Here is a 55785-nt window from a genome sequence, read left to right on the forward strand (position 1 = left end):
CGGTGCCGGCCAGTCGCTACAGCCCATCGCCGAGACCTTTTCCCAAGCGCCTGCCGGAGCCCGTCTACGACAGCGGCGAGATCGTCCGTCGCATCAGCACGACCAAGGGCTACATCGTCTTCAAGGGTCAGGCCTGGCGCGTGCCCGGCGCCTTCAAGGGAGAATGCCTGGCCATCCGTCCGCTCGACCGCGACGGCCTATACGGCGTCTTCTTCGGCGCAACCAAGGTCGCCAAAATCGACCTCACGAACACGCCGTGAGTGTCAGGCATGTCTCCGAACATCTGTCAGGGATGTCTCCGGGCTTTACACTCGTCCCGAGGATCTAAGCACGCCTCCCAGAGTTCAACGGTCCTGGCATTCGCGACGGATCAACATGCGCCGGAGAGAACAAGGCGCCAAGTGTCCATTCACGTCGAGCAAGTGGGACCCTTGGCAGATCCTCGGGACGAGCCCGAGGATGACGGCGGAGTGGGTGGCCGCGTCCGTAACCTATTGAAACGACACGGCACACCGCAAAAATGCAACTGTGCAACAAGTCTGATCGGGCGCCGCATGACACGACGCCCGCCCGCACCATTTAACCCGCATAAGTGACCAGCAGGTCCTTGGCGTCGATCTGGTCACCCGCCTTGACGAGAACTTCGGCGATCGTGCCGTCTTTCTCGGCGTGGATCGCCGTTTCCATCTTCATGGCTTCGATCGACACGAGCACGTCGCCGGCGCTGACCGTCTGGCCGGCCGAGACGAAGGCGCGGGAGATGACGCCCGGCATCGGCGCGCCGACATGGGCGGCATTGCCCGGCTCCGCCTTGCGGCGGGCGGCGGCACCGGTGGCACCATGGGCGCGATCCGGAACCTTGATGCGGCGCGGCTGGCCGTTAAGTTCGAAGAACACGGTGACCATGCCCTGGCTGTCGGTGCCGCTCATCGCCTGGTTGACGATGACGAGCGTCTTGCCCTTCTCGATATCGGCAAACAGCTCCTCGCCGTCACCAAGACCGTAGAAATAGGCAGGCGTCGGCAGGACGGAGACCGGGCCGTATGTGTCGGATGCCAGCGCGAAGTCGGTGAAGACCTTCGGATACATGAGATAAGAGGCAAACTCGAAGTCGTTGACCTCGCGCTCCAGCTTGGTTTCGATCGTCTTGCGCTCGGCATCGAGATCGGCATCCTCGAGCAGCGAGCCGGGACGCACCGTGTAGGGTGCATCGCCCTTCAGCGCCTTCTTCTGCAGCGCTGCCGGCCAGCCGGACGGCGGCTGACCGAGATCGCCCTTCAGCATCGAGACGACGGATTCGGGGAAGGACACTTCCTTGTCGGCGCTGACGACGTCGGCGACGCTCAGATCCTGGGAGACCATCATCAAAGCCATGTCGCCGACCACCTTGGAGGACGGCGTCACCTTGACGATATCGCCGAACATCTGGTTGGCATCGGCATAGGCCTGTGCCACCTGGTGCCAGCGGGTCTCGAGGCCGAGCGAACGCGCCTGTTCCTTGAGATTGGTGAACTGGCCGCCCGGCATTTCGTGCAGATAGACTTCAGACGCCGGTCCCTTGAGATCGCTTTCGAAGGCCGCGTACTGGTGGCGCACCGCTTCCCAGTAGAAGGAGATGCGGCGGATCCATTCCGGATCGAGACCCGGATCGCGTTCCGAACCACGCAGAGCTTCGACGATCGAGCCGAGGCACGGCTGCGAGGTGTTGCCCGACAGCGCATCCATGGCGGCATCGACAGCATCGACGCCGGCGTCGACGGCAGCGAGAACGGTCGCGGCCGCGATGCCCGAGGTGTCGTGCGTGTGGAAGTGGATCGGCAGGCTTGTCGCCTCGCGCAGCGCCTTGAAGAGCACCTTAGCGGCGGCTGGCTTCAACAGGCCCGCCATGTCCTTCAGCGCGATGATATGCGCGCCGGCCTTTTCGAGCTGGACGGCGAGATCGGTGTAGTACTTCAGATCGTACTTCGGGCGCGCCGAGTTCAGGATGTCGCCGGTATAGCAGATCGCCGCTTCGCAGAGCTTGTTCTCTTCGGCGACCGCATCCATCGACACGCGCATGTTCTCGACCCAGTTCAGGCAGTCGAAGACGCGGAAGAGGTCGATACCGCCGGCAGCGGCCTGGCGGACGAAGTATTTGACGACGTTATCTGGGTAGTTCTTGTAACCGACGCCGTTGGCACCGCGCAGCAGCATCTGCAGCAGGAGGTTCGGCGCCGCCTCGCGCACCTGCGAAAGGCGCTCCCACGGATCTTCCGTGAGGAAGCGCATGGAAACGTCGAAGGTGGCGCCGCCCCAGCATTCCAGCGAGAGCAGGTTCGGCAGCGCATGCGCATAGGTGCCGGCGATACGCGCGATGTCGTAGGTGCGCATGCGGGTCGCGAGCAGTGACTGATGGCCGTCGCGCATCGTCGTGTCGGTCATCAACACGCGCTTTTCGTTGCGCATCCATTCGCCGAACTTCTTCGGACCCAGCGTATCGAGCAGCTGCTTGGTGCCGTCCTTGATCGTCGTGCCATTGGTGTAGGGCACGACGGGCTCTGCGGCATCCGCGGTCGGGCGCGGCCGATCCTTGGCCTCGGGGTGACCGTTGACAGTGACGTCGGCCAGATAGGTCAAGAGCTTCGTCGCGCGGTCCTGGCGCTTGACCTGCTGGAACAGTTCCGGCGTCGTGTCGATGAAGCGCGTGGTGTAGCTGTTATCCTTGAACTTCGGATGCGTGATGATCGCTTCCAGAAAGGTCAGGTTGGTGGCGACGCCACGGATACGGAATTCGCGCAGCGCGCGGTCCATACGCGAGATCGCTTCCGACGGGCTCGGTGCCCAGGCCGTGACCTTGACCAGCAGCGGATCATAATAGCGGGTGATAATGGCGCCTGAATAGGACGTGCCGCCATCGAGACGAATGCCGAAGCCGGAAGCCGAACGATAGGCGGTGATGCGGCCGTAATCCGGGATGAAGTTGTGCTCCGGATCCTCGGTGGTGATGCGGCACTGCAGGGCATGGCCGTTGAGCTTGATATCGGCCTGTGCGGGAACGCCCGATTCCGGCGTACCGATCGCGAAGCCGTCGAGAATATGGATCTGCGCCTTGACGATATCGATGCCGGTGACGACTTCGGTGACCGTGTGCTCGACCTGGATGCGCGGATTGACTTCGATGAAGTAGAATTTGCCGGTATCGGCATCCATCAGATATTCGACAGTGCCGGCGCCGACATAGCCCGTGGCGCCCGCGATCTTCAGCGAATAGGCGGCAAGTTCCTGGCGCTGCGCTTCAGAGAGATAAGGGGCTGGCGCGCGCTCGACGACCTTCTGGTTGCGGCGCTGGATCGAGCAGTCGCGCTCGAAGAGGTGCACGACATTGCCGTGCGTATCGCCCAAGATCTGGCTTTCGACGTGACGGGCGCGCTCGACCAGCTTTTCGAGATAGACCTCGTCCTTGCCGAAGGCGGCCATCGCCTCGCGCTTGGCTTCGGTCACCTCGCGGGCAAGGTCCTTCGGATCGCGAATGGCGCGCATGCCGCGACCGCCGCCACCCCAGGAAGCCTTGAGCATGACGGGATAACCGATCTCGTCGGCCATCTTGGCGACGACGGCCATATCGTCAGGCAGCGGATCGGTGGCCGGCACCACGGGAACGCCGACCGAGATCGCCAGATTGCGGGCCGCCACCTTGTTGCCGAGCTGGCGCATCGTGTCGCCCGTCGGGCCGATGAAGATGATGCCGGCCTTGTTGCAGGCATCGACAAATTCGGGGCTTTCCGACAACAGGCCGTAGCCCGGATGGATCGCATCCGCTCCGGAGAGCTTGGCGACGCGGATGACTTCGTCGATCGACAGATAGCTTTCGATCGGGCCGAGGTCGCGCGCAAGATGCGGACCGCGGCCAACCTGATAGCTCTCGTCCGCCTTGAAGCGATGCAGCGCCAGTTTGTCTTCCTCAGCCCATATCGCGACCGTTTTTATCCCGAGCTCGTTGGCAGCGCGAAACACGCGGATGGCAATTTCGGAACGGTTGGCGACAAGGATCTTGGAAATGGGCAAATGCAGTCTCCTCACGGCATAAAAACGGGCAATGCTGCACCCGCGAAAGGAGTCTTAACCCGCTGTCACGGAAAGTTCAATTTCCCACGACGACACCAGATCGAATTTCTCTAAACTAGCCCGGCCAGACTCTAGCTAATGAGCCCGTGGCGGAAAGCAACGGCCACGGCATGCTGGCGGTTCTTTGCCTTCAGCTTGTCCTGCAGGCCGTTCATATACCAGTCGACAGTATGGTTGGAGATTTGCAACAGCTTGCCGATCTCGACCGACGTCAATCCTTCCGCGAGATACTGCAGGATTTCCATTTCCCGGCGCGTCAGCCTTGTGTCGGCGCCAGGCAGATCATCCGTTACTGAACCGTCTTCACCGCGCAGCTCGAGAATGCGCCAGAAAGCCCGCCTGGCGATCGCATCGAACAGGGTGATCTCGATCGGCGACAGATCGACCGGCTTGCCGCCGACGCGCAGATAGCCGAGCACGCCGCTTCTCCCATGGATCGGAAACATGTAGCCGTCCTTCAGGCCATAGCCCGCGGCAGCGGACATCACCTGTTCCATCCGCCGATAGTGCGGATCTTTTCGGAATGCAGCCAAGCCATCTTTCCAGCGGAACGGCTGTTGCGCGAAGGCGAGATATCGGATCGTCGGATCGTTCAGCATGTATTTCTTGCCGACATAAACCTGCGGCCAACCCTCGGGCCACTCGCCGGCAAGCACGGCCGCGGTCAGATCTTCGCTGTGTTTCGGATACCGGAGCAATCCATGAAACTCGAAGCCATAAGACAGGATGACGTGCTTAAGCTCATCGACCACCGCTTCCGGTTTCCGGCACTCCTCAAGAACGACAAGTAATTGAATTAATGAATGAATATTCACTAAAATGCCCCCATCCCATCCCAGGCTTTTAAGTGAAGCCGCTGCGACAGGACTGCCCCGATAGCGAACGGTTATCGATGCAATTGAAATTAGAGTTCAGAATATCGTTTATGGTTGTGCCAGTTTGACGCGACAACGCAAGGGTTAAATGTCGGGCCTTTTTATTTCCCTAAGAAATTTTACCACATCTGACATCTGCTCATGAAAGCGAGCATCGGAGCGACGGCGAAACTCCAACAATGAATGCCTTGTTAATCGCCAGTTCAGATAGGTTTTTGTAGCATCGCAACATCCGCTGTTTCGCAGATGCACAAAGAGGAATTCGCCGTGTCGCTTTTCAAGGTCTATGCAAGAGCTTTGCGCTATCTTGGCGCCTATAAGTTCCGCGTATCCCTGGTCGTTATCGCGAACATCGTGCTCGCAGCGATCACCATCGCCGAGCCGATCCTTTTCGGCCGCATTATAGATGCAATTTCCGGCAAAGGCGAGGTCAAGCCGATCTTGTTCATGTGGGCCGGTTTTGCCGTTTTCAACACCATTGCCTTCGTCCTGGTCGCCCGCGAGGCAGACCGGCTGGCGCATGGCCGTCGTGCAACGCTTCTGACGGAAGCCTTCGGCCGCATCATTTCCATGCCGCTCTCCTGGCATCATCAGCGTGGCACGTCCAATGCCCTGCATACGCTGCTGCGCGCCTGCGAGACGCTGTTCGGCCTCTGGCTCGAATTCATGCGCAACCACCTCGCGACCGCCGTTGCCATCGCCATCCTCATCCCGACGGCGATTTCGATGGACGTCCGTCTGTCCGGCGTGCTTGTCGTGCTTGGTATCGCCTACTGGCTGATCGGTCGTCTCGTGATGAGCCGCACGAAAGATGGCCAGGCTTCGGTCGAAAACCACTATCACACGGTTTTCTCGCATGTCAGCGACTCGATCAGCAACGTCTCGGTGCTGCACAGCTACAACCGCATCGAAGCGGAAACCAAGGCGCTGCGGTCCTTCACCGAACGCCTGCTGCAGGCCCAGTATCCAGTTCTCGACTGGTGGGCGCTGGCCGGCGCGATGAACCGTATGGCCTCGACCATCGCCATGATGATTATTCTCGTCATCGGTACCGTCATGGTCCAGGCCGGCGAGCTGCGCATCGGTGACGTCATTGCCTTCATCGGCTTTGCCAACCTCCTGATCTCGCGTCTCGACCAGATGCGCCAGTTCGCCTCGCAGATCTTCGAGGCCCGTTCCAAGCTCGAGGACTTCTATGCTCTCGAAGACTCGGTCCGTGATCGCGAAGAGCCTGCCGGCAACGCCGACATCACCGACGTGAAGGGCGAAGTCGAGTTCCGCAACGTGTCGTTCCGCTTCGGCAACACGGCACAGGGCCTGCACAACGTGTCCTTCACCGCCAAGGCTGGCCAGACGGTTGCGATCGTCGGTCCGACCGGCTCGGGCAAGACCACGATGATCAACCTGCTGCAGCGCGTCTACGACCCTGACAGCGGCCAGATCCTCGTCGACGGCCACGACACGACGAAGGTCACCCGCAAGTCGCTGCGTCGCTATATCGCCACCGTGTTCCAGGACGCAGGTCTGCTCAACCGCTCGATCAGCGACAACATTCGCCTCGGCCGGGAGAACGCTTCGGATGAAGACATGCGCCGTGCGGCAGAAGCCGCCGCCGCAGCCGACTTCATCGAGACCCGCGAAGACCAGTACGACACCCATGTCGGCGAGCGCGGCAACAGGCTTTCGGGTGGCGAGCGCCAGCGTGTGGCCATCGCCCGCGCCATCCTCAAGGATGCGCCGATCCTGGTGCTGGACGAGGCGACGAGTGCGCTCGACGTCGAAACGGAGAACCGCGTGAAGGCTGCGATCGACAATCTTCGTCAGAACCGCACGACCTTCATCATCGCCCACCGTCTGTCGACGGTTCGCGAAGCCGACAAGGTTCTCTTCCTCGACAACGGTCGCGTCGTCGAAGAAGGCAGCTTCGACGAGCTCAGCCAGAGCAACGGCCGCTTCGCCGCGCTGCTGCGCGCCAGCGGTATCCTGACGGACGAGGAAGTCCGCAAGGCACACACGACCGAAGCCGCCTAACACAGGCACTTCACGAAAACGATCGAAGCCGGATGGTCCGCCATCCGGCTTTTTTCTTGCCTGACAGGCCCGCACGTCTAGATAATCCGGAACTTGAGCCGGGAGCCCCGTATGCAGGTCAAACGAATTGTCGCCAATATCGCGACCATCGATCGGAAGGCCGCCAGGTCTTTCTATCAGGACATCCTCGGCCTTGAGCTGCTAATGGATCACGGCTGGATAGCAACCTATGGCTCCGACCAGCAGATGGCGGTTCAGGTGAGCGTTGCCAGCGAAGGTGGCTCCGGAACACCCGTGCCGGGCCTGTCGATCGAAGTCGATGACGTCGATGAGGCATTTTCAGCCATGAGCGCCGCCGGTTTCGAAATCACCTATGGGCCGGCCGATGAGCCCTGGGGTGTACGACGCTTCTATGTCCGGGACCCCTTTGGCACCCTCGTGAACATCGTCTCGCATACAGGCTGAACTAGAGGCCTGCGCAAGGGGTGTTAGACTAAAGTCATAATCCCAAAGCCGCTCTCCGTAAGCGTGGTGTTTTCTGGCACACTTTCCTCGGGCGAACCGCGACCAGGGGTATGCTTTGAGGAGAGTATGGTCGCGCGCCGCATTTCACATCATTCTGTGGAGGACAGAACATGGCAAATGTCGCAAGCGTCGGGGGCGCGAAAGCCGGACCGATGACATCGGAGGAGAAGAAGGTCATCTTCGCCTCCTCGCTTGGCACCGTTTTCGAGTGGTACGACTTCTATCTCTACGGCTCGCTCGCCACCTATATCGGCGCGACCTATTTCACCCAATATCCTGAAGCCACCCGCAACATCTTCACGCTGCTGGCCTTTGCCGCCGGTTTCCTGGTTCGCCCGTTCGGCGCACTGGTCTTCGGCCGCCTCGGCGATCTCGTCGGGCGTAAATACACCTTCCTGGTGACGATCCTGATCATGGGTCTCTCGACCTTCCTAGTCGGCATCCTCCCCGGTGCTGCCACGATCGGTATTGCTGCTCCGATCATCCTGATCGCGCTTCGCCTGCTGCAGGGCCTGGCGCTCGGCGGTGAATATGGCGGGGCGGCCACCTATGTGGCCGAGCACGCACCGAACGGCCGTCGCGGCTACTTCACGTCATGGATCCAGACCACGGCAACGCTCGGCCTCTTCCTGTCGCTGATCGTCATCGTCGGCGTCCAGTTCATCATGGGCAAGGAAGCCTTCGCCGCCTGGGGCTGGCGCATTCCGTTCCTGGTCTCGGTCGTCCTGCTCGGCGTCTCCGTCTGGATCCGCGTGCGGATGAACGAATCCCCTGCCTTCAAGAAAATGAAGGCGGAAGGCAAGGGCTCGAAGGCGCCGCTGACGGAAGCATTCGGTCAGTGGAAGAACGCCAAGATTGCCCTCATCGCTCTGCTTGGCGCCACCATGGGCCAGGCGGTCGTCTGGTACGGTGGACAGTTCTATTCGCTGTTCTTCCTCCAAAACGTTCTGAAGGTCGACCTGCAGGCAGCCAACATCATGGTGGCCGTGGCCCTCATCCTTGCCACACCGTTCTTCGTCATCTTCGGCGGCCTGTCGGACAGGATCGGCCGCAAGCCGATCATCATGGCCGGCCTGTTGATCGCCGCCGTCACCTACAATCCGCTGTTCAAGGCCCTGACCTGGACCGCCAATCCGGCACTCGCCGAAGCCCAGGCATCCGTTCGGGCAACGGTCACAGCCGATCCGACGGACTGCAAATTCCAGTTCAACCCGACCGGCACATCCAAGTTCACCAGCTCCTGCGACGTGGCGACAGCCTTCCTGACCAAGAACTCGGTGCCCTATGATGTCGTCCCCGGCCCTGCCGGCCAGCCAGCAACTGTGAAGATCGGTGACGAAACCATCACCAGCTTCGACGCCGTCGCAGCCGGCGACAAGGCCAAGGGCCTGACGGCGGCCTTCGAGAAGAGCGTCAACATCGCGCTCCACGATGGTGGCTACCCACTGAACCGTGGTGCCATCAAGGTGCCTGACGCGAAGCTCGATGCCTTCATCGCCGCCAATCCGGAACTTGCGCTTAACGCCGATGCGATCCGCGCAGGGACCAAGGAAACGATGCCGGCCGACAAGCTGGTGGCGGCCAAGCTGCTGACGGCGGATGAAGCCAACGGCGTCACCGACATGGCGGTCTACAATATCGCCGGCGGTGGCACCTTCGCCATGGCGGCCGATCCCGCTCGCGTCAACTGGATCGGCACGATCGCCATCCTGTTCGTGCTGGTTCTCTACGTCACGATGGTCTACGGCCCGATCGCGGCACTTCTGGTCGAGCTCTTCCCGACCCGCATCCGCTACACCGGCATGTCGCTGCCCTATCACATCGGCAACGGCTGGTTCGGCGGCCTGCTGCCGGCAACGGCCTTCGCGATGAGTGCGGCCACCGGCGACATCTACTTCGGCCTCTGGTACCCGATCATCTTCGCCGCGATCACGCTTGTGATCGGCCTGATTTTCCTGCCGGAAACCAAGAACCGCGATATCCACGCAATGGATTGATCTTTTCCGAGACGACAGACCACGCCCGGCGCTCCAAAGGCGCCGGGTTTTCTATGGCCGGAAACAGCCGCTTCGGCTGCGGCCAGCCGCCGATACCCGGCCGGAACAAGAGATTGTGGCGCGCATAGACGATGGCGATCATCATCGAGAACCAGCCGCCAAGCGCCAGCCCGGCAATCACGTCGCTCGGATAGTGCGCTCCCACCATCACCCGCGTCATGCCGAACCAAAGCGCGCAGGCGATGAAAGCGATGCGATAGCGCGGGAAGAGCAACGCGAAGGCCGCGAAGAAGGCACCGATCGTCGTCGCATGCCCGGATGGAAAGCTCTCGAAGGAATGACCGGAGAAGGACGAAAACGAGAAGATGCCGTAGTCCTGGAAATGCTCCGGCCGTGCCCGCCCAATCAACCGCTTCAGCAGATTGGCGACCAATCCCGACACCGCGATCGAGGTCAGGAGATAGCAGCCGATCCAGCTGATCCTGAGCGCCTGCAGGCGGTGGCGAATGCTTGTCGCCGTCCGCGACGACGCCCAGCCTTGAAACAGAAGGAAGGCGCTGACGATGATGATCCAGTCGGACTTGCCGAAATCGGTCAGCATCAGCCCGATCCTGCGAATAGCGGGCGGCACGTGATCGCCTCCGACAGGACCGTCAAACAGTAAAAGCGAGAGGATCACGGCGTTGACCGTGACGAATAGACAGGATTGCCAACGCAGATGCGGCATACCGTGATTGCAACGAAGCCTGCGTTTCTCAAGCGAAGAGAGAAAGGATTTCATGTCTGTCGGCTGTCCGGGTCAGGGGTTGTCGATCAACAGCCAAGACCTAGCAGAAGCAGAATACAGATTTTTTACGACCGTTCTAAAGCAGTCGGCTAAGCCGCGGTATCGGCCATCCGCCATCGCGGCCGATCGAGAACACCAGTCCGAAACGCGCAAACAGCACCGATGTGGCAAAGGCGATCCACGCCCCCAGCGCAAGCCCCGCTGTAACGTCGCTCGGATAGTGCACGCCGATGATGATTCGGGTTGCGCCAAGCCAGAGCCCGATGCCGATGAAGCCCAAGCGAAATCGTGGGAAAAGCAGCGCGAGCGCCACGAACAGCGCGCCGATATTGGCCGAGTGGCCGGAGGGAAAGCTCTGGTGCAGGAAATCCATGTTGAACGGCGCGAAACTGAAGATACCCTCCTGATCGTAGATCAGCGGCCGCGCACGCCCGATCGCGAACTTCAGAGTATTGGCGATGATGGCGGTGAACAGAACGGAAAGCGCGACATAGGAGGTCATCTGCCCGAAATAGATCATCCGGAACCGGTCACGCACCTTCCACAGCCGCCGGCGGACCAGATAGGCAACAGCAAGAATGGTAGCGAGACCCGCGAGAATCCAGGCGAGCCTGCCGATGTCGGTGACATCGCCCGCGATCGATATCAACGGCGCCGACAACTCCTTGGAGGCCAGACCGAGCGGGCGATCGAACACGAAGAAGGCGATGGCCACGGCGTTGATCGCGGAAAAGGCAAACCCCTTCCAGGGTACCCGGCGATGGATCGTGCAGCGCGCCTGATAGCGCTTTTTCAGATAGCCCCAGAAACCCAGCCCGCGATCGACACTCTCGCTCATTCCACTCCCGCTCTTTTCTCAATAGAGAAGGGAGATAGGGGCCGCGATAGGCGGCTTCAATGCAAAGGCCCTCCGCATCGTCAGATGCGAAGGGCCTGAAACGTGTTTCACGTGAAATATCAGGCAGAAAGCGCCTTGAACTCGGAAAGGATCGCCTCGCCCATCTCGACCGTGCCGACCTTCTTGGCGCCGTCGGCCATGATATCGGCGGTGCGGATGCCCTGGTCGAGCACGTTGGCGATCGCCTTTTCGAGGTTGTCGGCTTCCTTGACCATGGCGAAGGAGTAGCGCAGGCACATGGCAAACGAAGCGATCATCGCGATCGGGTTGGCAATGCCCTTGCCGGCGATGTCAGGCGCCGAACCATGCACCGGCTCGTAAAGCGCCTTGCGCTTGCCGGTCTTGCCATCAGGCGCGCCGAGCGAAGCCGACGGCAGCATGCCGAGCGAACCCGTGAGCATGGCGGCAACGTCGGAGAGCATGTCGCCGAACAGGTTGTCGGTGACGATGACGTCGAACTGCTTCGGCGCGCGCACCAGCTGCATGCCGCCGGCATCCGCCAGCATGTGCTCCAGCTTGACGTCCGAATACTTGTCTTTGTGGGTCGCGGTCACGACCTGGTTCCACAACACGCCCGACTTCATGACGTTGCGCTTTTCCATCGAGCAGACGCGGTTCTGGCGCGTACGGGCCATTTCGAATGCCACGGCCGAGATGCGCTCGATCTCGTAGGTGTCGTAAACCTGCGTGTCGATGGCGCGCTTCTGGCCATTGCCGAGATCGGTAATCGTCTTCGGCTCGCCGAAATAGACGCCACCGGTGAGTTCGCGGATGATCAGGATATCGAGGCCTTCGACCAGCTCCGGCTTCAGCGAGGAAGCGGCAGCGAGCGCCGGGTAGCAGATGGCAGGACGCAGGTTGGCGAACAGCTCGAGATCCTTGCGCAGGCGCAGCAGGCCGGCTTCGGGACGCACTTCATAGGGAACGTCGTCCCACTTCGGGCCGCCGACGGCACCGAAGAGAACCGCATCCGCAGAAAGCGCCTTCTGCATGTCGGCTTCGGAGATCGCCGCGCCATGCGCGTCGTAAGCACAACCGCCGACCAGACCTTCGTCGGTGGTGAAACCAGCCGACATCTCTTCGTTCATGAAGGCAATGATCTTGCGGACCTCGCCCATAGCCTCGGGACCGATGCCGTCACCCGGCAGCAGGAAAAGATTGCGCGTCGTCATGGAAACCTCCGGGAAAAACAAGTTGCGGCTTATTATCCCTCGACAGAAGGCATTTCAAGCGACCAAGAGGCCGTTTCGGTACGGTTGGCGCCAGAGTTGAACGATCAGTTGAACGATCGGTTGACCCCGTAATTTGCCTGGGCAACAAGAAGGGCATCGTGACCATGATCCGGAAAACGCCCATGCCCGCCGCACCGCTCCATCTCGACACCCCGCTGTTTCGCACTGCCGCCGACTATAGCGCCGCAAACCGGCCGCTCTGGCTGAAGCTGGACGCGCTGCAGCCGGCAGGAAGCTTCAAACTGCGCGGCGTCGGCCGGCTCTGCCAGCACGAAGTGGAAAACGGCGCGAAGGAAATCTTTTGCGCCTCCGGCGGCAATGCTGGCATCGCCGCTGCCTATGCCGGCCGCGCGCTCGGCGTGCCCGTCACCATCGTCGTGCCGGAAACCACCTCCGAGGACGTCCGCCGCTCCATCGCAGCCACCGGCGCCGCCGTCCTCGTCCATGGCTCGGTCTTCGACGAAGCCAACGCCCATGCAGTCAATCTCGCCGCAGAGCGCACGGCCGCCTATGTGCACCCCTTCGACCATCCACTACTCTGGGAAGGCCACGGCACGCTGATCGACGAAGTGGTGGCCAAGGGCACCGAATTCGACTGCGTGATTGCCAGTGTCGGCGGCGGCGGCCTGCTTGCCGGCATCGTCGCCGGCCTGAAGCGCAACGGCCTCGATGATGTGCCCGTCATCGCCGTCGAAACCGAAGGGGCCGCATCCTTCAAAGCCAGCCTGGCCGCCGGCGAACGCATCACCCTGCCCGCTATCACCTCGATCGCCACCTCGCTCGGCGCCCGCCAGGTCGCCCAGCATGTCTTCGACCTTCCCAGGCATCATCCGATCGAGAGCGTAACGGTGACCGACGCCGAAGCCGTCGCCGCCTGCCTGAAATTCGCCGACGCCTATCGCATCCTCATCGAACCCGCCTGCGGCGCAGCCCTTGCCGTCGCCGACACCCACCCCGACCTCCTCGCCCGCTTCAAGAACCCACTGATCGAGGTCTGCGGCGGCATCGGCGTGTCGCTGGAAAAGCTCAAGACGTGGAGAGAGCGCCTGCTCTGAAGCCAAAGAAAAAGCCGGCGGGAGAGAACCCGCCGGCTTGATCATGCAATCCTGTCGAGGCGCTTAGGCGGCCCAAGGATGGGAAGCGGCGTTAGCCTTTTCGAACTGGTCGATTTCCTTGCCCTTTTCCATCGTCAGGCCGATATCGTCGAGACCGTTCAGCATGCAGTGACGCTTGAAGGCATCGAGATCGAACTTGATGGAGCCGCCGTCGGGGCCGGTAATTTCCATGTTTTCCAGGTCGACCGTCAGGATGGCGTTGGAGCCGCGCGAGGCGTCGTCCAGGAGCTTTTCCAGATTTTCCGGGCTGACCTTGATCGGCAGGATGCCGTTCTTGAAACAGTTGTTGTAGAAAATGTCGGCGAAGCTGGTGGAGATCACGCAGCGGATGCCGAAATCGAGAAGCGCCCACGGCGCGTGCTCGCGCGAGGAGCCACAGCCGAAATTGTCGCCGGCGACGAGGATCTTGGCGTTCTGGTAGGCTGGCTTGTTGAGGACGAAATCCTCGTTCGGCGTGCCGTCTTCATTGTAGCGGGCTTCCGCGAAGAGACCCTTGCCGAGGCCGGTGCGCTTGATCGTCTTCAGGTAATCCTTCGGGATGATCATGTCGGTGTCGATGTTGACAACCGGCAGAGGGGCGGCGACGCCCGTCAGCTTGGTGAATTTTTCCATGGCCTGGCCTCCAGTTCGGCAGAGATAGTGTGTTGATCAGCGTTTAGTCCAGTTTCCCGGCAAAATGAAGGGGAATCTGCAGCCCCGGCCAGCGCCCTGAAGAATCGACCGGCCGGGCGCGGCTGATCTAGCCGGCCTTGGCGGGCTCGTTCATCGCCCAGGATACGCCGAAGGGATCGCGCAGCTGACCATAGCGATCGCCCCAGAACATGCGCTCGACGGGCATGACCACCTCGACACCGGCCTTCACCGCCCGATCCCACCACAGATCGATATCGTCGACGACGAGCTGAAGCGAGAAGCCCTGATGTGGCCGGAACGGATGACCGTGTTCGGGATAGGCGTCGCTCAGCATCAGCGAGCTGCCATTGATATAGAGATGCACATGCATCGTGCGTCCATTTTCATCGGGCGGCACGACGAATGCCTGCTCGGCGCCGAAAGCTTTGTTGTAGAATTCCGCCGCCTTCAGCGCGCCGTCGACAGTGATGTAGGGGAGCAGTCCGTTCTTGACCGGCGGCATGGCCATCTGGCCGGTTTGCGTTTCGCTTTCCATGCAGTCCTCCATTGATGCCTGGGCGTGATGCTTGTGCAGCCACAAGCCTTGCCGCATCTAGGACGCGCGAGCAAAACGCCAGCCGACAGACCGAATGAAATAAATGCGGACGCCAGGAACGATCAGAAAAAACGCGATCAGAGATCGATGATCGTGCCGCGACCGTCGTTCCAGATGCGCATGGGTTGACCATCGCGCGTCTTGGACTTCGCCCTTGCGCAGACCGGAGCCGCCTTCATCTTCAGCGAGAGAGCGCGGCCGACCATCAGCACCGTCAGAATGGCGCCGACGGCGAGCGTCACCGAAAAGGTGAGGAGCGCCAATGCTGCGAATGCGGTGATGCCTGCAAGCAAAAGGAAGACGGAACGAATATTCTGCATGGGTTTGAAACCTTTCTAGGAAAGGAATGTGGTCCTTCGTCTTGTCTTCTGCAAGATAAGCATGGCTTTTTGTTGTCTTGCCATCGGTCACAAAGCTTGACACACATTCGTGATGAGCCAGTCTCCCCTCACCCGTTCGATGAACCTGCGCCGCTCGGTGCTGAGCGTTCCCACGATCAATCCTCGCGCGCTTGAAAAGACCCATCAGCTCGGTTGCGATGCTGTGATCTTCGATCTTGAGGATTCCGTCGCGCCCGAGAAGAAGGCCGAAGCGCGCGAAAACCTGGCCGCCTTCTTCCGGGGCAAACCGCTCGAGGGCAAGGAACGCATCATCCGCATCAACGGCCTCGACACCAGCTGGGGCCGCGCCGACATGGAGCTCGTGAACGCGCTGGAGCCGGATGCCGTTCTGTTGCCGAAGGTCAACGAACCGCAGGACGTCATGTTAGTCAGCGACCTTCTCGCGGATGCCGATGCACCCGACGAACTGCGGATCTGGGCGATGATCGAGACACCGCGCGGCATCCTCAATGCTGCGGCGATCGCCGAGGCCGGGCGAACGGCGGGCTCAAGGCTCGATTGCTTCGTAGTCGGCCTCAACGACCTCAGAAAGGAAACCGGCGTCTTGCCGCAGCCCGGCCGGCAGTATCTCGTGCCCTGGCTGATGCAGGTGATCCTCGCCGTGCGCGCTTACGGCCTCTGCGCCATCGACAGCGTCTTCAACGATTTCAAGGATATCGATGGCTTCGACGCCGAATGCGCCGAGGCACGCGCCATGGGTTTCGATGGCAAGATGCTGATTCACCCCGCGCAGATCGAGCCGGCCAATCGGCATTTCGGCCCGGACGCATCCGCCATCGCCGAAGCGCACGCGATCATGAAAGCCTTCGCCGACCCCGCCACGGATGGCCTCAACGTCATCAATGTCGACGGCCGCATGATCGAGCGGCTGCATCTTGTCCAGGCGGAAACTCTGGTTCATAAAGCCCGCCTGATTGCAGAACGCCAGAAGGCAAAAGGCCAGACGGCAAACTGAAAGACGATGTGATGAAGCTCTACCGCCTTCTGACCGGCCAGGACGACGCCGCCTTCTGCCACCGCGTAACCGACGCCCTCAACAAGGGCTGGTCGCTGAACGGCTCGCCGGCCATGACCTTCAACTCGCAGACCGGCCAGGTGATGTGCGCCCAGGCGATCGTCAAGCATGTCGAAGGCAAGGACTATCACCCCGACATGAAGCTCTCCGAGCAGTAAGATTTGCTGTGGGGCGCCTGAAGAGCCCAGCGCCTAGCGTTCGGCCGCCTCTTCGGCGCTCGCCTCGATGCGCTCCATGTCGTCGTCACTGAGGCCGAAATGGTGGCCGATTTCGTGGATCAGCACGTGGGTGATGATATCGCCCAGCGTCTCGTCGTTTTCGGCCCAATAATCGAGGATCGGCCGCCGGTAGAGGCGGATGCGATTGGGAAGCTCGCCCGTTTCCAGAGTGAAGCGCTCGGAAATCCCGCGCCCCTCAAACAGGCCAAGCAGATCGAACGGCGTTTCCAGCGCCATGTCCTCGAACACCTCGTCATCAGGGAAGTCTTCGATCTCGATCGTCAGATTGGTGGTCAGCGCACGGAATTCTTCCGGCAGGTGGCTATAGGCCTCCATCGCCAGGGACTCGAACGTGCTGATTGTCGGAGCGTGGCGATCCTGCCAATTGTCGCTCTGGTCTATGCGAGCCATAAAAGCTCCTTTCCTTTGCCGCCCATATAGAGCCTTTGCCGTTGATTTTCGAGAGCGGAATCAAGGGCAGGAATAAATTCACATCAAACGGCTGTTGACTCTTCGGCCGAGCTCTGGAATCCATAAGAACATAATAGGAACATCCGTTAGATGGAGTGACGTCGTGGCACAGTCGGCCGTGGCGCGCGAGCGGCTTTTTGCGCTCCGCGAAACCATTGCAAAGCTTGAAGGAAAGCCGGTGCCCGCATTGGCGGCGGCGGAAAACCAGGCTTTGGCCGACACCGTTCTCGACAAGCCCGGGAGCGAAGATGCCCTGCGCCTGCCGCTTGGTATCCCCGCTCTGGATGAGGCGCTCGACGGCGGCCTGCCGCTTGATGGCCTGACGGAAATCCGCACGACGCTGCTGCGCAATGCCGGCGCAAGCAGCGGCTTCGTTCTGGCGATCGCGGCCATGCTCCAGCATGGGCAAGAGGAGGGCGCTAACGCACACCTGCCGATCCTCTGGATCGCCGACACGGTGGCGACGATGGAGGCCGGACGGCCCTATGCCGTGGGCCTCAGCGATTTCGGTCTGAAGCCGCGGCTCTTCCTGCACGCCGCACCGAAAAAGCTGGAGGACGCGCTGTGGCTGGCGGAAACAGCCGTCGAAAGCGGCGTCTTTCCGGCCACCATTCTCGAGGTTCGCGGCAATCCCAGGCCCTTCGGCCTGACGGAAAGCCGTCGTCTCAACCTGCGGGCCAAGGCATCGCGCCGCCCGCTTTTTTTGTTGCGGCAGGCAGCGGAGGAAGAGGCCAGCAGCGCCATCTTCCGCTTTCTTGCCGAACCCGCGCCATCTGCGGCGCGGCCCTTGCCTGATGGTTCGATGCTGGGCGGCAGCATCGGCAATCCGATCTTTCGCATCACCCTGGAGAAGAGCCGAAACCCGGCCCCCTTCTCCATTCTTCTGGAGTGGAACCCCCATGACCGCCGGTTTTTCCCTGTCCGCCCATCAGCCAACACTCGCTTTCCAGGCGAACGCTCAGCGCATTCTGGCGCTGCATTTCCCGCATCTGCCAACCGATCGCATATCCAGGAAGAAGTGGGGTCTCGCCTGGCGTTTGCGCGATCGTCCTGAGACGCCGCCGATCGTCTGCTCCGGCCGCCACGCCAACACCATGCGGCTGACGGCGCTGGACGAGGCAGCCGAAGCGATCAACCTGAAAAAGAGCATGGGTGTCGCCGAAGCCCGCGCCATCCATCCGACGATCGAGGTGATCGAGGAAGACCTGGCCGCCGACCTGCGCTTTCTCGAAGGCATCGCCGATTGGTGCGACCGCTATACGCCGCTGGTGGCGCTCGACGGCAGGGATGGACTTTTTCTCGATATCACCGGCTGCGCTCATCTCTTCGGCGGAGAAAAGGCGCTCCTCAAGGATATCCTGTCCAGGCTCTTTCAAATGGGCATCGACGTCCGGGGCGCGATCACCTCCTCCCCGGGCCTCTCCTGGGCGGTCAGCCGTTTCGGCCAGGGAGGCGTGATCGACGCGGATGAGACGGAACGGGTCGTTGCCCCTCTACCGGTCGCAGCACTCCGTCTCTCGGACGATACGGTCGCAGCGCTCACCAAGATGGGCCTGAAATACATCGGCGACCTGATGGAAACCCCGCGTGCGCCGCTGACCCGCCGCTTCGGCGCAAGTGTGCTGCTGCGGCTTGACCAGATACTTGGAACGGATGAGGAGCCGATATCGCCACGCCTACCCGTCGCCAGCCTCTCGGCCGAGCGCCGGTTGATGGAACCGGTCGCCGCGGAAGAGGCGATTCTAGCCGTGACAGACCAGATCGCCCATGCGCTGAAACCGTCACTGGAGGCACGCGGCGTCGGCGGTCGCGTTTTCGAACTCGTCCTGTTCCGTGTCGATGGCAAGGTCTTCCGCATCGCGGCCGGCACGACAAGGCCGTTGCGTGAACCAAGGCGCATCGCCGTCCTCTTCACCGAACGCCTGCAGGCCGTCCATGACGATCTCGATGCCGGGTACGGGTTCGAGATCCTGCGCCTCAATGTCCTGCGCCACGAAGACTTCGATACGGCCCAGAGCGACTTCGAGGGACATCAGCAGAAGGATGCCTCGCTGGCAGCCTTCGTCGATCGCGTTTCCGCGCGATTGGGATCAGATTGCCTGCAGACCTTCCAGTTGCGCGAAAGCCACCTGCCGGAAAGAGCGGTGATTTCGGTTCCCGCCATCGATGGCCTCACCGCGAAGATCCCGCCAGGCAATCCCGCCCCCTCACGCGGCGAGAGGCCCGCGCGTCTTCTGGAAAGGGCGGAACCGATGGATGCCTTTGCCATCGAGGTGCCGGATGGCGCGCCGGCCAATTTTCACTGGCGCCGCATGCGCCACCGTATCGTCAAAAGCGAGGGGCCGGAACGGCTTGCCATGGAATGGTGGCTCGACGGCAAGGATACGCAGCCACGCGACTATTTCCGCGTCGAGGATGATCAGGGCCACCGTTTCTGGATATATCGCAAGGGTCTGTACGGCCAGGACGAGACGCAGAGCTGGTACATGCATGGAATGTTCGCATGACACGGGCTTTCTTCGAGATCGGCGCCAAGACCAACTTCTCCTTTCTGGAGGGTGCCTCCAAGCCTGAGGAAATGGTGCTGCAGGCTGCGCTGCTGGGACTAGACGGCATCGGCATCGCCGACCGCAACTCGGTAGCCGGCGTGGTCAGGGCGCATGCCCAGGCAACGGCGCTTCGAAAGAAATTCGAGCGAAAAGAGCAGGGACTGCTGGAGAAGGGCGAGAACGCCGAGGACGTCCTTGATCCGGTCCGTCTTCAACCCGGCGCCCGATTGGTCTTTTCGGACGAAACACCCGATATTCTGGCCTACCCTCAAAATCGAAAGGGTTGGGCACATCTCTGCCGCCTGCTGAGCGTCGGCAATCTGCGCGCGGAGAAGGGCAACTGCACCCTAGTGGAGGAGGACCTGCTGGAATGGGGCGACCAGATGATGCTGGCGATCATCCCCGATCCTTTAGTTGCCGACGATCCCCTGCGTTGCGACACATTCGAAGCCTGCGTTGGGCGTCTCCGCGCCCGTTTTCGCGACAAGCTCTACATGACGATGACATCATCCTATGACGGTCGCGACAAGCGCGTCTTTGCGGTGATTTCGATCCTCGCTTCCAGAAACCGCGTGCCCCTTATCGCCTCCAACCAGCCGCTCTATCACGACACCGCCCGCCGCCCTCTGTCGGATATCGTCACCTCTATAAGGGAACACGTGCCAATCCCGGAGGCCGGCTTTCTGCTGGCACCGAATGCCGAACGCTATCTAAAGCATGGAAGCGAGATGGCGCGGCTTTTCAGGGACTACCCAGACGCCATCGCCAACACGGAAAAATTCTACTCCAGGCTGAGCTTTTGCCTGGACGAACTGAACCACAATTATCCGGATGAGAACGACACGGGCGAAACATCTTATGAAACATTGGAGCGCCTGACATGGGCGGGAGCAGCAAGACGTTTTCCTGAAGGCATCAAGGAGAAGACCCGGGAGCAGATCGTCTACGAGCTGGACCTCGTAAAGCAGAAGCAATACGCGCCCTATTTCCTGACGGTGCACCGGATCATCATGCATGCCCGCTATAAGCTCAAGATCCTTTGCCAGGGTCGCGGCTCGGCCGCCAATTCGGTGATCTGTTACTGCCTTGAAGTCACGGAGGTTAACCCGGAAAAAAGCGTGCTGCTGTTCGACCGATTCATGTCGACGGACCGCGACGAACCACCCGATATCGACGTCGATTTCGAGCATGATCGGCGCGAGGAGGTCATCCAGCATATCTACAAGCGATACGGCAAGGAGCATGCTGGACTGACGGCGGCCGTCACCAGCTATCGCACCCGTTCCGCAGGCCGCGAGGTCGCAAAGGCATTCGGCTTGTCAGAAGATGTGCAATCGGCGATCGGCAGTCTGGTTTGGGGCTGGTCGGATGATAAGCTGTCCGAACGGGAAGCACGGGCCGCCGGCCTCGACACGGGCAACCCCGTAACCAACCACGTCCTGCAATACGCATCCGAACTCTTGAGCTTTCCCCGCCACCTCACCCAGCATGTCGGCGGTTTCGTGATCACCCGCGACCGGCTCGACGAGGTCGTGCCGATCATGAATACGGCGATGCCGGATCGCTACATGATCGAGTGGGACAAGGACGATCTCGACAATCTGAAAATCCTCAAGGTCGACGTGTTGGCGCTCGGAATGCTGACCTGCCTGCGCAAGGCCTTCGATCTTCTGCTGCTGCACTACGACGTGAAGAAGACGCTGGCCGATCTTGGCAACGACACGCATGAGGACGAAAAGCCGGTCTACGACATGATGTGCCGGGCCGATACCCTGGGCGTCTTCCAGATCGAAAGCCGCGCGCAAATGAGCATGCTGCCGCGCCTTCGGCCGCGAGTGTTCTACGACCTCGTCATCGAGGTCGCCATCGTCAGACCCGGCCCCATCCAAGGTGACATGGTCCACCCCTATTTGAAGCGACGGGAGCAGGTAAAGCGGAACATTCCAATCGAATACCCCAGTGAAGAGTTGAAGGAGGTTTTGAAACGAACACTTGGAGTACCGCTCTTTCAGGAGCAGGCCATGCAGATCGCCATCACGGCGGCGGGTTTTAAGGCTGCCGAGGCCGACCAACTGCGCCGCGCCATGGCAACCTTCAAGCGCACCGGCACCATCGGCAATTTCGAACAGCGATTCATCGATGGAATGGTATCCAAAGAGTACCCGCGGGAATTCGCCCAGCAGTGCTTCAACCAGATCAAGGGTTTCGGGGAATACGGCTTTCCGGAAAGCCACGCGGCCTCCTTCGCGCTGCTCGTCTACGCCTCCTCCTGGATGAAGGCCTACTATCCCGATATCTTCTGTGCGGCCATGCTGAACTCGCAGCCAATGGGCTTCTACGCGCCGGCGCAGCTGGTCCGCGATGCCAGGGAACACGGCGTCGAAATCCGACCGGTCGATATCAACAGTTCGGACTGGGATTGCCTGCTGGAAGACGGTCGTTTCGACAGCCGCCGGATCGATTTTCGCCATCGCGAGATGAGCGATGTCATCAAGGCCAACCACGCCGTCCGTCTCGGCTTTCGTCAGGTAAAAGGGTTATCCGAGGACACCATACGCGAGAAACTGATGACTCACCGGGGATACGGCTATACCTCCATCCACGATCTATGGCTGCGCTCGGGCCTCGACAAATCCGACATCGAGCGGCTGGCGGATGCGGATGCCTTCAACAGCATCGGCCTGTCCCGGCGCGAGGCGCTATGGGCGGTCCGTGCGCTGGACGTGAAGAGTGCGGCCGAGCGCTTGCCGCTGTTCGATCAGGCACCTCATCTCGACCTACAGGTCGAGCCGCAAGCCAGACTGCCTGAAATGCTGCCGGGCGAGCAGGTGGTCGAGGACTACCGGTATCTGTCGCTGTCGCTCAAGGCGCATCCTCTTTCCTTCCTGCGCGACGAACTGCGCGGGATAGGCGTTACCCGCAGCGTCGACCTGCTCAAGGTACCGAACGGCCGTTGGGTGACGATCGCCGGCATCGTCCTGGTGCGCCAGCGTCCGGGCTCGGCCAAGGGCGTGATCTTCATGACGCTGGAGGATGAGACCGGCGTCGCCAATGCCATCGTCTGGCCGAAGACCTTCGAGAAATACCGTGCCATCGTCATGGGCGCCCGGCTCGTCAAGATCCGCGGCAAGCTGCAGAGCCAGAGCGGGGTGATCCATACGGTCGTCGATCACATCGAGGACATGACGCACGCTCTGGGGCTCTTGCAGAAGGAGGCTAATCGCTTCGGCGTCTGCGATCGCTCCGACGAAGCACGCCGACCGACCGCCGATCCACGGCAGAAGAAGCTCAACGATACATTGGAGAAGGCGGTGATGGAAAAAAGAATGACCACGCATGACAAGCGCGGGCGTGACGAAGCCACGGCGTCGGTCATGCCGAAGGGACGTAATTTTCATTGATTTTCAATATCGAGTCCGATCGGGCATCGTCGCAAGCGGGGAGCGGTACGCTTCGATTGGATCGTAGACGAGCCGGAAGGCGGGCGAAGCGGGAGTGCCTGAATATGAATCTTTCTTGACAACGAGCGTCTTCTTTAGCAAAAAGACGATAGTCATTGTCATGTTTGGAATGAAGACGTGCTTGTCTGCAGTTGCAACTACATAACCGACACCGAAATCCGGGAGGTTATCAACAGCCTTCTCGATGAGGACTGTTGGCAGCTTATTGTCCCTGCGAAAGTCTACCACGCCATGGAAAAACGAGGCCGTTGCTGCGGCTGTTTCCCGAATGTGGTCGACATCATCATTCAGACGACCGAGGACTATCACGCCCGTCGGCACTCGACGGATGCCGAAATATTTGATTTCATGTCTCGCCTCAGAAACTTCCATGAAGAAAACAGGAGAGCGGACATTGAAAGGCGACAAAAAAGTCATCGAGCGGCTTAACGAGGCCCTCTTTTTGGAACTAGGTGCTGTCAACCAGTACTGGGTTCACTACCGGCTCCTTGAAGATTGGGGTTACACCAAGCTCGCCAAGAAGGAGCGCGCTGAATCGATCGAAGAAATGCAGCATGCCGACAAGCTCGTCGCACGCATCATCTTCCTCGAAGGCCACCCCAACCTGCAGACGCTTGCGCCGCTGCGCATCGGCCAGAACGTCAAGGAAGTCCTGGAAGCGGATCTCGCCGGCGAATACGACGCCCGCACCGCTTACAAGAAATCCCGCGATATCTGTCACGAGGCAGGCGACTACGTCTCCATGAAGCTCTTCGAAGAGCTCCTCATGGACGAAGAAGGCCACATCGACTTCCTCGAGACGCAGCTGGAACTGCTCGGCAAGATCGGCGAAGCCAAGTATGGCCAGCTGAACGCCGACTCAGCCGACCAAGCCGAGTAATCAAGCCCTGGACCCGGCCGCTCAGGCGGCCGGCATCCGATCACACAGCCGTCAATCAGGCAGCCGGCAATCCCGCGAGATGGCTGAACTCGCTGACCACCTGTTCGTAGACGCCGCGCTTGAACGACACGATCAGCTCCGGCAACTCCGCCATCGGCTTCCAGTCCCATGCGTCGAATTCAGCGGAATGCCCACCCGGCGGCGGGTTGATGGCGATCTCGCTCTCATCGCCGTCGAAGCGGAAGGCGAACCAGCGCTGCGTTTGGCCGCGAAACTTGCCCTTCAATCCGATGCCGATCAGCTGCGGCGGCAGATCATAGTTGATCCAGTCCTTCGCCTCGGCAAGCAGCGTCACCGTCTTCATCCCGGTCTCTTCATAAAGCTCGCGATAGGCTGCCGTCAGCGGGTCCTCGCCCTTGTCGATGCCGCCCTGCGGCATCTGCCACAGCTGCGGTGAGCCGTCATATTCCGAATTCTCCGCCGGGATTCGGCGGCCGGCCCAGACGAGCCCGGCGCGATTGAGGATCATCACGCCGACGCACGGGCGATAGGGCAGATCTTCGGCTTTAACGGTCGATTGGCTCATGGTTGTCTCTGCTAGGGTTTCTTCGGATCGTTGGTCAGCGCGGCGATCCCGACGATCTCGATGCCGCGCATCGCCGCTTCTTCCGTCCATTTTGAAATGGCATCGATGCTCTCGTCAAATGCCGAGGCAACACCAATCGCCTGGCCGTTGCGCTTGGCCACGCGCTCGAGTTCATCCAGCTTGTTGGTGATCGCGTTGAAATCCACCTGCCCGTCGAGCTGCACGTCCGCAAAGGCGTATGGCGTCTCCGTGCCCTTGGCGATCGCGGCGGTCTTCGACTGCGCCGAGGTGCCGTCATCGAGAAACAACAGCCCGCGCTTGCCGATATCGCGCATGACGGGCTCCAGTGCATTCGCGTCTGAGAGAAAACGTCCGCCCTGGTAGTTCAGCACACCGGTATAGTTGGTGATCTCGCCCATCGCTCGGTGAAGGCTCTCGATGTTCTTTGCGACGCTTTTCGACGTAAGCAGCGTATCCGGACCGGGATCGTTCGCCGGGTAATCAAAAGGTTCGAGCGGCACCTGGATCAAGATTTCGTGGCCGGATCGACGCGCCTCCTGCATCCAGCGCTGCAGGCTGTTTCCGCTGGCGGCGAATGCAAGCGTCACCTCCTCGGGCAACTGCTGGATCGCCCGCTGCGTGCCCGTTTGGCTGAGGCCAAGACCGCTTACGACGATCGCGATCCGCGTTCCATGCGCGCCCGACCATGGCCGTGCATATTGATCCATCGGCCGGCGGCCATCGGGGCCAACGATCGGCAGCCGCCCGAACGACGACGCCTCGAGCAAGGCATCATTCGGCAGTGCAGCCATTCTGGGATCCTGCCCCACCTGCATGGCGTCGATCAGGACGGGGCCGTTTCCGTCGCGGGTCTTCGGGCTGTATTTGGTGACCACCGAGCCATCGCCCGTCGTCATCCTCTCGACATTGGCGCCGGAATTCGGCTCGCTGCGCGGCATGCCATTGGGAGGCGCGGCATCAGGCGTGGTGGGCTGTTGGGCGGTATCGGTGGGAACGGCGGAGGCCTGCTCCTTAGCGGGCGGCGTCTCGCGCTTCAGGCCATCGCCGCGAAAGGCGGTATAGACCGAAAAGCCGCCGATCAGCACGAGGCAAAGCCCGGCAACCACCCGCCCCGTGCGCAAGACGCCAGGGCGCTTTCCGCCCGGCTTGCGGTTCTGTCCAAGGGGCGCGTGCAGATCGGTATTCATTCTTCGGCTGCTTCCATCATCAGGACAGCAAAAAGGCGTCAGGCCGGATCCTCATCCGGCCTGACGCCTCATCTGATCGTTACTTGGCGCTGACGGCCTTTTCAGGGTTCGGCGGGAAAGACGGGTCCGTCTTCTTGCCGCGCAGAAGGTCGAGCGCGTAGTTGAGCTGCACGTCATCCTTGGGATCCGGCGGCACGTAGGCGACGGAGCCCGAGCCCTCATCCGTCTCGCTCTGGCCCTTGATGTGACCGCGCAGGGCGGATTCGCCCTCGGTCACCATCTTGCCCTTCAGATCATCCGGCAGCGGCTCTTCGACCTTGATGTCAGGCGTGATGCCGGTGCCCTGGATCGAGCGGCCCGACGGCGTGTAGTAGAGCGCCGTCGTCAGGCGAAGTGCGCCGTTCTCACCGAGCGGGATGATGGTCTGAACCGATCCCTTGCCGAAGGAGCGCGTGCCGAGAACCGTGGCGCGACGCAGATCCTGCAGGGCGCCGGCGACGATTTCCGATGCCGAAGCCGAGCCACCGTTGATCAGAACGATCACAGGCTTGCCATCCGTCAGATCGCCCGGGCCGGCATTGAAGCGGCGGGTTTCATCCGGATTGCGGCCGCGCGTGGAAACCACCTCGCCGCGCTGCAGAAGCGCATCCGACACCTGGATTGCCTGGTCGAGCAGACCGCCCGGGTTGAGGCGCAGGTCGAGCACATAGCCCTTGAGCTTGTCGGCCGGAACGGTGTTCTTGATCTTCTCGATCGCCTTTTCCATGTCCGGATAGGTCTTCTCGGTGAACGAGATGATGCGGAGATACCCGACATCATCCTCGACACGCGACTTGACTGCCTGCACGGCCACGACATCGCGAACGATCGTCAGTTCGATCGGCTTGTCGGCGCCCTTGCGGATCAGTGTCAGCTTGATCGGGGTGTTGATGGCACCGCGCATCTTCTCGACAGCGTCTTCGAGCTTCAGACCACGGACGGACTGTCCGTCGATCTCGGAGATATAGTCGCCGGCGAGAACACCTGCCTTGGCCGCCGGCGTATCGTCGATCGGCGTGATGACCTTGACCAGCTCGTCTTCCATCGTGACTTCGATGCCGAGACCGCCGAACTCGCCCTTGGTCTGGGTCTGCATGTCCGCCGCGTCCTTGGCGTTCATGTAGCTCGAATGCGGATCAAGCGACGACAGCATGCCGTTGATGGCATTTTCGATCAGCTTGTCCTCGGCCGGCGGCGTCACATACTGGGCGCGAACGCGCTCGAATACGTCACCGAAAACGGACAGTTCCTTGTAGGTGGACGCCCCCGCCGCTTCCGCGGGCACACCGGCGGAATAGATGACGCTCATGGCCGTCGCACCCATCAATGCGCCAACCAGAACAAGAGAAGCCCTACGAATCATTGCGTGCCTTTCCGGTGTCTTTGGCGGTCCACCATGGTCGGGAATCGACCGGCTTTCCGTCTTTTCGAAATTCAATGTAAAGCGTTGGTCGGTTTGTTTCCAGCGCCAATGCAGTCGCACTAGCCACTCTTTTCGCACCCATCACCGCAAGCGGTTCGCCGGCGAAAACAAACTTGCCCTGCCGCGCGTTCATGGTCTCCATTCCGGAGAGAACCAGGTGATATCCGTCGCCGGCATCGAGAATGATCATCTGCCCGTAGCTGCGAAACGCGCCGGCATAAACGATCAGACCATCCGCCGGTGCGGTGACCACCGTTTCCGGGTTGGTCGCCAGCGTCATACCCATCGCCTCATGGCCTGTTCCATCGGCATCGCCGAACTGGCGCAGGATATCACCGGCAACGGGCAACTCCAGCTTGGCCTTCAATTCTCCGAACGGATATGCGGGCGCAATGCGGTTTTTATCGGGCACCCCGCTGTCGGCCAAAGCCTTGGCCTGCGCGCGCTGTTCATCCGTCAGCAGCCTGCGATTTTCCTCCGCCTGACGCGCCGCGGCCGTCGCCTGGCGAACGGACGAAATCTCGCTTTCCATCGATGCCACGAGGCTCTCCAGGCTCGTGGCCTTGCCCGCGAGTTCCTCGGAGCGCTGGCGCTCGGCATTGAGCTCGGCAGTATTGCTGCGGCTCAATTTCTCGTTCTCGGCGAGAAGCAAATCCATGCGCCGCTCTTCCTCGAGGCTGTTGGTCATCGTCGTCGTCAAGCCGGTCTTCTCGGCGGCACTTGCGGCCTGCAGAGAGGCCAGGTTGCCGAGATCGGCGGCGAGTTTATCCGTTTCCTTGCGGATGCCGGGAACAACGGCACCGAGCAGGATGGCGCTGCGCACCGAGGCAAGCGCGTCATCAGGCGTCACCAGAAGCGCCGGCGGCGGGTTGCGGCCCATCCGCTGCAGTGCCGCAAGGACCTCGGCTAGTAGCCCCCGTCGCTCGTGCAGCGAGTGGCGAACCGCATCTTCCTTCACGCCGAGATCGGCAAGCTTCTTCTCGCTCTCCAGTATCTGCTTCTCCAGCGACTTGCGCCGCGCGGCGGAATCGATCAGCGCCTGGCGAACACTGCTGGTGCTCTTGTCCAGATCCTCGATGCTCTTCTGCAGTTCCGCGACCTTGCCCGAAGAGAGATTGATGGTCTTCGACAACGCATCCAGTTCGCTGCGCGTCTGGTCACGCTTCTTTTCCAGTTCGACGGCCGGATCAGGTGCCGCGGCCGCAACGGGCGCGCTCGGCGGCGGCGAGTCCGGCTGTGCAGCGGCCGGCTGCTCCTGCGCCAGAGCGGAAACCCACCCGGACACGCCGAGAACCGACGCGGCGAGACCAGCCACGGCAACCGACAAGATCACATAGTTTCGCTTGGATGCAGGTGTCGGCATGCCGATCGGTAAATCCTCTTAAACCGCGCGAAGATTAAGCTGATTTGACCATCTTTGCCAGAAAGATTGAGGCCTGCCGCCCGATCGCGCAAGACACACCTGCGTGAATGATCGTGAGCACTCAGACGCGATGATAGGGATGGCCGGAGAGGATCGTCACGGCGCGATAAAGCTGCTCGGCGATCAGCGTGCGAACGAGTTGATGCGGCCAAGTCATCTTGCCGAGACAAAGCGTAGCGTCGGCCCGATCGTAGAGCGCCGGATCAAGTCCATCGGCGCCACCGATCGCGATCGTCATCTCGCGCTTTCCCTGATCGCGGTAATTGCCGAGGAGAGTGGCGAAGCCTTCGCTGTCGAGCGCCTTGCCGCGCTCGTCGAGGAGAATAAGAATACTGCCGTCCGCCAGCGACTTCTGAAGCATGCCTGCTTCCTCGCGCTTGCGCGTATCGGCATTGGACGCGCGACTTTCAGCGACTTCGACAACGCGGGAGAATTCGAGGCCGATGGCGGGACCGGCCTTCGCAAAGCGGTCGAAATAACGCGCCGCAAGATCCTTCTCCGGGCCGGATTTGAGCCGCCCCACGGCAAAAAGACCAACGCGCATGTGTCCGCTCCTGCTATCAGGCTTTTCGCGGCTCAAAGGTGCCGCAGGCCGGGGCTAAAGCACCGCCGGCCCAATCAGAGCCATCTATCAGGCGCTGGACGCAGCGTCCAGACAGCCTGCCAGCTGGAGTATCAGTGCAGCGTCTCGTCCAGATCGGGAGCCTGCCACATCTTTTCGATGTTGTAGAACTCGCGAATTTCGGGACGGAAGACATGCACGATGACATCGCCGGTATCGATCAGGATCCAATCGCCGGCATCCTGGCCTTCGACCCGGGCGGAGCCGAAGCCCTCATCCTTGAGGTCGCTGAGCAGGTGGTCGGCAATCGCCATGACATGGCGGCTCGAGCGGCCCGAGACAACAACCATGAAGTCGCCGAGCGCCGATTTTCCGGCAATGTCGATGGAAACGATATCCTCAGCTTTGGAGTCCTCTAGGCTGACGAGGACGGTGTGCAGGGCGCGGGCAGCGGCATCAACGCCACGTTCCGGGCTCTTCGGGACAACGACTTTCGTGCTTCCCTTTGCGTGTACTGTTGTCAGTGCTTTCCCTTTCTCGGAATGACAAAGCATGCACATCACTGATTTGGCGAACCAAATCATGGTTAAGATAGGCACCGAACCATAAATGTTTCAAGACGCCCGCGATCACAAAGCATGAATGCCGGATTTGGCGCGGCAGCAACGGATGGCTCAGCCTCAAGTGCATCCTGCGGGGCTGTGTACAGTTGCTGTCGCCCTCAGTAAAGTGATGCTTCGTCCCAGTGCGAAGATTGCAAATGAAAAACCCTTTAGAAAACACGCTTGTCCCGGTCCTTCGCATCAGCTTCCCGCATGAGGATCGCCTTGGGCACGGCAAGATGGAATTGCTGGAGCACATCAGGGAGACTGGCTCGATTTCCGCCGGCGGCCGCGCGATGGACATGTCCTACCGGCGTGCCTGGCTGCTGGTCAGCGAAATGAACCGGATGTTCAAGCATCCGGTCGTGGAATCGCAACGCGGCGGCCAAAAGGGTGGCGGCGCGGCGCTGACTGAATTCGGCGAGGAACTGCTGGCGCGCTTTCGGCAGATGGAGCAAACGATCCGGGTGACCTTGGCCGACGACCTCGCCTGGCTGGAGAGCAACCGCCTGATCGATGGCACCGAGCCGGCTGTCTAAGGCTCCAGCGCAACCGTCTTGATGATTGCGAACACCGGCATGCCCTCGCGCAACGCCATGCGCTCCGCCGAGAAACTGGTGATCCGCGACAGGATCGCGTCACCGCCGCAATCGACCGTCACGTCTACGGTCGCATCGTCGGACGGTGTCACTGCCAGGATGGTACCTTCAAGCACGTTGAGCGCGCTGAGGCCATTCGGCCGTTCGGTGGCGAGCATCACATCGCGAGAGGGAATACGGACACGCACCGCCTTGCCCGGAGCAAGGCTGGCATCGGGCACATGCAACCGCACGGTCGCCATCGCAACGGTGGCCAGGCGATGCCGTTCGTCCACGGCCTCGACCCGCCCCTGCAACAAGGCGCCCGCCTCGCGCCGATCGAGCGACGCAGCGGGCAGGCTGAGCACCTCGGTTGCCGCGCCAACGACCTTAACCCGGCCGTCCTGCATGACGACGACCTGGTCGGCAAGCCGCGCTACCTCCGCCACCGAATGGCTGACATAGACGATCGGAATATCCATCTCGTCGCGCAAACGCTGGAGGAACGGCATGACCTCGGCCTTGCGCGCTTCATCGAGAGCGGCAAGCGGCTCGTCCATGAGAAGCAAACGCGGCGACGACAGGAGCGCACGGCCGATCGCCACCCGCTGCTTTTCACCGCCTGACAGATGCTCAGGACTGCGACCGAGCAGCCTCTCGATATCGAGCAGGCCGACGATCCGCTCAAAGCTCTCCCGTGGCGCCCCCTTCGGCGCGAACCAGCGACCGTAGGTCAGGTTCTGGCGCACGGTCAGATGCGGGAAGAGCCGTGCTTCCTGAAACACATAGCCGAACCGCCGCCGATGCTTGGCGACGAAAATCCGTTTGGCGGTATCCGTCAGTATCTCGCCATCGAGGCTGATCCGCCCCTCGTCGGGCCGCGTCAGCCCGGCGATCATCCGGATCATCGAGGTCTTTCCCGAGCCCGAACGGCCGAACAGCGCGGTAATCCCGCGCTCCGACGTGAACCCCGCCTCGAGCGAGAACGCGTCAAACCGATGCTTTGCCTGGACAACGAGCGTCATTGCGGATCGATCCTCCGCCCGATGAGACGTGACAGGAATTCGGATGCTAGCAACGCGGCCATGGAGATCACCACGGCCACCAGGGTCAGCCGCAGCGCGCCCGCATCCCCGCCCGGAACTTGCGTGAAGGAATAGATCGCGGCTGACAGCGTCTGCGTCTCGCCGGGAATATTGGAAACGAAGGTGATCGTCGCGCCGAACTCGCCCATGGCCTTGGCGAAGGCCAGGATCATGCCGGCGATGATGCCGGGTAGGGTGAGGGGGAGCGTCACCGTCAGGAAAACCCAGAACGGGCTGGCGCCGAGCGTGCCGGCAGCTTCCTCAAGCTTGCGGTCGATCGCCTCGATGGAAAGCCTGATGCTGCGCACCATCAGCGGAAAGGCCATCACTGCGCAGGCCAGTGCTGCCCCCGTCCACCGGAAGGAGAAGACGATGCCGAAATGCTGATCGAGAAAGGCGCCGATCACCCCTCGCCGGCCAAACAGCACGAGAAGGATGAAACCGGTAACGACGGGCGGCAGGATGAGCGGCAAGTGCACGATGCCGTTGAGAACGGATTTGCCCCAGAAGCGCCCCCGCGCCAGAAGCAGCGCGACACCGATGCCGAAGGGCAGGCTTGCCAGCATCGCTACGATCGACACCCGCAGGCTGAGCATGATCGCCGTCCATTCGTCACTGCTCAGACCAAGTGCTTCCAAATGCGATGCTCCTGAAAAAACGAAGGCCCACCGTGGCGGGCCTTCAGACTAGGCAGCTGCGTATAAAACCGCAATTATTTCAGGATGGTGAAGCCCTGTTCGGTAAAGAAGGGCGCGGCCTTCTCCGACTTCAGGAAGTCAAGATAGGCGGCCGTATCGGCATTCTTGCTCTCGGACAGGATCGCGATCGGGTAGGTGATCGGCGGGTGCGAGTCAGCGGGGAAGGTGCCGGCAACGGCAACGCCCGGATCAGCGTTCACGTCGGTCTGGTAGACGATGCCGAACGGCGCTTCGCCGCGCGAGACCAGCGCCAGAGCCGCGCGTACGCTTTCAGCGCCCGCGACCTTGCCTTCGACCGACGACCAGACGCCGAGCTTTTCAAGCGCCGCCTTGCCGTACTTGCCTGCCGGTACCGACTTGACTTCGCCCATCGCGAGCTTCCCGTCGCCGAGCAGGCCGGCGAGATCGAAGCCCTGCTTGATGTCGACAGGCTTGACCTTGTCCTTGGCGGCGACGAGCACGATGCTGTTGCCGAGCAGGTTGGAGCGGGTGTCCGCCTTGATCAGGTTCTTCTTGGCGAGATAATCCATCCAGTCGAGGTCGGCCGAGATGAACACATCCGCCGGCGCACCGCCTTCGATCTGCTTCGCAAGCGCGGAGCTCGCCGCATAGGAGACAACGGCTTCCTTGCCGCTTTCCTTCGCCCATTCCGCATTGGCCGCATCGAGCGCATTCTTCATGCTGGCGGCTGCGAATACCGTAACCTTTTCAGCGGCGAAGGCCGTGCCGGCGGTCGCACCAAGCCAGATCGCGGAGACCGCGACGGCTGCGAATTTCACCCATTGACGACGATTTTGCATGTTGTCTCCCCAACACTTCGAGATATTTGGAGAGATATAACGGAACTCGGCCATTGGCCAGCGGTATATTCTTCGAAACGCAACGCTTTCCTCGCGTTTTCGACATACCCTTTTGACATAAGGCAGTCGTCTACTGATGGAGATAGCTTAGTCAGTGAAAGCGGGGCGATGGAGCTTGAACGACAGTAAAATAAAGCCGTAGCGCAAGCATTGCCGATAAAATGAGCATCAAGCAGGGTGCGACATTAAAACACATGCCAAAAACGCATTGCTGCGATGCACCAATTTCGCTTCCATTCTGAATAGTTTCAAGTACAACTAACTCATCGAACAGCGATCTCCTCCTCCCAAAGCTGTTCGATAACGGATCGGCAACACTCCTCCTCCCAGTTGCCGGTCGAGTTTTAAGCCCGACGGATCCTCCCCCGTCGGGCTTTTCATTTTCCAGCGTATTATTGAGAGAAATGAGCTAAGCGCCGTTTTGCGCGCGGATCGCCGTCGAGCTCAGTCTCGATCTCGGGCCATGGATGAATGTCCAGGCCGGCGCCGGCTTTTTCCAGAGCGCTCTCGAGTCGTCCTCATCGACACGTGCGAAATCGAATGTCTTCGCCATCTTCGACGACAGGAATGACAGCGTCGCACCCGGCCGGTCGATGACCGCGATCGGGAACATGCGGGCGATATCTTGCCACCGCTGCCACCGATGAAACGTCTTCAGACTATCGGCGCCCATGATCCAGATGAAATGCACATGGGGATTGCTGATTTTGATCCGCGCCAGCGTTTCCGCGGTAAAAGTCGTGCCGAACTTCTTTTCGAACGCGGTGACCTTGATCGCCGGATGCTTGGCAAGCTTTTCGCTGAGCCGCACACGCTCCGCCAGAGGCAGGAGCTGGCTCGGATCCTTCAAGGGATTGCCGGGAGTGACCATCCACCACAGCTGATCGAGACCAAGCCGCTTGATGGCGATCTCCGCCACAAGGGCGTGGCCCTGGTGCGGCGGATTGAAGGAACCGCCGAACAGACCGACCACCATGCCCCGCTCGGCATGCGGCACGCGAAGATAGCGTCGGTCCAATTCGTCGTTGATCACATCAGGTCCGGACTTGGCCGGTGCCATGCACGCGGTATTTGAACGAGGTCAGCTGCTCGACGCCAACGGGGCCTCGTGCATGCATCTTGCCGGTCGCGATGCCGATCTCCGCACCCATGCCGAATTCGCCACCATCGGCAAACTGCGTCGATGCATTGTGCAGCAGGATGGCGGAATCGACCTCGGTGAAGAAGCGTTCGACCACGGTTGGGTCTTCGGCGATCACGGCTTCGGTGTGGTTCGACGAATAGGTCTGGATATGCTTGATCGCACCATCGATGCCATCGACGACAGCGACCGAGACGATCGCGTCGAGATATTCCGTGGACCAGTCTTCCTCGGTTGCCGCCTTCGTTCCCGGCGCCGCCTTGACGACGCTCGAGGAGCCGCGAACTTCGCAGCCGGCACCTGAAAGAACATCGAGCAGCGGCACGAGATGCGTGTCGCTGACAGCGCTGTCGACCAGAATGGTCTCGACCGCGCCGCAAATCCCCGTCCGGCGCATCTTCGCGTTGACGACGATCTCCTTGGCCATGTCGAGATCGGCCGATGCGTCGACATAGATATGGCAGAGCCCTTCCAGATGCGCGAAGACGGGCACCCGGGCTTCGTTCTGCACGCGCGCGACAAGGCTTTTGCCGCCGCGCGGAATGATCACGTCGATCGCGCCATCCAATCCGCGCAACATGGCACCGACGGCCGCGCGATCCGTGGTCGGAACGAGCTGGATAGCATGCTCCGGGAGCCCGGCCGCCTTCAGGCCGCGCACCATGCACTCATAGATAGCCTGCGATGAACCGCGCGAATCCGAGCCGCAGCGCAGGATGACGGCATTGCCCGCCTTGACGCAGAGCGCGCCGGCATCCGCCGTCACATTCGGTCGGCTTTCGAAGATGACGCCGATCACGCCGAGCGGCGTACGCACGCGCTCGATCTTCAGGCCGTTGGGACGATCCCAAGCGCTGACCACCTCACCAACGGGGTCCTTGAGGGCGGCAATCGCGCGAATGCCATCGGCCATCTCCGCGACGCGCTTGTCGGTGAGTGTCAGCCGGTCGATGAAGGATGGCAACATGTCCGAGCCCGCCGCATCCTCGAGATCCCTCGCGTTTTCAGCGAGGATACGATCCTTGTCCGCCAGGATCGCATCGGCCATGGCATTCAGGGCGGCATTCTTGGCGTCGGTCGAGGCGAAGGCCAACGGTCGCGCAGCAGCCTTGGCCTTGCGGCCGATGTCATTCATCAGCGCGTCAATGTCAGGGCTTTGCACGACTGTATCAAGCATGGGCGGCGTCCTTCTTCTGCCTTTCCGATTTCGAATTGATTTGCGAGGTCATGACCATGTCGTCGCGATGGATCATCGCCGCGCGCCCGGCATAGCCGAGAATGGCCTCGATCTCGCTCGATTTGCGGCCGGTGATCTGGCGCGCTTCCTCGGCATCATAGCCGGCCAACCCGCGCGCGATTTCCCGGCCATTCGGGCCGATGATCGCCACCGTATCGCCACGGCTGAACAGGCCGACAACCTTGCGCACACCGGCGGGCAACAGGCTCTTACCACCGCCCAGCGCCGTCACCGCGCCGTCATCGACATGAAGCTCGCCAGCCGGCTGCAGCTGACCGGCGATCCAGGTCTTGCGTGCAGTCACGGGCGTACCCGAAGGCGCGAACCACGACGACCGCGCGCCACTCTCAATCGCAGACAGCGGGCTGTCAGTCTTGCCGGATGCGATGATCATCGCGCAGCCCGAGGTCGTCGCGATCTTGCCGGCATCGATCTTGGTGCGCATGCCGCCACGCGACAGCTCGGACGCAGCACCACCAGCCATCGCCTCGATTTCAGGCGTGATCTCGGCGATCGTCTCCAGGAACTGCGCGTCCGGATCGAGATGCGGAGGAGCGGTGTAGAGGCCATCGATATCCGACAGCAGGATCAAGAGATCCGCACCCGCCATCGTCGCGACGCGCGCGGCGAGGCGATCATTGTCGCCATAGCGGATTTCGCTGGTGGCAACCGTGTCGTTCTCGTTGATGATGGGAACAGCGCCGATTTTCAGGAGCTGATTGATCGTGGCGCGCGCATTGAGATAGCGGCGGCGCTCTTCCGTGTCGCCAAGCGTCAGCAGGATCTGGCCGGCGACGATGCTGTCGCGCGACAGGCTCTCCGACCAATCGCGCGCAAGCGCGATCTGGCCGACCGCCGCTGCCGCCTGGCTTTCCTCGAGCTTCAAGGCGCCCGAGGGCAGATCGAGAACCGAGCGCCCAAGCGCGATGGCGCCCGAGGACACCACGAGCACATCGACGCCCTTGTTTTTCAACTTCGCGATATCGGCGCACATCGCGTCCAGCCAGCTCTTCTTGAGGCCAGTCTTGCGGTCGACGAGCAGCGCGGAGCCGATCTTGATAACGATGCGCCGGTAGCTACCCAGCGCCTTCTGCCTAGTCATTGGCCTCGTCCTCGTCGGCGATCACATCGCGATGACGCACCTTCAAAGCTTTGGCCGGCTTCTCGGCAATGTTGGCCTCTGCATTGGCCTCGACGATGATATCGCGAAGCGCACGCAACACCTCGGTCATGCCCATGCCCGTTGCCGCCGAGATCTGGTAGGGCGTGCTGCCGCAGGCCTTGGCCAGTTCCTTGGTCTTCTTCGTCAGTGTCGCCTTGTCGAGAACGTCGATCTGCGACAGCGCCACGATCTCCGGCTTGTCGCCGATCTCGTCGCTATAGGCCCGGAGCTCGTGCTTGACCGTCTTGTAGGCCTTGCCGACATTCTCTTCCTGCGCGGAAACGAGATGCAGCAGAACGCGTGTCCGCTCGACATGGCCGAGGAACCGGTCGCCGATGCCGACGCCTTCATGCGCGCCTTCGATCAGGCCGGGAATGTCGGCGAGAATGAATTCGCGCTCATCGATCGTCGCAACGCCAAGATTGGGGTGCAGCGTCGTGAACGGATAATTGGCGATCTTCGGGCGCGCACGGGTAACCGCTGCGAGAAACGTCGACTTGCCGGCATTCGGCAGGCCGACCAGACCGGCGTCTGCGATCAGCTTCAGGCGCAGCCAGATCGTCTTTTCCTCGCCCTCAAGGCCAGGATTGGCCCAATCCGGCGCCTGATTGACCGAGGTCTTGAAGTGCGCGTTGCCGAAACCGCCATTGCCGCCCCGGGCGAGGCAGTAGCGCTGCCCCTCTTCCGTCAGGTCGCAGATAAGCGTTTCCTGGTCTTCCTCGAAGATCTGTGTGCCGACGGGCACCTTCAGCGTCACGTGCTCGCCATTGGCGCCGGTACGGTTGCGGCCCATGCCGTGCGTGCCGATCGTCGCCTTGAAGTGCTGCTGGAAACGAAAATCGATCAGCGTGTTGAGACCATTGACGGTCTCCACCCACACATCACCACCGCGTCCGCCGTCACCGCCGTCAGGCCCGCCGAACTCGATGAACTTCTCGCGCCGGAACGACACGGCACCCGCGCCGCCGCTGCCGGATTTGATATAGACCTTTGCTTCGTCGAGAAATTTCATTTTACTTCCATCATTCGGTGTCATTGGACGCCCGTCTTGGCCTGATCGATATAGGCCGTTCAGCCGGAGGTCAAAGATTATCGTTAGGTTTGCGAGCTATAACATACAGTACGGCTTCGGTCTCGACGGCACGTACGATCTGAAACGAATCGCCGACAGTCTTGCCGGCGCCGACATCATCGCGCTCCAGGAAGTCACCCGCGGCTTCGCGCGAAACCGATATGCCGACATGGTGGCCGACCTTAGCGCTCTGTTTCCCGACCATTTCTGGGTCTATGGACCTGGCTGCGACCTCCATGTCGCGGAGATCGACGGCAAACCTGCGCCGCGTGGTATGCGTATGCAGTTCGGCAACATGGTGCTGTCGCGCTGGCCGATCCTGTCGACCCGCACGCTGCTTCTGCCGCGCAGCCGGACGCTCACCAAGCTCAACCTGCAACGCGGCGCCACCGAGGCCGTCATCGACCTTCCCGGCGGCGCGGTGCGCGTCTATTCCGTCCATCTCGATCACGTCTCCAGCGACGAGCGCATCCGCCAACTCGCTCACCTCAATGAGCGCATCAACGCCTTCACCCATGAAGGCGGATCGCTGACCGGCGCCCGCGAATTCGAGATCGAGGAGCTTCCGCTGCCCGAAGACTATCTCGTCATGGGCGACTTCAACATGCTGCCGGAATCGCCCGAATACTGCGCTTTCGCGGGCCGAAAGGACGGATATTACGGACGCACGGCGCGCATCGGCACACCTGTCGACGCCTTCGAGGCGCTCCGCGCCTATCAGCCCGACAGCTACAGCTGGATGGATCCCGCAAATCATGGCAAGCGCATGCATCTCGATTACGTCTTCGTCAGTTCAGGCCTTGAAAGCCGGCTAAGATCCGCACGGATCGATACCTCGACAATGGGGTCGGATCACTTCCCCGTCTGGGTCGAGATCGACAATTGAAGAAGGCGCCCCGACGAGTGTGGGGCGCCTCCAATTTTCATCAGGCGCTCTTGCTTTCCTGCAACGCGCCGGGCTTCAGCATCGTTTCGACATGCGTGACCATCGTGTTGCGGGCGAAGCTGAAGACCTCGCTGCAACCGGTCATGCGGAAGCCGAGCTTTTCCTGCAGCCTGAGCGATGCCGGATTGTCGGCGAAGACACCGGAATGCAAGACAGTCTCGGGCATGCGCCGCGAGAAGCGCTCGAGCGTGGCGGAAACCGCCTCGCTCATATAGCCGCGCCGCCAGTAGTAGCGGTTCAGCCAGTAGCCGAGATGCCAGCGGCCATGGCGAAGCTCGATCGACACCACGCCGATATGCGCGTCATCGCCATTGGTGATCGCCATCTGCCAGTCCGGCAACCGGCCCGCCGTCACCGGAACCAGCCAGTCGAGCGCATCCTGCCGGTCATAGGGTGCAGGCACCCGTGCCAGCATCCGCGTTACCGCGAAGTCGGACAGCGATTCCGTGATTGCATCGGCGTCACTCAGCCGGTGCGCCCGCAGCAAAAGCCGCTCGGTTGCGATATCGGGCTGCGGACCGGCGTTGACGAGTTGAGGTCTTGGCCTTTCCAGGCTGAGCGCGCTCATAATACGCTCCCCCAGCTTCTCAGCGACATCCAGGTCTTGCGGTCGAGCCTGTACCATTCGACCGGCACGTTGCTTCCAAGCGCCAGCGAGGCGGCAAGCCCCGATCCCTGGAACTGAAAACCGCACTTCTGGATGACGCGGCGCGAAGCGATGTTCATCACCCGGCAACGGGCGTCGATCTGGTCGACATCCTCACGGGTGCGAAACACCATATCGACAAGCGCATGGCAGGCCTCGGTCATGAAACCTTGGTTCCAGTAAGGCTCGCCCAGCCAGTAACCGATCTCGACGGTGCGACCATCAAGATGCGGTTCGACCCCGCAGCAACCGATAAAGGCGCCGTTTTCGGCTTTGGTGATCGCATAGACGCACTTGCCAATCTCGCCATTTTTCGTGCGTCGCACGAAGTCGGCGGCATCATTGGCCGTATACGGGTGCGGCATGCGCGACACCATTGTGGCGACTTTGGCGTTGTTGGCGAGATGGGCAAGGGCGTCGATGTCTTCTTCGTGGGGCGCGCGCATGACGAGCCTTTCCGACAGTAAGACAGGGCAATCGGTCCTTAACCGCTCCGGCCGCAGCCTCTCCAAGGAAGACCGCTGGTCTTCCCGGGGAGACCTTTGGTCTCTCCGTAACAATTCGCCTTGCATGGTTCAGTCCTCCTTGAGGGTAAAGAAAAAGGGGAGATGGGTGGTGCCCCATCTCCCCTTTTGTCTTGACTGAACCTTGTACGCTCAGCCGGGTCGATGAGACACCGGCTGCTATAAAGCGCTACCGGCTTATTCCGCTGCTTCCGCTTTCGGCATCACGGATACGTATACGCGGCCGTTGGCCTTCGTACGGTAGTTCACATTGCCGGCAGTGAGAGCAAAGATCGTGTGATCCTTGCCGAGGCCGACGTTGGAACCCGGGTGCCACTGCGTACCGCGCTGACGCACGATAATGTTGCCTGCGATGACGGCTTCGCCGCCGAACTTCTTCACGCCAAGGCGCTTGGATTCAGAATCGCGACCGTTGCGCGACGAACCGCCAGCTTTTTTGTGTGCCATTGGAGTTCTCCTTTAAACCTTAAGTCCCGTGATCTTACTTAGCAGCCACGATGTCCGTGATACGGACAACGGTATGGTGCTGGCGATGGCCGCGCGAGCGCTTCGAGTTCTGACGACGGCGCTTCTTGAAGGCGATGACCTTCTTGCCGCGGTTGTGCTCGACGACTTCGGCCTTGACGGACGCGCCCTTGACGAAGGGAGCACCGATCGCGGCATCGGCGCCTTCGCCAATTACGAGGACTTCGGTGAATTCGATAGATTCGCCAGCGGTGACTTCAAGCTTCTCGATGGTCAGCACGTCGTTTGCTGCCACACGGTACTGCTTACCGCCGGTCTTGATGACTGCGAACATTTTTTATCCTTTCATGTTCGTTCCGGCTCGACCCGCATCAAACAGGTGGCCGTCTTTTTATCAGTCGATGTTAAGCAGGGATTTCAGGGCTTTTGCCCAGGAATTCTGGCTGCCGGTGATGCCCCACGCGGGCGCGGGACGGACAAGGCGCGGACTTATCCACACCTATTGGGTTGCGCAGATACGCGAGCCTAAAAAAACTGTCAAGGTAAAAGGATGACAAAAGGATGAAATGGCTTGAGATTACGACTTGCCAGCCTGCCAAACTCTCGCTATGAGACAGCCCGCGCCGAACAAGCGCCGACCAACGAAGCGGAGAGGTGGCTGAGTGGTCGAAAGCACCGCACTCGAAATGCGGCATACGGGCAACCGTATCGTGGGTTCGAATCCCACCCTCTCCGCCATATTTCCTTTGTCCGACCCGGACACATAGGTAACAATCCGTACCTGAGACATAGATGACAACCTCGCGCCGAACGGGTTGTCGATTGTTTGCAATGCTCTCTGTTCGAGGCCGATATTTCCGAGATCAAATCAGAGGAAGCTGGCAAGCCACAGGCGACGTCATCGACCCCGCGTGCTTCATCGGCACATCAAGGTCGTCGTCAAACTCGCAGCCTACGCTGTGCGGCGTTTGTCACCGAGCAACGAGCTGAATGCCCAGCGGCGCAGCGCCGCCGATGATATCAAGCAAGCGGTCGATATTGGGATGGGCGCCGGGGCGGGTTTTGGCGTCGGCGGTGTGCTCGGCGAAGAGGTCGAGGGCGTAGGTTGCGGCTTGCTTGTCGAGCATGCCGAAACATTGCTGCAGATATTGGTAGACCGCGAGCGATCCCTGTTTGCCCGGCTGGTTTTCGATCGTCGCGACAATCACGCCGGCTGGGTCGGTAAGGTCTATGCGAGCAAGGCCTTCGACTGAGGGCAGCAGTTGCAGATTGTCCTTAAACGAAGCCGTGGGCTGGATCATCGCGTGTTCCTTTTCGCGTGGCGGGTTGGCCTTGCGTCTAGCAGCTTCGGTTCCATGTCACCATGCCGCAAAACAAGGTCTATGCCTCGCCCGCTTACCGCTTCAGCGCGCGGCCGCTACGGCTCTGCGAAATCGCGCGCGACTGCGAGCGCTGCACGAGGGCCTGCTGCACCTCGGCCTGGAAAACCATGACCTGATGGCGAACTTCCGCCTCTGGCAGGCCGAGCGATTCGAGTTCGCTCGCCAGGCGCCGGCATTCCGTCTTCCAGTATTGAACGGCATCGGCACCATGCAGGCGTTCAAGTTCGGCGGCGCTGCGATCGATGTCGCCGGCGCGCGAGGCCACAGGAAAAAGGACGATTTCACTTGTGGTCATGGCCTTCAAACTCTTGCTTGTGTTTACCGACATCGATTCGTTCCGTTGTGTTCGACACCATTCCTACCGAAGCATGGTTAACGCTTTCCTCCACCATCCGACGCGTTGTGCCGGGATGACCGCGACCGCCGACGGTTGCGCGAAGCCGGGGGCTTTTGATCCGCCTTAAACACGGCTACACATCTTATATGTGTCAGGTGGATGGGGGATCGATTTGGTACGGAAGATGATCGCGGGGCCGGTGGCGACGGCCATCGTTCTGTTTGCGCGCGCCATAACGGCCGTGCGCGCCATTTGGACAAGCGACGGCCCGACAACGGACACATGCATCTATTTCGCCAATCATTCGAGCCATGGCGATTTCATCCTGGTCTGGGCCGTTCTGCCGCCCCGCTTGCGGCGGTCAACGCGCCCTGTGGCCGGCGCCGAATACTGGCTGAAATCCGCGATCACCCGCTTTATAGGCAGCGATGTCTTCGACGCCGTGCTGATAGAGCGCGAGCGCGACAAGCGGACCAGCGACCCAATCGAGGTCATGGCCAATGCGCTGGATGCCGGCTCGTCGCTCATTCTCTTTCCCGAGGGAACCCGCAATCTGACGGACGCATCGCTGCTGCCTTTCAAGAGCGGGCTTTTCCATCTCGCCTCAGCACGTCCGGATATCCGCCTCGTCCCCGTCTGGATCAACAATCTCAACCGCGTCATGCCGAAGGGCGAGATCGTCCCGATCCCCTTGATCTGCACCGTCACCTTCGGAGAGCCGATGCAACTGCATCCGGCCGAGGACAAGCAGGCCTTTCTCGATCGGGCACGGACGGCCCTTTTCGATCTCTCTCCAAAACAGCCAGGCGGTAGCGAATGAACACGGCGAATTCCGACCTTCTCACGCTCGTGCTGGGCATCCTCGCGGTGCTCGTCGTCGCATCCGCGATAGGCTATGTGCTGCAGCGCCGCCTCTCGCCCGATGGCGCCAATGCCTCGATCGAGAACCTCAACGCGCGCATCAAGGCGTGGTGGGTGATGGCGATCCTGATCGGCATTGCCTTCATGATCGGCCGGGTCGGCATCCTTGTTCTGTTCGGCTTCTGCTCCTTTGCGGCGCTGCGCGAGTTCATCACGCTGACGCACACCAAGCGCGCCGATCACTGGGCGCTGGCGACCGCCTTCTTCGTCGTGCTGCCGCTGCAATATTTCCTGCTCTGGACGAAGCAATACGGCATCTTCGCGATCTTCATTCCCGTCTATGCCTTCCTGCTGATGCCGATCATCTCGGTGCTGCGCGGCGATACCGAGCGCTTTCTCGATCGGATCGCCGAGGTGCAATGGGCGCTGATGATCTGCGTCTTCTGCGCCTCCCACGTGCCGGCGCTGCTGACGCTTGATATTCCAGGCTATGAGGGCCGCAATGTGCTGCTCATCGCCTTCCTCGTCATCATCGTGCAGCTGAGCGATGTGCTCCAATATGTCTGGGGCAAGCTTTTCGGCCGCACAAAGATCGCGCCGAAGCTGTCGCCCTCCAAGACCGTCGAGGGCTTTGTTGGCGGCGTTGCCAGCGCCACGCTGATCGGCGCCGGTCTCTGGTGGATCACGCCGTTCACGCCCTTCCAGGCCGGGCTGCTGGCGTTCGTCATCACCATGATGGGCTTCTTCGGCGGATTGGTGATGTCGGCGATCAAGCGCGACCGCGGCGTCAAGGATTGGGGCAACCTGATCGAGGGCCATGGCGGCCTGATCGACCGGCTCGATTCCGTCGTCTTTTCCGCACCGATCTTCTTCCATCTCGTCCGCTACTGGTGGTCGGCCACATGACGACTAGGCTGCGGCGCATCGCGGGCAACAGCATCACCCATGTGGCATTCGCCTTTTGCGCCATGGGCGGCTGGGCGATGTTTGCCAACCGCGGCTATCCACCCGGCCGCTTCCTCCTTGCCGGTCTCGTCCAGGGCGCATTGTCAGCCTGCCTGACGCTGTTTCTCAAGACCGCGGTCGAGCAGCTGTCACGGCGGATGAATGGAACGCCAGCTCTCTGGGCGCCGCCGCTAATCGCCTGCCTGGCATCCAGCGCCATTCTCGCGACCATCCACGCGCTGAGCGGCACGCCCGAAATTCTGAAAACGATCGCGCTGCCATTGGCAGTCTCGACCAGCTATGCGGCGATCTACAATTATTCACTGTACCGGAAGGGGAGCGGGCATGACCGACACAGGTGACCGCAGGCCGCTGGCGAGCCGCGACACACACTGGGCGCGCTCGATTGCGCAATGGCTGGCGTCGAAATCAGTCACGCCCAACCAGATCTCGCAGGCGAGCATGATCGCGGCAGCACTCGCCGGCGGCGCGTTCTTTCTGTCGGGATATCGGACCGGCTGGGCGCAGGCTCCCTTTTTTGTCGCCGCCGCGCTGTTTTGCCAGTTGCGGCTGCTCTGCAATCTCTTCGATGGCATGGTCGCGGTCGAAGGCGGGAAGGGGGCGGCCGATGGGCCGTTCTGGAACGAGTTCCCGGACCGGGTTTCCGACATCCTGATCCTCGTCGGGGCAGGGGCGGGCATCGGGGCGCCGGGGCTCGGCTGGGCGGCGGCCGCGTTTGCGGTGCTCACCGCCTATGTTCGCGAGCTTGGCCGCGCCACCGGCCAACCAAGCGATTTCTCCGGCCCCATGGCCAAGCAGCACCGCATGGCAACGATATCTGGCGCCGCCATCCTGTCGGTGTTTCAGCCGCTCTGGGACGGCACCAGCGAAGTATTGCTTGCCGCGCTATGGCTGATCGCGATCGGCGCCGCATTCACCGCTTTTCGTCGCGGTCGCCGGCTTGTGGCGGGCTTGAAGAGTGGCAGTAACCGGTCCTGATCATCGCCCCACACCATTTCGCCGGGCGTACCGAAATTCGCGAAACTGCGCTTGCGGAAAGTTAGCGCAGCAATAAAACAGCCGCGTCGCTTCTGTTTTCCCCGAAGCGGCCTTGGACTAGCCTCGCTTCGGCGAGGCATTTTTCTTTCTATCGCCCGCTCACAGCAAAGCCGGCTATCGATAGGCCCGCTCCGAAAACACGCTCATGCCGCTGCGCACCAGAAGCTGATGCACGAGCCGCCGGCGCATTGGATTTTCAAGCCGCGCAGCCTTGGAGCCGAGAAACTCGGTTTCGACATGTTCGAAAGCGGCAAGATCGGGAGAGGCGGCAATCGCCCTCGAATACTCGGCGTGAAATGCCCGGCGGCAGACATAGGTCTTGTATTTGGTAATGCAGAAGACCGCGAACTCGCCCTGCTGCTCGCGCAGGAAGTCGGCAACGCCAACCGTCACCTCCGGCCAAGTCGGGTTGAACGTATCGTCGAAGGCGATGATGCCATGATCGGTCAACGTATCCGCCGCCAGATGCGTGTCTGATATCACGTGATGCAGCATGTGCCCGCCATCGATGCTGAAGAAGCGGACCGGCCCCACTTTCGCGAAGATATCGGCAGGCTTTAGAAGCGTGCTGTCACCCTTGATCACCAAGTCTTCCAACACAGGAAGGCCGAGCCGGCGGCCGTTCTCGACAAACTGCAGATATTGTGCGCTGCCCTTCGTCGCACTGTCGAGATCGAAAAGATCGATGGCGACGATTCGTTGCTCGTCACCGCAAATGCGCCGAAAGAGGAAATAGGATCGCCCGTAGTAGACGCCGATCTCGGCGATCGCCCCTTCAAAACCGGCCAGAGCCTGATGCTGTAGGATCGCCAGAAACACCAGCGCATCCGGTGGATCGATGTAACCCTCGATCGTTTGAAGATCATGAAAGATAAACTTGCGAATAGCTGCATCCATGCGCGATGTTTTTCCATATATCTTTGAAGTCTAGTTAAACAGACATAACAGGGCACAAAGCATAGACCATGCATGAAAGCTAAAATAAGGCAGTATCATAGGTAGCAATATTTTCTGTCACTACCAATAATTCCAGTGATATTGTCGGCTAGGCATGTGTTGATCATGCATCGCAGGCGAATAATCCTCATTCGACCTGTCTTCGATTTCGGCTGACAAAATTCGCTAATCGCGTTGGCCATAAGATGCGGCGAAAGCGGCGCGCAGCCCACTTCGTTCTTTTTATCGCCATGTCGTTGGCCTAACTCTGGTGTGGTCCGATTCCAAATCACAGAAGGTGGTGCATGGCAGGTGAAACAGTTCTGGTCGTTGGTGGTGCAGGCTATATCGGCTCCCACACATGTCTCGATCTCGCCAACAAGGGCTTCAAGCCCGTCGTTTACGACAACTTCTCCAACGGGCACCGCGAGTTCGTTAAATGGGGCCCAGCCGAAGAAGGCGATATCAGGGATCGCGCGCGCCTCGACGAGGTTCTGGCCAAGCACAAGCCCGCAGCCATCCTGCACTTCGCGGCCCTGATCGAGGTCGGTGAATCAGTCAAGGATCCGGTCGCCTTCTACGAGAACAATGTCATCGGCACGCTGACCTTGCTGGCGGCGGCCCAGGCGGCCGGCATCAAGGCTTTCGTCTTCTCCTCCACCTGCGCGACCTATGGTCTGCCGCAGAGCGTACCGCTCGATGAAACTCACCGGCAGGTGCCGATCAACCCCTATGGCCAGACGAAATACATCGTCGAGCAGGCGCTTGCCGATTACGACAAGTACACCGGCTTCCGCTCGGTCGTGCTGCGCTATTTCAACGCCGCCGGCGCCGATTTCGAAGGCCGTATCGGCGAGTGGCATCAGCCGGAAACCCACGCGATCCCGCTCGCGATCGACGCAGCACTCGGACGGCGCGACGGTTTCAAGGTGTTCGGAAGCGATTACGAGACCCGCGACGGCACATGCGTACGTGACTACATCCACGTGCTCGATCTTGCCGACGCGCATGTCCGTGCGGTCGAGCATCTGCTGCGTGGCGGTGAATCGGTTGCGCTCAATCTCGGCACCGGCACCGGCACGACGGTCAAGGAACTGCTCGGCGCGATCGAAGACGTCTCCGCCAAGCCATTCCCCGTCGAATATGTCGGCCGCCGCGAAGGCGATTCGCACACGCTGGTTGCCAACAACGACAAGGCGCGCGAAGTGCTTGGCTGGGTGCCGCAACATGATCTCTCCCAGATCATCCGTTCGGCCTGGAACTGGCATTCGAAATCCAACCATCACTGATTGGCCAGATCGATGACGGGCAAACCGAACATTCTGCTGATCACCGCGGACCAGTGGCGCGGCGATTGCCTCTCGGCACGCAATCACGCCTGCGTCAGGACGCCGAATGTCGATGCGCTAGCGTCCGAAGGCACGCTGTTTGCCCGTCATTTCGCTGGTGCCGCGCCGTGTTCGCCGGCGCGCGCCACGCTCTATACCGGTCTCTACCAGATGAACCATAGGGTTTGCCGCAACGGCTCGCCCCTCGATGGCAAGTTCGACAATCTGGCACTAGCGGCACGCCGCGCCGGCTACGAGCCGACCCTGTTCGGCTACACGGATACGGCGCCCGACCCTCGCGGCGTCGATGCCAACGACCCGCATCTGACCACCTATGAAGGCCTGCTGCCTGGCTTTACCGCACGGCAACTCCTCCCGGAACATGAGAAACAATGGCTATCCTGGCTTCGATCGCGCGGCCATCAGGATGCAACGAGCCGCGACATTCACGTCCCCTTGGGAGCCCGACCCGGCGAAATCTCCAACGCGCCAACCGCCTATTCGAAAGACGAGACGCAGACGGCGTTCCTAACCGGCGAGTTCATTCGCTGGCTGGGCGAACAGAATAGGCCCTGGTTCGCGCACATATCCTTCCTGCGCCCCCATCCGCCCTTTTCAGCACCGGCGCCGTACAACGACATGTTCTCGCCCGAGGACGGGCCCGCCTTTTCCCGTGCGGCCGATCGAAAGAGCGAGGAGGCATCACACCCCTATCTCGCCTACGCGATGCCGCGAAACGACAAGGGCAGCTTCATCCACGGCGCAACCGGCCCGGTTGATGACTGGAACGCCGGGGATATCGCAGCCATCCGTGCCATCTACTATGGAATGATCGCCGAGGTGGACGCGCAGCTCGGCCATATCTGGGCCGCGCTCAAGGATGCCGGCGCCTGGGAAAACACGGTGATCGTCTTCACGTCGGATCATGCGGAGATGGCCGGCGATCACTGGACCTTCGGCAAGGGCGGCTTCTTTGATGGAAGCTATCACATCCCGTTGGTCATCCGTGATCCGCGATCGGGCACCCGCGGCGAAACGGTCGAGCAATTCACCAGCGCCGCCGATATCTTTCCGACGCTTTGCGACCGCTTGAACGTCGAGCCGGAAAACGGCCTGGATGGGCAGTCGCTGCTACCCTTTACCGAAGGGAAGGGCGCCGTGAACTGGCGGGATGCGGCCTTCTGGGAGTTCGATTTCCGCGACATCGCTCACCAGCATGCCGAGCGGCATTTCGGCCTGCGATCAAACGAATGCAATCTCGCCGTCGTCAGGGACGAGAATTTCAAATACGTGCATTTCGCCGGCTTGGCGCCGTTGCTCTTCGATCTCAGGAACGACCCGATGGAGCTACGAAATATCGCGGCCGACCCAGCGCACGCTTCGACACGGCTCGCCTACGCGGAAAAACTGCTGTCGCTGCGCGCCCGCCACCTCGACCAGACGCTCGCCTACACAGAGCTGACGGAGAAAGGGCCGGTTCGACACCGGCCCTGATTGATCGTCAAGAAAAGCGTCCGAGATAATCGAGCTTGCCGACCTGCGCACCCTTGTTGCGCAGGATCGCGTGCGCCATCGAGATGTGGAAATAGAAATTCGGCAGCGCGAAGCTCAAGACGTAGTCGTCGCCACGGAAGACCGTTCTGTTGCCGCCTGGAGAAATGACGACCTCGCGGGTTTCAGCACCATCGAGCGCATCCGGTGACACGGTCGCAAGATAGGCTTCCGTTTTCGCGACACGCGCCCTGAGCTCGGCAATCGTCGTTTCGTTGTCCTCGAATTTCGGCGCATCCGTACCCGTTAGCCGTGCAATGGCGAGCTTGGCGCTATCGGTGGCCCGCTGGTATTGGCCAGAAAACGGCAGCATGTCCGGCGCCAGCCGCGTCGCGACGAGCTCCACTGGATCGATGCCCTTCTCGCCGGCGAAGGCCTCAGCCTTGTCGAGGTAGTTGGTCAAGGTTGTCAGGCCGCGCTGAAATACAGGCACTGTCAGGCGATAGATTGAAATAGACATTGCGCTCTCCACCGGGGCCGACGACCGGCCACCGTTTCCGCGATATCATATAGTCGGGCAACATCTGATTTTCATCGGCCGGCGCAGCATTCTCTGTGTTTTTGGAGAGCCCGATCGAGGCCGCAATGCTGCACCTAACCATGGGTTGTTGCGTCAAAATAATCTCAAAAAAGGGGTGGCGTATTCCGCCAGCTTTTCTATTCTGCGCGCTTCGCATCGCCCGCCCTGGCTCTGGAGCTGGGCTTACAGGAACTGACATGCAATTCGTATTCGACGGCCACAACGACGTTCTCCTCCGCCTCTGGACGCATGAGCGGGAGGGCGGCGACCCCGTCGCCGAGTTTGCCAACGGAACTGATAGCGGCCACATCGACGCGCCTCGCGCCAAGGCAGGCGGCCTCGCCGGCGGCCTTTGCGCCATTTATATCCCGTCGGGCGATCTGGTCTTCGCCGATCCCGACAAGGATGGCCACTACGTCACCCCGCTTGCAGCGCCTCTCGATCCATTGCCATCGCTGCGGATCGCCAATGAAATGGCCGCGATCGCCCTTCGCCTCGATCGCGCCGGCGCCTGGCGCCTGTGCCGCACGGTCAAGGACATCCGCAAATCCATCGACGACGGTGTTTTCGCCGCGGTCATGCACATGGAAGGCTGCGAAGCGATCGGGTCGGATCTGGCCGCGCTGGAAGTCTTCTACGCGGCAGGCCTGCGTTCGCTCGGCCCGGTCTGGAGCCGGCACAACATCTTCGGCCACGGCGTTCCGTTTGCCTTCCCGATGTCGCCAGATACCGGCCTCGGCCTGACCGACGCCGGCTTCGAGCTGGTTCGCGAGTGCAACCGCCTGGGCATCATGATCGATCTCGCCCACATCACCGAAAAGGGCTTCTGGGATGTGGCGAAGACGACGGACCAGCCGCTCGTCGCCAGCCACTCGAACGTCCATGCGCTGACACCGGTCGCGCGCAACCTGACCGACAGGCAGCTCGACGCCATCAAGGAAAGCCGCGGCCTCGTCGGCCTCAACTATGCAACCGCCATGCTGCGCGACGACGCCCGCTCGGACGGCGACACGCCGCTCAGCGACATGGTTCGCCATATCGACTACCTCGTCGAGCGCATCGGCATCGATTGCGTGGCGCTCGGATCGGACTTCGATGGCGCAACCATACCGGATGAAATCGGCGATGCCTCGGGCAACCAGAAGCTGATTGATGCGCTTCAGCGTGCTGGATATGGTGGCGAGGATTTGAAGAAAATGGCCAGCGAAAACTGGCTTCGAATTCTGTCTTCGGCATGGGGAGAAGAGGCTGCCTGAGACTGCTGACGTGCTTTGACTGAATTCAAGAATGAACAGGGGACGAAAATTATGATGATGACCAGATTGAACCGCAGCTTCCGTGCGCTTTCCGCCGGCGCCGCCCTTTCCATCCTGATGATGGCCGCGCCCGCTGCCTTCGCCGAGACCCCGAAGGATACCCTCGTCGAGGGCTTCGCGATCGACGACATCATCACCATGGACCCGGGCGAAGCCTTCGAGCTCTCGACCGCCGAGATGACCAGCAACACCTACAGCCTGCTCGTGCGCCTCGACATGGCCGACACGTCCAAGGTCAAGGGCGACCTCGCCGAGAGCTGGACCGTTTCGGATGACGGCCTGACCTATACGTTCAAGCTGAAGCCCGGCATGAAGTTCGCCTCCGGCAACCCGATCACCGCCGAAGACGTTGCATGGTCCTTCGAGCGCGCCGTCAAGCTCGACAAGAGCCCCGCCTTCATCATCACCCAGTTCGGCATCACGGGTGACAACGTCACCGAAAAAGCCAAGGCGACCGACGAGAACACCTTCACCTTCACCGTCGACAAGCCCTACGCACCAAGCTTCGTCCTGAACTGCCTCACTGCAACGGTCGCTTCCGTCGTCGACAAGAAGCTGGTTCTCGACCACGTCAAGCCGGTCACCCCGTCGGCCGACTACAAGTACGACAACGACTTCGGCAACGAGTGGCTGAAGACCGGCTATGCCGGCTCCGGCGCCTTCAAGCTGCGCGAATGGCGCGCCAACGAAGTGGTCGTGCTCGAGCGCAACGACAACTACTACGGCGAAAAGGCCAAGCTCGCCCGCGTCATCTATCGCTTCATGAAGGAAAGCTCGGCGCAGCGCCTGGCGCTTGAGGCCGGTGACATCGACATCGCGCGTAACCTGGAGCCGGGCGACCTCGACGCCGTCGCCAAGAACGCCGATCTCGCCAGCGAGAGCGCGCCGAAGGGCACCGTCTACTTCATCAGCCTCAACTCCAAGAACGAGAACCTGAAGAAGCCGGAAGTCCAGGAAGCCTTCAAGTACCTGGTCGACTACGATGCGATCGGCGCCACCCTGATCAAGGGCATCGGCGAAATCCACCAGACCTTCCTGCCGAAGGGCCAGCTCGGTGCGCTCGACGAGAACCCCTATAAGTTCGATGTCGCCAAGGCCAAGGAACTGCTCGCCAAGGCAGGCCTGAAGGACGGCTTCTCGGTCACCATCGACGTGCGCAACACGCAGCCGGTAACCGGTATCGCCGAATCCATCCAGCAGTCGGTCGCCCAGGCCGGCATCAAGATGGAAATCATCCCGGGTGACGGCAAGCAGACGCTGACCAAGTTCCGCGCCCGCACGCACGACATCTACATCGGCCAGTGGGGCTCCGACTACTTCGACCCGAACTCCAACGCCGATACCTTCACCAGCAATCCGGATAACTCCGACGCCGGCACCGTGAAGACGCTCGCTTGGCGCAACACGTTTGAAGCACCTGAGCTGGACAAGGAAGCCAAGGCTGCCCTGCTCGAGCGCGATAACGACAAGCGCGCGGCGATGTATCAGGATATCCAGAAGAAGTATCTGGCGAACAGCCCGTTCGTCTTCATCTTCCAGCAGACCGAAGTCGCGGGCTACCGCAAGGGCGTATCGAACTTCAAACTCGGCCCGAGCTTCGACACCAACTATGTCGGCATGATCGGCAAGGAATGATCCGGCAGGATTGATAGATTGAGCATCGTCGAAACAAAGACGGAAGCACGGCCGAAACCCGGCCGTGCTCTTCCTTTTGCGAAGGCTGTGGGCCGTTTTCTGGTCGCCGCCGTCACCACCTATCTCGGCCTTCTGGCCGTGACCTTTTTCATCGGCCGCGTTGTGCCCATCGATCCGGTGCTCGCCATTCTCGGCGACCGCGCGCCCGCCCACGTGGTTGAGCGCGTACGGCGCGAAATGGGCTTCGACCTGCCGCTCTACCAGCAGTTCTATATCTACCTCAAAGGCATCCTGGCGGGCGATTTCGGCACCTCGGTGCTGACGACCAATCCCGTCATGGTCGATATCAAGCGTGTCTTTCCGGCGACGATCGAACTCGCCACGCTCGGCACCATCATCGGCTCGGTGATCGGCGTCCCGCTCGGTGTGCTTGCCGCCGTCAAGCGCGGCAGCTTCGCCGACCAGATCGTGCGCGTCATCGGCTTGATCGGCTATTCCGTGCCCATCTTCTGGCTGTCGCTGATCTCTCTGGTGATCTTCTATGCCAAGCTGCGCTGGGTCGCCTTCCCCGGCCGCATCGACATCGTTTTCGAATATAGCTTCACGCCGGTCACCGGCTTCTACCTGCTCGACAGCGCCATGCAGGGGCAGTGGGATGTCTTCTATGACGTCTTCCGCCACATCATCCTGCCCGCTTCGCTGCTCGGCTATTTCTCGCTCGCCTATATCAGCCGCATGACCCGCAGCTTCATGCTGAACGAGCTTAGCCAGGAATATGTGGTTGCCGCGCGCGCCAAGGGCCTGTCGGAAACCCGGGTGATCTGGGGCCATGCGCTGCGCAACGCTGCGGTGCCGCTCGTCACCGTCATCGCGCTCTCCTATGCCGGACTGCTCGAAGGTTCGGTCCTGACCGAAACGGTCTTCTCCTGGCCCGGCATCGGCCTCTACATCACCAATTCGCTGCAGAATGCCGATATGAACGCCGTGCTTGGCGGCACGATCGTCATCGGCACCGTCTTCATCGGTATCAACCTCTTGTCTGATCTTCTTTATCGGACCCTCGATCCCAGGACCCGAACCCGATGAGCATGCAAGCAAACAACACCGCAACCAATGTCAGAGCGATGACCCGCCGCGAGTGGCTGCTCTCCGACCGGCCGCAATCTCGTACTCAGGCCCGCCTCGGCCGCGCCTACGTCACCTGGCGGCAGTTTACAGCCAACCGCCTGGCGGTCGTTGGTCTCTTCATCATCATCGCGCTGCTCGTGATGGCCGCCTTCGCCGATGTGCTGGCCACGCACTCGCCCGTCGTCGGCGATCTCCGTAACGCCCGCCTTCTGCCTCCAGGCGCCGAGGGCTATCTTCTCGGAACCGACGATCAGGGCCGCGATATCTATTCGCGCCTGATCTACGGTTCACGCCTGACGCTGATGGTCGTCGTCCTCGTCGCCATCATCTCGGCGCCGATCGGACTCCTGGTCGGCACCGTTTCCGGCTATGCCGGCGGCTGGGTCGATGCCATCCTGATGCGCATCACCGATATCTTCCTCGCCTTCCCGAAACTCGTCCTGGCGCTCGCCTTCGTCGCAGCACTCGGCCCGGGCATCCAGAACGCCATCATCGCCATCGCCATCACCTCCTGGCCGCCATACGCCCGTATCGCGCGCGCCGAGACCCTGACGGTGCGGCGCTCCGATTACATCTCGGCTGTCCGCCTGATGGGCGCGTCGCCGCTGCGTATCGTCGTGCGCCATGTCATGCCGCTCTGCATCTCCTCGCTGATCGTGCGCGTCACGCTCGACATGGCGGGCATCATCCTGACGGCGGCCGGCCTTGGCTTCCTCGGCCTCGGCGCCCAGCCGCCGCTGCCGGAATGGGGCGCGATGATCGCCTCGGGCCGCCGCTTCATCCTAGACCAATGGTGGGTTGCCGCCATGCCGGGGATCGCCATCCTCGTTGTCAGCCTCGGCTTCAACCTGCTTGGAGACGGCCTGCGCGACGCGCTGGATCCGAAGGAGAGCGGCCAATGAGTACGCTCCTCACCGTCAAGAACCTCAAGGTCAGCTATCCCACGCGCACCGGCGTCATCGAGGCCGTGCGCGGCGTCTCCTTCACGCTCGGCAAGGAACGCCTGGGCATCGTCGGTGAATCCGGCTCCGGCAAGTCGCAGACTGGCCGCGCCATCATGGGACTGACGCCGCCGCACGGCATCGTCAGTGCCGATACGCTCGACTTCAACGGCATCGACCTCCTCTCGGCCTCGGCCAAGGAGCGTCGGCAATTGCGCGGCAAGCGCATCGCCATGGTGCTGCAAGATCCGAAGTATTCGCTCGATCCGGTCATGACGATAGGCAAGCAGATCTGCGAGACGCTGAGAACGCACGAGAAGATCGGCAAGGGCGAAGCGCGAGACCGCGCGATCGCCATGCTGGAGGCCGTGCAGATCCGCGAGCCGCAGCGCGTCTTCAATCTCTATCCGCATGAAGTATCGGGTGGCATGGGCCAGCGCGCCATGATTGCCATGATGCTGATCGCCGACCCCGAATTGCTGATCGCCGACGAGCCGACCTCGGCTCTCGACGTGACCGTGCAGCTCGACGTTCTCAGGATCATGGACCGCCTGGTGTCCGAGCGCGGTATGGGGCTGATCTTCGTGTCCCACGACCTGCGCCTCGTCTCCTCATTCTGCGACCGTGTCATCGTCATGTATGCCGGCAAGGTCGTCGAGGAGCTGAAGGCCTCCGAGCTCAAGAACGCCCAGCATCCCTATACGCAAGGACTTTTGAACTGCATGCCCCAGATCGGCGAAAACCGGCATCCATTGCCGGTGCTGGACCGCAAGCCGGAGTGGGCCGCATGACAGCAGCCCTTTCCGTCGACAATGTCACCGTCATCTACGACCATTTCCACGCGCTGAAGGATGTCAGCGTCGAGATTGCCGAGGGCCAGTCCTTCGGTCTCGTCGGCGAATCCGGCTCCGGAAAATCCACTCTGCTGCGCGCTGTCGCCGGGCTCGCACCCGTCAAGAACGGCACGATCAAAATCCACGGCGAGCAGCTCTCGGGTTCCAAACGCAGCAAGGCCTTCTACCGCAAGGTCCAGATGGTGTTTCAGGACCCCTACGGTTCGCTGCATCCACGCCAGACAATCGACCGGCTGCTGCTCGAGCCGCTGGCGATCCATGGCATCTCGGACAGCGACACGCGTATCGCTCGCGCGCTCGATGAAGTAGGCCTCGGCAACGGCTTCCGGTTCCGTTACCCGCATCAGCTCTCTGGCGGTCAGCGCCAGCGCGTCGCGATTGCCCGCGCCCTGATCGTTGAGCCGTCGATCCTGCTTCTCGACGAGCCGACTTCGGCGCTGGACGCATCCGTGCAGGCCGAAGTGCTGAACCTCTTGGAGCAGGTCAGGCGCGATCGGAAATTGACCTTCGTCATGGTCAGCCATGATCTCGGCGTCATCACCCACATGTGCGAAAACCTCGCCGTGATGCGCGGCGGCACCGTGGTCGAACGTCTGACGGCCGACCAGCTCGCCAAGGCCGAGGTTCATGAAGACTACACGAAAAGTTTGATGGTCGCGAGCAAGGGCTTCGTGAAAGTCTGAAGCCCAATCTTTTCAAGTAATTGAAATTTTTAACAATCGGCGGACCGTTAAGAATAACGGTCCGTTAAAACACGACCAATCGACTAGACTATTGACAGCTGCCTTGCTTCTGTCATGATTGCGTTAACGGCTGTTAGTTTTCGTGATCATGGAGATAAAGATGTTCTTTCTCGGCGGCATGACCATGGGTTACTTCGCACCTCCAGCCAAGGCTGCCAAGCGGGCAGCTCCGCTGTTCAAGACGGCAAAGCGGGATCGAAAGATC

General features: G+C 61.1%; 54 protein-coding genes, 1 tRNA gene and 3 pseudogenes (1 of these 58 only partly in view). 28 read left to right on the forward strand and 30 right to left on the reverse strand.

Going from position 1 to position 55785, the window contains the following annotated elements; genetic code table 11:
* A pseudogene (locus D460_RS36495) lies at positions 1-328 on the forward strand (IS481 family transposase); the annotation flags it as partial.
* Positions 329-579: 251 nt separating this feature from the next.
* Here the strand turns inward: D460_RS36495 and pyc are convergent.
* Together pyc and D460_RS0123435 are read right to left on the reverse strand one after the other, a co-directional pair.
* Complete coding sequence (gene pyc / locus D460_RS0123430) at positions 580-4044, reverse strand: pyruvate carboxylase (RefSeq protein WP_018901033.1); 3465 nt, start codon at positions 4042-4044, stop codon at positions 580-582.
* Positions 4045-4175: 131 nt separating this feature from the next.
* Positions 4176-4919, reverse strand: coding sequence for a LuxR family transcriptional regulator (locus D460_RS0123435; protein ID WP_026283451.1), 744 nt, complete (start codon positions 4917-4919; stop codon positions 4176-4178).
* A 327-nt stretch (positions 4920-5246) separates the two neighbouring features.
* On the opposite strand from D460_RS0123435, the gene D460_RS0123440 reads away from it, so the two are divergent.
* The 3 genes from D460_RS0123440 to D460_RS0123450 all read left to right on the forward strand — a co-directional run bounded on the left by D460_RS0123440 (position 5247) and on the right by D460_RS0123450 (position 9532).
* Positions 5247-7010: a glucan ABC transporter ATP-binding protein/ permease gene (locus tag D460_RS0123440; protein ID WP_026283452.1), complete on the forward strand. Its 1764-nt coding sequence runs from the start codon at positions 5247-5249 to the stop codon at positions 7008-7010.
* 111 nt (positions 7011-7121) lie between these two features.
* Positions 7122-7475, forward strand: a complete 354-nt coding sequence (locus D460_RS0123445) for a VOC family protein (protein WP_018901036.1) — start codon at positions 7122-7124, stop codon at positions 7473-7475.
* 170 nt (positions 7476-7645) lie between these two features.
* Positions 7646-9532 carry an MFS transporter gene (locus tag D460_RS0123450; protein WP_018901037.1) on the forward strand — a complete coding sequence of 629 codons (1887 nt, stop codon included), beginning with the start codon at positions 7646-7648 and terminating at the stop codon, positions 9530-9532.
* Positions 9533-9593: 61 nt separating this feature from the next.
* On the opposite strand, the pseudogene D460_RS0123455 reads toward D460_RS0123450, so the two are convergent.
* The 3 genes and pseudogenes from D460_RS0123455 to leuB all read right to left on the reverse strand — a co-directional run.
* Positions 9594-10313, reverse strand: a pseudogene (locus D460_RS0123455) (phosphatase PAP2 family protein); the annotation flags it as partial.
* 82 nt (positions 10314-10395) lie between these two features.
* Positions 10396-11157, reverse strand: coding sequence for a phosphatase PAP2 family protein (locus D460_RS0123460; protein WP_018901039.1), 762 nt, complete (start codon positions 11155-11157; stop codon positions 10396-10398).
* Positions 11158-11276: 119 nt separating this feature from the next.
* Positions 11277-12389, reverse strand: coding sequence for a 3-isopropylmalate dehydrogenase (leuB, locus tag D460_RS0123465; RefSeq protein WP_018901040.1), 1113 nt, complete (start codon positions 12387-12389; stop codon positions 11277-11279).
* 182 nt (positions 12390-12571) lie between these two features.
* On the opposite strand from leuB, the gene D460_RS0123470 reads away from it, so the two are divergent.
* Positions 12572-13504, forward strand: coding sequence for a pyridoxal-phosphate dependent enzyme (locus D460_RS0123470; protein WP_018901041.1), 933 nt, complete (start codon positions 12572-12574; stop codon positions 13502-13504).
* Positions 13505-13567: 63 nt separating this feature from the next.
* On the opposite strand, the gene leuD is transcribed toward D460_RS0123470, so the two are convergent.
* The 3 genes from leuD to D460_RS0123485 form a co-directional block, all read right to left on the reverse strand.
* Positions 13568-14176 carry a 3-isopropylmalate dehydratase small subunit gene (gene leuD, locus D460_RS0123475; protein ID WP_018901042.1) on the reverse strand — a complete coding sequence of 203 codons (609 nt, stop codon included), beginning with the start codon at positions 14174-14176 and terminating at the stop codon, positions 13568-13570.
* Positions 14177-14303: 127 nt separating this feature from the next.
* On the reverse strand, positions 14304-14732 hold the full coding sequence (locus tag D460_RS0123480) for a glyoxalase/bleomycin resistance/extradiol dioxygenase family protein (protein WP_018901043.1): 429 nt from the start codon (positions 14730-14732) through the stop codon (positions 14304-14306).
* 137 nt (positions 14733-14869) lie between these two features.
* Entirely contained in the window at positions 14870-15112 is a 243-nt protein-coding gene (locus tag D460_RS0123485; RefSeq protein WP_018901044.1) for a hypothetical protein, read from the reverse strand.
* A 112-nt stretch (positions 15113-15224) separates the two neighbouring features.
* Between D460_RS0123485 and D460_RS0123490 the strand changes: the two genes are divergently transcribed.
* Positions 15225-16148 (forward strand): CoA ester lyase, encoded by a 924-nt coding sequence (locus tag D460_RS0123490; protein WP_026283453.1) that lies wholly within the window; start codon positions 15225-15227, stop codon positions 16146-16148.
* Positions 16149-16159: 11 nt separating this feature from the next.
* A complete protein-coding gene (locus tag D460_RS0123495) occupies positions 16160-16366 on the forward strand; it encodes a DUF1737 domain-containing protein (RefSeq protein WP_018901046.1) in 207 nt (68 codons plus the stop codon).
* 33 nt (positions 16367-16399) lie between these two features.
* Here the strand turns inward: D460_RS0123495 and D460_RS0123500 are convergent, their stop codons facing one another.
* The gene (locus D460_RS0123500; protein ID WP_018901047.1) at positions 16400-16837 is read right to left on the reverse strand and encodes a metallopeptidase family protein; all 438 of its coding nucleotides are present in this window, start codon (positions 16835-16837) and stop codon (positions 16400-16402) included.
* Between the two features lie 163 nt (positions 16838-17000).
* On the opposite strand from D460_RS0123500, the gene D460_RS36855 reads away from it, so the two are divergent.
* From D460_RS36855 to bfr, 5 genes and pseudogenes are all read left to right on the forward strand, one after another.
* Positions 17001-17951, forward strand: a complete 951-nt coding sequence (locus tag D460_RS36855; protein ID WP_018901048.1) for a hypothetical protein — start codon at positions 17001-17003, stop codon at positions 17949-17951.
* A gap of 40 nt (positions 17952-17991) precedes the next feature.
* Positions 17992-19404, forward strand: a complete 1413-nt coding sequence (locus D460_RS0123510) for a DNA polymerase Y family protein (RefSeq protein WP_026283454.1) — start codon at positions 17992-17994, stop codon at positions 19402-19404.
* Positions 19401-22847, forward strand: a complete 3447-nt coding sequence (locus D460_RS0123515) for an error-prone DNA polymerase (RefSeq protein WP_018901050.1) — start codon at positions 19401-19403, stop codon at positions 22845-22847. Before D460_RS0123510 ends, D460_RS0123515 begins: the two co-directional genes overlap by 4 nt.
* A 94-nt stretch (positions 22848-22941) precedes the next feature.
* A pseudogene (locus tag D460_RS36860) lies at positions 22942-23336 on the forward strand ((2Fe-2S)-binding protein).
* Positions 23302-23787: a bacterioferritin gene (bfr, locus tag D460_RS0123525; protein ID WP_018901052.1), complete on the forward strand. Its 486-nt coding sequence runs from the start codon at positions 23302-23304 to the stop codon at positions 23785-23787. The pseudogene D460_RS36860 and the gene bfr overlap by 35 nt, the downstream one beginning before the upstream one ends.
* Positions 23788-23842: 55 nt before the next feature.
* On the opposite strand, the gene D460_RS0123530 is transcribed toward bfr, so the two are convergent.
* The 6 genes from D460_RS0123530 to rsfS all read right to left on the reverse strand — a co-directional run bounded on the left by D460_RS0123530 (position 23843) and on the right by rsfS (position 29582).
* Positions 23843-24373 carry an RNA pyrophosphohydrolase gene (locus D460_RS0123530; protein ID WP_018901053.1) on the reverse strand — a complete coding sequence of 177 codons (531 nt, stop codon included), beginning with the start codon at positions 24371-24373 and terminating at the stop codon, positions 23843-23845.
* 11 nt (positions 24374-24384) lie between these two features.
* Positions 24385-25581, reverse strand: coding sequence for a divergent polysaccharide deacetylase family protein (locus D460_RS0123535; protein WP_018901054.1), 1197 nt, complete (start codon positions 25579-25581; stop codon positions 24385-24387).
* Positions 25582-25660: 79 nt separating this feature from the next.
* Entirely contained in the window at positions 25661-26983 is a 1323-nt protein-coding gene (locus tag D460_RS0123540) for a S41 family peptidase (protein WP_026283455.1), read from the reverse strand.
* The gene (locus D460_RS0123545; RefSeq protein ID WP_018901056.1) at positions 26973-28406 is read right to left on the reverse strand and encodes a murein hydrolase activator EnvC; all 1434 of its coding nucleotides are present in this window, start codon (positions 28404-28406) and stop codon (positions 26973-26975) included. Before D460_RS0123545 ends, D460_RS0123540 begins: the two co-directional genes overlap by 11 nt.
* Before the next feature lie 121 nt (positions 28407-28527).
* The gene (gene rlmH, locus D460_RS0123550; protein WP_018901057.1) at positions 28528-29010 is read right to left on the reverse strand and encodes a 23S rRNA (pseudouridine(1915)-N(3))-methyltransferase RlmH; all 483 of its coding nucleotides are present in this window, start codon (positions 29008-29010) and stop codon (positions 28528-28530) included.
* 131 nt (positions 29011-29141) lie between these two features.
* Positions 29142-29582: a ribosome silencing factor gene (rsfS, locus tag D460_RS0123555; RefSeq protein ID WP_037112036.1), complete on the reverse strand. Its 441-nt coding sequence runs from the start codon at positions 29580-29582 to the stop codon at positions 29142-29144.
* A 206-nt stretch (positions 29583-29788) separates the two neighbouring features.
* Here rsfS and D460_RS0123560 point away from each other — a divergent pair, with 206 nt between their 5' ends.
* The gene (locus D460_RS0123560) at positions 29789-30169 is read left to right on the forward strand and encodes a winged helix-turn-helix domain-containing protein (protein WP_018901059.1); all 381 of its coding nucleotides are present in this window, start codon (positions 29789-29791) and stop codon (positions 30167-30169) included.
* On the opposite strand, the gene modC is transcribed toward D460_RS0123560, so the two are convergent.
* The 7 genes from modC to obgE all read right to left on the reverse strand — a co-directional run bounded on the left by modC (position 30166) and on the right by obgE (position 37403).
* Positions 30166-31233: a molybdenum ABC transporter ATP-binding protein gene (gene modC / locus D460_RS0123565; RefSeq protein WP_018901060.1), complete on the reverse strand. Its 1068-nt coding sequence runs from the start codon at positions 31231-31233 to the stop codon at positions 30166-30168. The genes D460_RS0123560 and modC overlap by 4 nt on opposite strands.
* The gene (modB, locus tag D460_RS0123570) at positions 31230-31931 is read right to left on the reverse strand and encodes a molybdate ABC transporter permease subunit (protein ID WP_018901061.1); all 702 of its coding nucleotides are present in this window, start codon (positions 31929-31931) and stop codon (positions 31230-31232) included. The genes modC and modB overlap by 4 nt, the downstream gene beginning before the upstream one ends.
* Positions 31932-32005: 74 nt before the next feature.
* Entirely contained in the window at positions 32006-32791 is a 786-nt protein-coding gene (gene modA / locus D460_RS0123575) for a molybdate ABC transporter substrate-binding protein (RefSeq protein WP_018901062.1), read from the reverse strand.
* 469 nt (positions 32792-33260) lie between these two features.
* Complete coding sequence (locus D460_RS0123580; protein ID WP_018901063.1) at positions 33261-33911, reverse strand: nicotinate-nucleotide adenylyltransferase; 651 nt, start codon at positions 33909-33911, stop codon at positions 33261-33263.
* Complete coding sequence (locus D460_RS0123585; RefSeq protein ID WP_018901064.1) at positions 33886-35169, reverse strand: glutamate-5-semialdehyde dehydrogenase; 1284 nt, start codon at positions 35167-35169, stop codon at positions 33886-33888. The genes D460_RS0123580 and D460_RS0123585 overlap by 26 nt, the downstream gene beginning before the upstream one ends.
* Positions 35162-36331 (reverse strand): glutamate 5-kinase, encoded by a 1170-nt coding sequence (gene proB / locus D460_RS0123590; protein ID WP_018901065.1) that lies wholly within the window; start codon positions 36329-36331, stop codon positions 35162-35164. Before proB ends, D460_RS0123585 begins: the two co-directional genes overlap by 8 nt.
* Positions 36324-37403, reverse strand: a complete 1080-nt coding sequence (gene obgE / locus D460_RS0123595) for a GTPase ObgE (protein ID WP_018901066.1) — start codon at positions 37401-37403, stop codon at positions 36324-36326. Before obgE ends, proB begins: the two co-directional genes overlap by 8 nt.
* Positions 37404-37482: 79 nt before the next feature.
* On the opposite strand from obgE, the gene D460_RS0123605 reads away from it, so the two are divergent.
* Positions 37483-38349, forward strand: coding sequence for an endonuclease/exonuclease/phosphatase family protein (locus tag D460_RS0123605; RefSeq protein WP_037112015.1), 867 nt, complete (start codon positions 37483-37485; stop codon positions 38347-38349).
* Between the two features lie 40 nt (positions 38350-38389).
* On the opposite strand, the gene D460_RS0123610 is transcribed toward D460_RS0123605, so the two are convergent.
* The 4 genes from D460_RS0123610 to rplU form a co-directional block, all read right to left on the reverse strand.
* A complete protein-coding gene (locus tag D460_RS0123610) occupies positions 38390-38977 on the reverse strand; it encodes a GNAT family N-acetyltransferase (protein ID WP_018901069.1) in 588 nt (195 codons plus the stop codon).
* A complete protein-coding gene (locus D460_RS0123615) occupies positions 38974-39627 on the reverse strand; it encodes a GNAT family protein (protein WP_026283459.1) in 654 nt (217 codons plus the stop codon). Before D460_RS0123615 ends, D460_RS0123610 begins: the two co-directional genes overlap by 4 nt.
* A 129-nt stretch (positions 39628-39756) precedes the next feature.
* Entirely contained in the window at positions 39757-40026 is a 270-nt protein-coding gene (rpmA, locus tag D460_RS0123620) for a 50S ribosomal protein L27 (protein ID WP_004127267.1), read from the reverse strand.
* Between the two features lie 34 nt (positions 40027-40060).
* Positions 40061-40378 (reverse strand): 50S ribosomal protein L21, encoded by a 318-nt coding sequence (gene rplU / locus D460_RS0123625; protein WP_018901071.1) that lies wholly within the window; start codon positions 40376-40378, stop codon positions 40061-40063.
* Between the two features lie 314 nt (positions 40379-40692).
* Here rplU and D460_RS0123630 point away from each other — a divergent pair.
* Positions 40693-40782 (forward strand) — tRNA-Ser (locus D460_RS0123630).
* A 233-nt stretch (positions 40783-41015) separates the two neighbouring features.
* Here D460_RS0123630 and D460_RS0123635 read toward each other — a convergent pair.
* Entirely contained in the window at positions 41016-41345 is a 330-nt protein-coding gene (locus D460_RS0123635; RefSeq protein WP_018901072.1) for a DUF2322 family protein, read from the reverse strand.
* 94 nt (positions 41346-41439) lie between these two features.
* Positions 41440-41721, reverse strand: a complete 282-nt coding sequence (locus D460_RS0123640) for a DUF6074 family protein (RefSeq protein WP_245206371.1) — start codon at positions 41719-41721, stop codon at positions 41440-41442.
* Between the two features lie 226 nt (positions 41722-41947).
* Here D460_RS0123640 and D460_RS0123645 point away from each other — a divergent pair, with 226 nt between their 5' ends.
* The 4 genes from D460_RS0123645 to D460_RS0123660 are packed head-to-tail and all read left to right on the forward strand — an operon-like array spanning position 41948 to position 44568.
* Positions 41948-42583, forward strand: a complete 636-nt coding sequence (locus D460_RS0123645; protein WP_018901074.1) for a lysophospholipid acyltransferase family protein — start codon at positions 41948-41950, stop codon at positions 42581-42583.
* Entirely contained in the window at positions 42580-43530 is a 951-nt protein-coding gene (locus D460_RS0123650; RefSeq protein ID WP_018901075.1) for a phosphatidate cytidylyltransferase, read from the forward strand. The genes D460_RS0123645 and D460_RS0123650 overlap by 4 nt, the downstream gene beginning before the upstream one ends.
* The gene (locus tag D460_RS0123655) at positions 43527-43931 is read left to right on the forward strand and encodes a hypothetical protein (protein WP_037112018.1); all 405 of its coding nucleotides are present in this window, start codon (positions 43527-43529) and stop codon (positions 43929-43931) included. The genes D460_RS0123650 and D460_RS0123655 overlap by 4 nt, the downstream gene beginning before the upstream one ends.
* Positions 43915-44568, forward strand: coding sequence for a CDP-alcohol phosphatidyltransferase family protein (locus D460_RS0123660; protein ID WP_018901077.1), 654 nt, complete (start codon positions 43915-43917; stop codon positions 44566-44568). The genes D460_RS0123655 and D460_RS0123660 overlap by 17 nt, the downstream gene beginning before the upstream one ends.
* Positions 44569-44742: 174 nt before the next feature.
* Here the strand turns inward: D460_RS0123660 and D460_RS0123665 are convergent, their stop codons facing one another.
* A complete protein-coding gene (locus D460_RS0123665; protein ID WP_018901078.1) occupies positions 44743-45525 on the reverse strand; it encodes a class I SAM-dependent methyltransferase in 783 nt (260 codons plus the stop codon).
* 344 nt (positions 45526-45869) lie between these two features.
* Between D460_RS0123665 and galE the strand changes: the two genes are divergently transcribed.
* Both galE and D460_RS0123675 read left to right on the forward strand, forming a co-directional pair.
* Positions 45870-46853, forward strand: a complete 984-nt coding sequence (galE, locus tag D460_RS0123670; protein ID WP_018901079.1) for a UDP-glucose 4-epimerase GalE — start codon at positions 45870-45872, stop codon at positions 46851-46853.
* A 12-nt stretch (positions 46854-46865) separates the two neighbouring features.
* The gene (locus D460_RS0123675) at positions 46866-48386 is read left to right on the forward strand and encodes an alkaline phosphatase family protein (protein WP_051110827.1); all 1521 of its coding nucleotides are present in this window, start codon (positions 46866-46868) and stop codon (positions 48384-48386) included.
* A gap of 7 nt (positions 48387-48393) precedes the next feature.
* Here the strand turns inward: D460_RS0123675 and D460_RS0123680 are convergent, their stop codons facing one another.
* The gene (locus D460_RS0123680) at positions 48394-48903 is read right to left on the reverse strand and encodes a DUF1993 domain-containing protein (RefSeq protein ID WP_018901081.1); all 510 of its coding nucleotides are present in this window, start codon (positions 48901-48903) and stop codon (positions 48394-48396) included.
* A 257-nt stretch (positions 48904-49160) separates the two neighbouring features.
* On the opposite strand from D460_RS0123680, the gene D460_RS0123685 reads away from it, so the two are divergent.
* The 7 genes from D460_RS0123685 to D460_RS0123715 form a co-directional block, all read left to right on the forward strand.
* A complete protein-coding gene (locus tag D460_RS0123685; protein ID WP_018901082.1) occupies positions 49161-50219 on the forward strand; it encodes a dipeptidase in 1059 nt (352 codons plus the stop codon).
* 51 nt (positions 50220-50270) lie between these two features.
* The gene (locus tag D460_RS0123690; RefSeq protein ID WP_026283460.1) at positions 50271-51914 is read left to right on the forward strand and encodes an ABC transporter substrate-binding protein; all 1644 of its coding nucleotides are present in this window, start codon (positions 50271-50273) and stop codon (positions 51912-51914) included.
* Between the two features lie 18 nt (positions 51915-51932).
* Positions 51933-53000: an ABC transporter permease gene (locus D460_RS0123695; protein ID WP_018901084.1), complete on the forward strand. Its 1068-nt coding sequence runs from the start codon at positions 51933-51935 to the stop codon at positions 52998-53000.
* A gap of 38 nt (positions 53001-53038) precedes the next feature.
* Positions 53039-53944: an ABC transporter permease gene (locus D460_RS0123700; protein ID WP_047509241.1), complete on the forward strand. Its 906-nt coding sequence runs from the start codon at positions 53039-53041 to the stop codon at positions 53942-53944.
* Complete coding sequence (locus D460_RS0123705) at positions 53941-54774, forward strand: ABC transporter ATP-binding protein (protein ID WP_018901086.1); 834 nt, start codon at positions 53941-53943, stop codon at positions 54772-54774. The genes D460_RS0123700 and D460_RS0123705 overlap by 4 nt, the downstream gene beginning before the upstream one ends.
* Positions 54771-55520, forward strand: a complete 750-nt coding sequence (locus tag D460_RS0123710) for an ABC transporter ATP-binding protein (protein ID WP_018901087.1) — start codon at positions 54771-54773, stop codon at positions 55518-55520. The genes D460_RS0123705 and D460_RS0123710 overlap by 4 nt, the downstream gene beginning before the upstream one ends.
* Positions 55521-55680: 160 nt before the next feature.
* Positions 55681-55785: the 5' portion of a hypothetical protein gene (locus D460_RS0123715; RefSeq protein WP_018901088.1), read on the forward strand. 78 nt of this gene lie beyond the right edge of the window; the window shows 105 of its 183 coding nt (coding positions 1-105); the start codon lies at positions 55681-55683; its stop codon lies beyond the right edge, outside the window.

The organism is Rhizobium sp. 2MFCol3.1 (assembly GCF_000377565.1).
Taxonomy (GTDB): Bacteria; Pseudomonadota; Alphaproteobacteria; order Rhizobiales; family Rhizobiaceae; genus Rhizobium.

Excerpts from the sequence above, each read along its gene's own strand:
- D460_RS0123445 (WP_018901036.1), top strand. The coding sequence starts at position 7,122 with ATGCAGGTCAAACGAATTGTCGCCAATATCGCGACCATCGATCGGAAG.
- D460_RS0123450 (WP_018901037.1), top strand. The coding sequence starts at position 7,646 with ATGGCAAATGTCGCAAGCGTCGGGGGCGCGAAAGCCGGACCGATGACA.
- D460_RS0123460 (WP_018901039.1), bottom strand. The coding sequence starts at position 11,157 with ATGAGCGAGAGTGTCGATCGCGGGCTGGGTTTCTGGGGCTATCTGAAA.
- leuB (WP_018901040.1), bottom strand. The coding sequence starts at position 12,389 with ATGACGACGCGCAATCTTTTCCTGCTGCCGGGTGACGGCATCGGTCCC.
- D460_RS0123470 (WP_018901041.1), top strand. The coding sequence starts at position 12,572 with ATGCCCGCCGCACCGCTCCATCTCGACACCCCGCTGTTTCGCACTGCC.
- leuD (WP_018901042.1), bottom strand. The coding sequence starts at position 14,176 with ATGGAAAAATTCACCAAGCTGACGGGCGTCGCCGCCCCTCTGCCGGTT.
- D460_RS0123480 (WP_018901043.1), bottom strand. The coding sequence starts at position 14,732 with ATGGAAAGCGAAACGCAAACCGGCCAGATGGCCATGCCGCCGGTCAAG.
- D460_RS0123485 (WP_018901044.1), bottom strand. The coding sequence starts at position 15,112 with ATGCAGAATATTCGTTCCGTCTTCCTTTTGCTTGCAGGCATCACCGCA.
- D460_RS0123490 (WP_026283453.1), top strand. The coding sequence starts at position 15,225 with ATGAGCCAGTCTCCCCTCACCCGTTCGATGAACCTGCGCCGCTCGGTG.
- D460_RS0123495 (WP_018901046.1), top strand. The coding sequence starts at position 16,160 with ATGAAGCTCTACCGCCTTCTGACCGGCCAGGACGACGCCGCCTTCTGC.
- D460_RS0123500 (WP_018901047.1), bottom strand. The coding sequence starts at position 16,837 with ATGGCTCGCATAGACCAGAGCGACAATTGGCAGGATCGCCACGCTCCG.
- D460_RS0123510 (WP_026283454.1), top strand. The coding sequence starts at position 17,992 with ATGCGGCTGACGGCGCTGGACGAGGCAGCCGAAGCGATCAACCTGAAA.
- D460_RS0123515 (WP_018901050.1), top strand. The coding sequence starts at position 19,401 with ATGACACGGGCTTTCTTCGAGATCGGCGCCAAGACCAACTTCTCCTTT.
- D460_RS0123530 (WP_018901053.1), bottom strand. The coding sequence starts at position 24,373 with ATGAGCCAATCGACCGTTAAAGCCGAAGATCTGCCCTATCGCCCGTGC.
- D460_RS0123535 (WP_018901054.1), bottom strand. The coding sequence starts at position 25,581 with ATGAATACCGATCTGCACGCGCCCCTTGGACAGAACCGCAAGCCGGGC.
- D460_RS0123540 (WP_026283455.1), bottom strand. The coding sequence starts at position 26,983 with ATGATTCGTAGGGCTTCTCTTGTTCTGGTTGGCGCATTGATGGGTGCG.
- D460_RS0123545 (WP_018901056.1), bottom strand. The coding sequence starts at position 28,406 with ATGCCGACACCTGCATCCAAGCGAAACTATGTGATCTTGTCGGTTGCC.
- rlmH (WP_018901057.1), bottom strand. The coding sequence starts at position 29,010 with ATGCGCGTTGGTCTTTTTGCCGTGGGGCGGCTCAAATCCGGCCCGGAG.
- rsfS (WP_037112036.1), bottom strand. The coding sequence starts at position 29,582 with ATGCTTTGTCATTCCGAGAAAGGGAAAGCACTGACAACAGTACACGCA.
- D460_RS0123560 (WP_018901059.1), top strand. The coding sequence starts at position 29,789 with ATGAAAAACCCTTTAGAAAACACGCTTGTCCCGGTCCTTCGCATCAGC.
- modC (WP_018901060.1), bottom strand. The coding sequence starts at position 31,233 with ATGACGCTCGTTGTCCAGGCAAAGCATCGGTTTGACGCGTTCTCGCTC.
- modA (WP_018901062.1), bottom strand. The coding sequence starts at position 32,791 with ATGCAAAATCGTCGTCAATGGGTGAAATTCGCAGCCGTCGCGGTCTCC.
- D460_RS0123580 (WP_018901063.1), bottom strand. The coding sequence starts at position 33,911 with ATGGCACCGGCCAAGTCCGGACCTGATGTGATCAACGACGAATTGGAC.
- D460_RS0123585 (WP_018901064.1), bottom strand. The coding sequence starts at position 35,169 with ATGCTTGATACAGTCGTGCAAAGCCCTGACATTGACGCGCTGATGAAT.
- proB (WP_018901065.1), bottom strand. The coding sequence starts at position 36,331 with ATGACTAGGCAGAAGGCGCTGGGTAGCTACCGGCGCATCGTTATCAAG.
- obgE (WP_018901066.1), bottom strand. The coding sequence starts at position 37,403 with ATGAAATTTCTCGACGAAGCAAAGGTCTATATCAAATCCGGCAGCGGC.
- D460_RS0123610 (WP_018901069.1), bottom strand. The coding sequence starts at position 38,977 with ATGAGCGCGCTCAGCCTGGAAAGGCCAAGACCTCAACTCGTCAACGCC.
- D460_RS0123615 (WP_026283459.1), bottom strand. The coding sequence starts at position 39,627 with ATGCAAGGCGAATTGTTACGGAGAGACCAAAGGTCTCCCCGGGAAGAC.
- rpmA (WP_004127267.1), bottom strand. The coding sequence starts at position 40,026 with ATGGCACACAAAAAAGCTGGCGGTTCGTCGCGCAACGGTCGCGATTCT.
- rplU (WP_018901071.1), bottom strand. The coding sequence starts at position 40,378 with ATGTTCGCAGTCATCAAGACCGGCGGTAAGCAGTACCGTGTGGCAGCA.
- D460_RS0123635 (WP_018901072.1), bottom strand. The coding sequence starts at position 41,345 with ATGATCCAGCCCACGGCTTCGTTTAAGGACAATCTGCAACTGCTGCCC.
- D460_RS0123640 (WP_245206371.1), bottom strand. The coding sequence starts at position 41,721 with ATGACCACAAGTGAAATCGTCCTTTTTCCTGTGGCCTCGCGCGCCGGC.
- D460_RS0123645 (WP_018901074.1), top strand. The coding sequence starts at position 41,948 with ATGATCGCGGGGCCGGTGGCGACGGCCATCGTTCTGTTTGCGCGCGCC.
- D460_RS0123650 (WP_018901075.1), top strand. The coding sequence starts at position 42,580 with ATGAACACGGCGAATTCCGACCTTCTCACGCTCGTGCTGGGCATCCTC.
- D460_RS0123655 (WP_037112018.1), top strand. The coding sequence starts at position 43,527 with ATGACGACTAGGCTGCGGCGCATCGCGGGCAACAGCATCACCCATGTG.
- D460_RS0123660 (WP_018901077.1), top strand. The coding sequence starts at position 43,915 with ATGACCGACACAGGTGACCGCAGGCCGCTGGCGAGCCGCGACACACAC.
- D460_RS0123665 (WP_018901078.1), bottom strand. The coding sequence starts at position 45,525 with ATGGATGCAGCTATTCGCAAGTTTATCTTTCATGATCTTCAAACGATC.
- galE (WP_018901079.1), top strand. The coding sequence starts at position 45,870 with ATGGCAGGTGAAACAGTTCTGGTCGTTGGTGGTGCAGGCTATATCGGC.
- D460_RS0123675 (WP_051110827.1), top strand. The coding sequence starts at position 46,866 with ATGACGGGCAAACCGAACATTCTGCTGATCACCGCGGACCAGTGGCGC.
- D460_RS0123680 (WP_018901081.1), bottom strand. The coding sequence starts at position 48,903 with ATGTCTATTTCAATCTATCGCCTGACAGTGCCTGTATTTCAGCGCGGC.
- D460_RS0123685 (WP_018901082.1), top strand. The coding sequence starts at position 49,161 with ATGCAATTCGTATTCGACGGCCACAACGACGTTCTCCTCCGCCTCTGG.
- D460_RS0123690 (WP_026283460.1), top strand. The coding sequence starts at position 50,271 with ATGATGATGACCAGATTGAACCGCAGCTTCCGTGCGCTTTCCGCCGGC.
- D460_RS0123700 (WP_047509241.1), top strand. The coding sequence starts at position 53,039 with ATGACCCGCCGCGAGTGGCTGCTCTCCGACCGGCCGCAATCTCGTACT.
- D460_RS0123705 (WP_018901086.1), top strand. The coding sequence starts at position 53,941 with ATGAGTACGCTCCTCACCGTCAAGAACCTCAAGGTCAGCTATCCCACG.
- D460_RS0123710 (WP_018901087.1), top strand. The coding sequence starts at position 54,771 with ATGACAGCAGCCCTTTCCGTCGACAATGTCACCGTCATCTACGACCAT.